Raw genomic sequence first — 57,671 nt, 5'->3', positions numbered from 1 at the left:
AGAAATAATCGATTTTACGCCTGTATTGGAAGAACTCATTTTGCTTGAAATCCCGTTACAAGTATTTTGCAAATCAGCAGAAGATGTGCAGCAGGCAGAAGGCAAAGGATGGTCCTATACAACCGATGAAGAATTGGAAGCGAAACGGCAAGAAGAAGCAGAAGAAAAAGTAGATCCTCGTTTAGCGGGATTGGCTAATTTTTTTGAAACCGATAAAGAGTAAACCCTTATAAGGAGGTGCCCCCCAATGGCAGTACCAAAAAGAAGAACTTCTAAAACGAAGAAAAATATGCGTCGAACTCATTTCAAAATTGAAGCGCCAGGTATGACTACTTGCGAAAACTGTGGCGAAATGAAATTGGCACACCACGTTTGCAAATCATGCGGACACTACAAAGGAAAAGACGTTGTAGGCGAATAATTTAGATTCTACACAGCGAATAGAAGACTGCCCTGAGACCATGGCTCAGAGCAGTCTTTTTTGTTTTTCTTAAAAATGGTATGCTAAGTGGAAAAGGGGGAATTGTTTTGTCTTTTTCATTTGAAATCGAACCAACCATAAATGGGGAGTCCATTGCGTATTTTCGTATCATGAGACCTGAAATGAGAAATGCGGTTAACTATGACGTTATGTCAGGTTTGGAAGAATTCTTGGATCGGATTGAGGACGACCCGGAAATTTCATTTGCAGTCATTTCTGGTGAAGGCAATTTGGCGTTTTGTTCGGGGGGCGACCTAAGTGATTTTCACGGCTTCCAAACAGCGGAGGATGCTTGGCCGATGTTAAGCAGAGGAGCTAAAATTCTCTATCGTATTGCGACATTGCCGATGCCGACGATTGCCTTAATAAATGGAGCAGCAGTTGGCGGTGGCTGTGAGCTTGCCACGGCTTGCGATTATCGTCTGGTTGCCTCCCATGCGAAGGCAGGTTTCATTCAAGGTACTTTGGCAATTACTTCGGGCTGGGGCGGAGCTACATTATTGTTCGAGAAGAATAGCCCTCATGATCAACTTCTTCAGTTGACAAGCAGAGCGAGTGTTCATTCGGCAGATAAGTTGAAAGAACTCGGATGGGCTACGGAGGTCTATAATGGAGATGCTGATGCGGCTTTGGATCAATTTTTAGCACCTATGCTAAAAGTGCATCGCAATGTACATCGTGCATATAAATCTATCGCGACAAGAAAATGGCAGGCGAATAATTTGAGAGAAGCGATGCAAGAAGAAGCGCGTGTCTGTTCTGTGCTTTGGGAAAGTGACGCGCATCATGAGGCAGTTCAAAGGTTCTTGACTAAAAATAAGTAAAGTTTGACAACCGAAAAACATACACTGTTGGGGCACTATCTATTTACTTGTAAACGATTTCATAAATAAGTTACACTAAATGGAATAAGCCTTATGCAACAACCATCTCGACAAATAGAATACGAGGAGTGATTGTATGCAAGAAGTGAAAGCTGCTATGGCAGGCACGATTTTTTCGATTGAGATAAAAGTGGGAGATGTTGTAACGAGAGGACAAGTCGTTTTGATCATGGAATCTATGAAAATGGAAATCCCTTTGGAAGCGGAAGTTGACGGCACCGTTACCGCAATTAACGGGAATGAAGGCGATTTTGTAAACGAAGATGATGTGTTGGTGACAATCCAATCTTGACGGAAGGTGGGGAGTTTATTGACAAACAATTCGACAGAGACAGCTTATAATGCAAAATTGAAGGAAAAGGCCAACCGAGTCTTTACTGGCGGAGCCGAAAAATATCACAATAAACTTGAATCGCAAGGAAAATTATTTGTCAGAGACCGCCTTCGCTTGCTGTTTGATGAGGGGGAATATGCGGAAGATGGCAAGTTTGCCAATTGTGAAGCAGTCGACCTTCCAGCAGACGGAGTCGTGACAGCGACAGGTAAGATAAATGGGCAGACAGTCTGTGTCATGGCCAATGACTCCACTGTAAAAGCAGGTTCGTGGGGAGCACGGACGGTTGAAAAAATCATACGCATTCAGGAAACTGCTGAGAAACTACGGGTTCCGCTGCTGTATTTAGTGGATTCTGCCGGCGCCAGGATTACAGACCAGTTGGATATGTTTCCGAACCGCCGAGGGGCAGGACGGATCTTTCACAATCAAGTTCGCCTATCGGGTATGATTCCGCAAGTGTGTATTTTATTTGGACCATCGGCTGCTGGCGGTGCGTATATTCCCGCATTCTGTGATATTGTCATCATGGTTGAGGGAAATGCGTCGATGTATTTAGGGTCGCCTCGGATGGCAGAAAAGGTCATCGGAGAAAAAGTGTCGCTTGAAGAGATGGGCGGCGCGCACATGCACTGTTCAGTCAGTGGATGCGGGGATGTCTTGGTTGAAAGTGAAGAACAAGCGATCGTTGAAGCCCGGAGATATCTATCCTACTTCCCGGCACATTACGAAGCCCCTGCCAGGGCAGCGAAGCCTGGAGAAATAAAGGAAGGACGTTCACTGGAAGAAATTATCCCTGAAAATCAAAACGCACCATTCGATATGTATGAAGCGATCGATCGATTGGTTGATGAAAATAGCTTGTTTGAAATTAAAGAGCTGTTTGCCGCGGAAGTGATTACGACACTCGGCCGGCTTGACGGTCGTCCGGTCGGAATTATCGCGAATCAGCCAAAAGTAAAAGGCGGCGTATTGTTTGTTGATTCGGCAGATAAAGTGACCAAGTTCATCACGCTTTGCGATGCATTCTCCATTCCGCTGCTTTTCTTAGCGGATGTCCCTGGCTTTATGATCGGAACGAAAGTCGAGCGGCAAGGAATTATTCGCCACGGTGCCAAGCTCATCATGGCGATGAGCTCCGCAACCGTTCCCAAAATTTCTGTGATAGTACGTAAAGCGTACGGAGCAGGCTTATACGCAATGGCAGGTCCTGCCTTTGAGCCGGATGTCTGTATCGCGCTGCCGACTGCCCAAATAGCTGTCATGGGCCCTGAGGCGGCTGTCAACGCGGTGTATTCCAATAAAATCGAAGCGATCACCGACCCGAAAGAAAAAATTGTATTCATTAAAGAAAAACAGCAGGAATATAAACAGGAAATCAATATTTATAAAATGGCTTCTGAAATGATCATCGATGAAATCGTTGCGCCGCATAAACTTCGAGAAGTACTAGCGGATAGGTTTGCATATTATGAAACGAAAGAAATCGCTCGTCCCCCGAGAAAACATCCCGTTTATCCTGTATAATAGAGTCAATCGAGAGAGGCGCCTTTGATGGGTCTCTCTTTTCAAGGAGGAAAAATATGCGGTTTGTAGTAGTAGGTGCAGGCTCCATAGGGTTATTGATCGGCTCTTATTTGGCGCAAAATAAAGCAGACGTGACATTTTGGGTGCGGCGGGAAACGCAGGCAACCCAGCTGAAGCAAGGCTTGATTCGATTGGATGGTTCTAAAGCGCGCACCCGTTTTGAAGTGGCTGCCGTGACCAATATGGAAGATCTTCCGCTAGACGCCTTATGGATTATTGCAGTGAAATATGATGCATTGCAAGAGGTATTGCCGGCTATCAGCAGCCTGCCGCGACAGCCGGATTTGCTATTTATCCAAAATGGTATTGGTCATTTGTCGCTCGTCGATCAATTTGAACTTGGCCATGTTTCCTTCGCCACAGTAGAACACGGGGCAGGAAGAGTGGACGATCGAACGGTTCTTCATAATGGGATCGGTCCGATCACGATCGCCGTGGATGAAAAAAATGAACAGACAATCAAGTGGCTGGAAAAAATTGATCCACAGTGTTTTCCTATACAAATACAAGAAAATGCCGAGAAATTGCTGCTCAGAAAAGTGTTGATCAACTGTGCGATTAATCCGCTGACTGCGATCTTGCAAGTGAGGAATGGACAGTTGACGGAAAACTTTCATTTCTATCAGCTTTTTCGTCAGCTGTGCGAGGAATTACTCACCAATTTTCCGGAGATGGAAGATATGTTGACATTTGAGGACATCGCATTGGTCTGTCAAAGGACAGCCAATAATCAATCCTCTATGCTAGTGGATCGAATAAAAGGAAATGCGATGGAGATTGAAACGATTGTTACAGCAGTTTTACATAAAATTGAACAAAGGAAAGGGCACGCCCCAATCTTGAAAAATCTTGAAATGATGCTGCTCGGTATTAATGGGAGTGAAGAAAGCTAATGCTGCAAAACATACTTGGCGGACTTTTGTTATTTCCGTTTCTCATATTAATCGTCTGTTTGATACTTTCAAAAAAAATAGGCGTATCGCCGTCGAGACGATTCGGTTTTGCTGTTGATTGGACTACACCATTTTTAGGCGTTTCAGTGACAGTGCTCATACATACGATTTGGGACCAGTGGCTTGGGTTCTATGTAGCAGGAACCGTCTGTATTTTGGCTATTTTATTTTCTATTGTTGAGCGTTTACAGATGAAAGAATTTCGGACGTTTCTTGTACTCCGCAAGACATGGCGAGTCTACTTTCTGCTTTTGACATGTGCATATATTCTCTTGCTCGGGATAGGGATTGCATTGCAAATCATACAATATGCCAATTGATCAACATCTCTTCAGGCGTATCTATTCAACCTGTCTGAGTGAGATGATATACTTGCGTTAGTATTTGACATAAAGGAGTTTATGAGATGGAACTGGACACAATGGAATTGCCAAGAAAAAACAAATTAATGGAAGCTTATCAACATGATCCTCAATTTTCTCATAGATTTTTCGATTATGAACTGTCGGCTGCTGGATATGAAGCCAGAGCACAGGAGCTGATGCAACGTTCTTTCCAAAGGGCCGAGCTTGCAGCTGTGATCGAACAATATATGCAGCCGCACGGAATTTCCCCGCTAGCAGCGCAGTATATTAAAGAGCTTTCTTCAGACGCATTCGTAGTGATCGGCGGTCAGCAGGCAGGGATTTTAACAGGACCTTTATATTCTGTACATAAAGCGGTTTCGGTCATTTTAATGGCTCGTCAGCAAAGAGAACTTCTTCAGAAACCTGTTGTGCCCGTTTTTTGGATTGCAGGAGAAGATCATGATATTAATGAAATCAATCATACATATACCGCGAACCTAGGGAAGGCGGTGAAGCGGCAATTCAAACAGCCGACCGTGCTGAAAACCATGGCTTCAGATACCGTATATGACCAGAAAGAACTGACTGCGTTTATCAAAAAAATCTTCAAAAGCTATGGAGAAACAGCTTACACGCATGATTTATTGGAGAACGTACTGCGAACTGTGGAGGAACAGCAGACGTATACCGGATTCTTTACTTCGCTAATGAACGAGTTGTTCACTCAGCATGGTTTGTTATTTCTTGATGCTGCCTACAAACCGCTTCGTCAGTTGGAGTCAAAGTACTTCTCGCAAATGATTGAGAATGCGGATAAAATGGCTTCAACCATTTATTCGGCAGAGCAGGACCTGCATGCCATGGGTCATAAAAAGCCGATCGAATCCGAAGCGCAGGATGCGAACCTATTTTACGTGCATGAAACAGGCCGTGTGCTGCTGAAAAGAAAAGCGGGGAAATTCGTTAATGAGCAGACGGGTCTGTCTTTTTCAGAGGAAGAGATGCATGAAATCGCAGCCGAGCAACCTTGGTTGTTAAGCAATAATGTGGCAACACGGCCACTCATGCAGGATCTCGTGTTTCCGGTTCTGGCTTTTGTCGGAGGGCCGGGGGAAATTGCGTACTGGTCATTATTGCGTGAGGCTTTCCATACGCTGGGGATCCGTATGCCCGTTATCGTCCCAAGATTATCCATCACATTAATTACGAGAAAAACGCAAGAAGCTTTGAAACAGACAGGTTTAACAATCAATGAAGTACTTGATGGTCAACTTCCTTGGCGCCAAGAACAATGGATGAATGAGCAGCGGGATGAGCAGTTCGACTCACTTCTTGAGGAGTCAAAGAAACTGCTCGAATTGCAGTATGAGAAGATGCAATCCCATTTATTGAAAACGGATCCAGGGCTGCTGCCTGTAGTGAAGAAAAATCTCCAGTTCCATCAGAGTCAATTTGATTACCTTCAAAAGACTAAAGAGCAGTCCATCTTACGGAAACATCATGTGCAATATGAGCGCTACCAGACGCTTAGTGAACAGCTCTTCCCGGAAGGTTCTTTGCAGGAACGCTTGTATTCACCTTACTTTTTCATCAATCAATATGGGGAAGGATTCATCGATCAATTACTGAAACAGCCTTATCAATTCGATGGTTCTCACCAATTGGTTTATCTCTGATCTACTAATAGCGTGCCTATATATTTAAATGCCCAGCTAACTCTCCAAGGATTAGCTGGGCTTCTTAATCATGCCTGTTTGTTAGTGAATTCATAAAACATCCTTTGAAGTTATTATTAGCAACTCTAATCGACTGATTTTTCACTCGAAATTTGTTAGAATATAAATAATAACTAGAAAGGAAGGGATTAGAGATGACACATCAAGACAGAACTAAGATCAAAATAGACAAGGATAAAGAGATGCGGACAAAGGAAATAGCAAAAATGATCAGCGAAGGTGGTTTAGGAGCTGAAAAATATTATGATATTAAGATAAAATCTTCAGCAACAGAGAAAGAAAGAGAGGCGAGTGAAAAACCGGAAAAAAGTAAAGAAGACCACTAGAAGTTTGCTCATTTTTAGGTTTTTTTAAAAAAACATGCATCATTATCACCTTAAAAGCAAAGTGATTATTTCGACAAACAGAGGTTGGGACAAAAGGGTTCCAAACGATTAAAAAACCGAACGATTACAAAACATTCGATCATAGTTTTGTAATCGTTCGGTTTTTTCTAATGCAAAAGTATTGCAGACTTGGAGCCGCCTATGGAATTTCCGCTGCGGGAAAATCCTAACCGCACGCTAAGTAACCCGAACTTTATTGTGTTTTTTGCGATCGTTCGTCTTTCATTATGAACAAATTAGTTTTATCTTAGCCCTGTTTGTTTATCTAAATGCTACATAATACGGATATAAAACTACAACCCGCACAAACTGTAGTGCACGGCATAAACCTGTCTATCCAATTGAATGGTTGGCTGATTGCAAGATATCTGCACATCCATCCATCTACCTTCCTCAAAGTTACACTTCATCCTTTCCCATAGCACATTTCATGACCCTATCTGTAAGTTAATTCAGCACATATCATATACCTCAATAAGAAAATATGGTCTTCCAAAATTCGTTAAGGTTCCCCCTTCGACGGAGAGATCGACAGTGACTGACAAGTTATAGGTCAAAGGTCACTTTAGGAGCTTCAGACTTTTAGGAGAGCTTTTTACCGGAGCTTGAAAAATTTTGAATGGATGTACGCTGAACTGAAATTGATTAATAAACTCGCAGAACATGCGGAAAAACATGAATACATAGCGAGAAAACGCGCAAACCAATAACTAAAGAAGTACTATTGACACATTTTATTAATTATGCAAAGAAAAATAGCCAAGTGGGTGGAGGAAAGTGGGGGGATGTGGTACATTATTTCATATAGTGGGGTGAAGGGTATGTTCATGGGGGAATATCAACATACGATTGATATGAAAGGCCGTTTAATCGTTCCTTCCAAATTTCGGGAACAGTTAGCAGAAGGCTTTATTTTGACCCGCGGACTAGACAATTGTCTATTCGGATACCCACTGGATGAATGGCAACGACTCGAAGAGAAGTTGAAAGCGTTGCCGGTTACGAAAAAAGATGCCCGAGCATTCACTCGTTTTTTCTTCTCAGGGGCCGCTGAAGTAGGGCTTGATAAGCAAGGCAGAGTAAATATTCCTGCCAACTTGCTGGAGTTTGCTAAGATTGAAAAGGATTGTATGGTCATCGGCGTATCAAGCCGAATCGAGATTTGGTCTACAGAACTTTGGGAAGCGTACTACGAGGAATCAGAGGAATCATTTAACGACATTGCAGAAAACCTTATTGATTTTGATTTTTGAAAGCAGGCGTTGTAATTATGTTTAACCATACAACAGTTTTATTGCATGAAGCCGTCGAAGGCTTAAATGTAAAAGAAGACGGTATCTATGTGGATTGTACCCTTGGCGGTGCAGGACATAGTGAAGAAATTGTTAAGCTTCTTTCTCCGAAAGGTCAGCTTATCTGTTTTGACCAAGATATGACAGCTATTGAAGCAGCAAAGAAAAAATTAGAAAAATATGCAGCGCAAGTGCAATTTGTTCATGCAAACTTTAAAGAACTTAAAAAAGAACTAGAAAATCTAGGTATTACTGAAGTGGACGGCATTTTGTATGATCTCGGCGTTTCATCACCACAGCTGGACACGCCCGAAAGAGGTTTTAGTTATCATCATGATGCACCTCTCGATATGAGAATGGACACCTCAGCCCCCTTAACGGCATATGAAGTGGTGAATGAATGGCCGTATGAAGATTTGGTGAGAATCTTTTTCCGCTATGGCGAAGAGAAGTTTTCGAAGCAAATTGCCCGAAAAATTGAGGAAGCACGAAAAAATGAACCAATCCGCACAACAGGGGAATTGGCGGAGCTTATCAAAACAGGTATTCCAGCCGCAGCCAGAAGGACAGGCGGACATCCGGCTAAACGAGTCTTCCAAGCGATACGTATTGCAGTGAATGATGAGTTGGGAGCGGCAGAACAGTCGCTGACAGACGCATTAACCGTACTGAGAGAAAAGGGCCGGATAAGTGTCATTACATTTCATTCGTTAGAAGACCGTTTATGTAAAAATATCTTTAAGGAAGCAACGTCTATGCCAGACCTGCCGCCTAATTTACCTGTAATACCAGAGGGAATGGACCCGGATTTTAAGCTGATTACTAGAAAACCCATCGTTCCTACAGATGAAGAAATCGAACGTAATAAAAGGGCTAGATCAGCAAAATTACGGATTGCAGAGAAAAAGTAGAAAAGGGGAAATCGAGAAATGGGACTAGAACAACGGAAACTATACACTCCACATACGCCGGAAGTCGAACAGCATACACCGAAAGAACAACAGCATGTTGTCCGCCGTGTCAAAAGACGTTTTTCTAAAGGCGAAAATATATTGTTCGCTTTATCTGCAGCATTTACGATCTTTCTTTCTTCGATGCTCCTACAAACGCATTCCGATTTAAATGCTGTGAATAAAGAAGTACAATTGCTGAATTCAGAAATTGATGAAACTACAAAACAGAATACCGAATTGTCCATCCAAGTGAGCGATAAGTCTACGTATGAGCGCATTTGGAAAAAAGCACAAGAAAATGGCTTGAACCTCAACAAGAACAATGTAAAGGTCGTGCCGGGACGATGAAGAAGTTTCGTTTTCAATGGGGAGCCTTTCTAATGTTTGTAGTATTCGGAGGGCTCTTTTTCATATTATTCGGCAGAATTCTTTTTATTCAGCTGACTGGCCAAGTAGACGGCAAAGAACTAGCCAAAATCGCGGCGAACCAATATGAAAAGCATAGTGTTTTGCAGGCGAATAGGGGGTCTATCGTAGACCGAAATGATGACCCGATTGCATCCGATACACTCAGCTACCATGTAGTGGCAGTATTAAGTGAAGCTGCGAGTAAAAATAGTAAAAGAAATTATCATGTGGTTGATTATGAAGAAACCGCAAAAGTGTTAGCGAAGTATATACCCCTTGAAGAGCAGGAAATCTTGGCGAAAATGAAAAATGCTAAAGAGGGTACTTGGCAAATTGAATTTGGTCGAGCCGGTAGGGATTTAAAACGTGAAACAGTTCTCAAGATGGATGAGGAGCTTGAACGCAAAGGCTTGACGGGAATTTTGTTTGTGGAAGGCAAGAAACGATTTTATCCGAATGGCCGTTTTGCTTCTTATCTAGTAGGCTTTGCTCAAAAAGAAGAAACCGAAGATAAGAAAGCTATAACCGTCGGCAAGATGGGGTTGGAAAAGACGTATGATAAGCAATTGGCCGGAAAAGATGGAAAGGTAAATTACCAGTCTGATAGCTGGGGATATATCTTGCCATCGACCGATAAAAAAGTGGTGCCACCTAAAGACGGCCATACAATCAAGCTAACAATCGATAAAACGATTGAAAACTTTGTAGAAGAAGCGATGGACCAAGTTGAAAAAGAATATGCACCCCAGAAAATGTTGGTGGTCGTATCCGATCCGAAAACAGGTGAAATTCTAGCGATGAGCCAACGACCGACATTTAACCCGATGACGAGGGAAGGATTGACGGAAAACTGGCTGAACGATGCAGTAGAACAGACAATCGAACCTGGTTCTCCGATGAAGATGTTCACACTGGCTGCTGCGGTCGAAGAGAATAAATGGGATCCAAATGCATACTTCAAATCGGGATCCTACAAAATTTATGACCGAATCATTCGTGACGTCAACGGCACAGGTTGGGGGACGATCACTTTCCTCGAAGGACTTCAGCGATCTTCCAACGTAGGAATGGCCTATTTGCTTGAGAGAATAGGCGATCGAAAATTCATTGAATACATTCATGACTTCGGCTTTGGAAAACGTGTCGGAATTGATTTGCCGAACGAAGCAAAAGGTGTTGTGCTCGATAATTATCCGGCAGAACGCTTAACCACATCATACGGTCAAGGTTCTACTGTTACGCCGTTGCAAATGATTCAGGCAGCTTCTGCTATTGCTAATAACGGCGTCATGATGAAACCATATGTCATTGATAAAATTATCGACCCGAATACGAACAAAGTTTTAGAGGATCATAAACCGGAACAAAGCGGCTCTCCAATATCTGCTGAAACAGCGAAAAAAGTGCGGGAAATATTGGCTACTACAGTAACTTCAGATAAAGGGACCGCACAAAAATACAATCTGCCCAATTATGCAGTAGGCGGGAAAACAGGGACAGCTGAAATTCCTAGAAAGAAAGGTCCGGGATATATGTCCGGCTTTGGCAACTATCTGTATTCATTCCTTGGAATGGCACCAATAGATGATCCGCAACTATTGATTTATGTGACAGTACAACAGCCAAAATTAAAGGCTGGAGAATTTGGTTCCGATCCTGTATCGAAAGTGTTCAACCCGATTATGGAAAATAGTTTAAAGTATTTAAACATTGCTCCGGAAAATGAAGCGGAAATACCAGTCAAGAAAGTCGGTAATTATGTGGGGAAAGATGCCAAGACAGTTGCAGGACTTGCGCAGCAGGAGGGCTTTAAGCCGATCACTATAGGTGAAGGCGGAAAAGTGACAGAACAAATCCCAGCGGCGGGAACGAAATTGACGGAGAACTCAGTTGTTCTCTTGAAAACATCTGGAAAAACAACTCTCCCAGATTTCCAAGGCTGGTCTAAAAAAACAGTGCTGTCGTTCAAACATCTTTCCAATCTGGATATACGGATAAACGGTGAAGGGTATGTAGTTGGTCAAAGTGTAACCAAGGGGACGAAAGTAAGCGCCGATGACCCAATTGTCATTGAGTTGCGTACACCTGAAGAACAATATAACGATAAGAAGTCTAAAGAGCAAGAAGAAGAGGAAGTAATCATGGGCGGCTAATGAATAGGGCGCATTCCAGTGACATACCTTAGTAGAAAAACAAAAGGTAGTGAGTCATTGCGGTCTTTCATTGATATGCAGTCGAAGAAACGTTTACGAGCAGCCTTTATCATTTTCTTTATCAGTATGCTGCTAGTTGTGGGCAAATTATTTCACGTGCAAATCATTAAGCACGAATGGTTAAAAGAACGAGCAAAAGAAAACTGGGATCGGGAAATTCCTTTTGGCGCCATGCGAGGTGACATTATGGATCGCAATGGCGACCTGTTGGTGGGTAATAAATTAGCGCCTACTCTATATTTTATGCCCTCTCAAAATCCAGATATCTCCAGTTCGATACCTGATATCGCCAAAATTCTTGATTTACCTCCAGAAGTATTGGAAGAGAAAATGAAGAAAAAGGAATACATGGTAAAACTGGCACCAGAGGCAAAGAACATAGCGAAACAACAAGCAGATGAAATAACGAAACTTCAAGTACAAGGCTTGTATGTAGGTGTGGATTTTGTTCGTCATTACCCATATGACGACTTGCTGGCTAGGTTAATTGGATTTACTGGGTATGACAGTAAAGGATTGGCAGGAATTGAGTATGCGTATGATGAGATTCTGAGCGGTGTTGGTGATAAAATTAGACTGTTTACAGATGCGAAAGGAATTCCGTTGCCACATGTCGAAGATGGTTTTGAACATGGGAAAGAAGGATCATCTCTAGAACTGACCATTGATTTGAAAATGCAACAAATCGTGGAGCGTGAACTGATCCAAGCGATGGAGAAGTATGAAGCTACGCAAGCGTTGGCGATTATCATGAATCCTAAGACAGGGGAATTGCTATCTCTCGCATCCGTCCCTGGCTACGACCCCAAAAATTATCAATCGACGGATTCGACTATCTATAATCGCAATTTACCGGTTTGGATGACATATGAACCTGGCTCTACCTTTAAAATCGTCACTTTAGCCGCCAGTCTTGAAGAAAAAGTCATTGATTTGGAAAATGAAAGTTTTTATGATCCAGGCTACACGATGGTCGCGAATGCTCGCTTACGTTGCTGGAAGCGAGAAGGACATAAAGACCAAACGTTTCTTGAAGTCGTGGAAAACTCGTGTAACCCAGGTTTCATCACGATGGGGCAGCGCTTAGGAAGTGAAAAGCTGGATCGATATATCCGGTCATTCGGATTTGGTGAAACGACGGATTCTGGAATCGCAGGTGAGGCGAAAGGGATATTGTTCTCCAAAGAAAAATTTGGTCCTGTTGAACAAGCAACGACATCTTTCGGACAAGGAATTTCCGTTACACCGATACAGCAGGTTCAAGCAGTAGCCGCTGCTATTAACGGAGGAAATCTTTTCAAACCATATATCGTGAAAGAAATAAAAGATTCCGAAGGGAAGACATTGAAAAAGTTCGAACCAGAACTGAAAAGAAAAGTAATCAGTGAAGAGACTTCTGCGCAGGTCCGACATGCACTCGAATCTGTCGTTGCTAATGGTTCCGGACGCAATGCATTTGCGGATGGTTTACGAATTGGCGGCAAAACCGGAACGGCTCAAAAAGTAGTTGATGGTCGATATAAAGATGGTGATTATATTGTTTCATTCATTGGTTTCGCACCGGCGGATGACCCTGAACTACTCGTATACGTAGCAGTGGATAGCCCGAAAAACTCGGTTCAATTCGGTGGTGTTATTGCCGCACCTATTGTCGGGCGGATCATAGAAGAAGTGGCACCGATTGCGAAGATCGAAAGAAGGAAAGACCAGCTCGAAAAAGAGTACAGATGGGGGGATGCTGTTACGTTTCGCGCGCCTGATCTACTGGGCATGAGTGAAAAAGAATTGCTTGCCCAACAGTACACGTTCAAAATGGAGTGGCACGGCAAAGGCAAAAAAGTCATTCGTCAATTGCCGGCTCCGAATACATTAATGACCGTGGAGGATACGATTCATCTGTACACAGAATAACAAAAACAGCAGAACCAATATGTATCTGCTGTAAATTAGAAGGAGAACCTATCATGACACTCGGTACGACAGTCACGACAATTGCTGTAGCATTCTTTGTTTCAGCAATTGTCGGGGTGATCATCATCCCATTACTCAGAAGGCTGAAATTTGGCCAAAGCATTAGGGAGGAAGGTCCACAGGCGCATATGAAAAAAGCCGGTACCCCTACAATGGGGGGACTTATCTTCCTAATTTCCATTACAATTTCAACACTTGCTCTATCTTACATAAATGATTCGCTGACAACTCATACAATTGTATTGCTAATTGTGCTGCTCGGTTTTGGGTTCATTGGCTTTTTGGATGACTTCATTATCATCATAGCGAAAAGAAACTTAGGATTGACATCGCTGCAGAAGTTAATAGGACAGATCGTAATTGCGATCGTCGCTTTTTTCTTGTTGAAGTTAGGGCCATTCGAAACAACAGTCACCATACCGTTCACTACGATCGGGTTGGATCTAGGCGTATTTTATGTGGCGTTTCTTATTTTTTGGCTAGTCGGCTTTTCCAATGCCGTCAATTTGACAGATGGACTGGATGGTCTCGTTGGCGGAACATCGACGATTGCATTTGCAACGTTTGGTGTGTTTGCTTTAGTTTACGAGCAAAATGACATTGCATTGTTTGCGTTTGTTGTGGCGGGTGCGATGCTAGGATTTTTATTGTTTAATATTAAGCCGGCTAAAGTGTTCATGGGAGACACAGGTTCATTGGCGCTTGGCGGGGTACTTGCCATGATGTCCGTGCTGATCAAACAAGAATTACTATTGCTCGTGATCGGTATAGTTTTCGTTGTTGAAACCTTGTCAGTCATCATTCAAGTTATCAGTTTTAAGTTGACAGGAAAGCGTGTTTTCAAAATGAGTCCGATTCATCACCATTTTGAATTATCAGGATGGTCTGAATGGAAAGTCGTCGTTGTATTTTGGGGAGTGGCATTATTGGCTGCTCTCGTACCGGTCTTTTTGGAGGTCATGTAGATGAAAAATATAGAGCAATTCATAGGGAAAAGAGTGTTGGTTGTTGGTTTGGCTAAAAGCGGTCTTGCAACTGCAGGTTTACTGCGGCGTCTTGGAGCGGAGGTAGTGGTCAATGACGCCAAGCCGCTTGAGGGGAATGAGGAAGCCGCTGAACTTCAAGCGCAAGGTGTTGAAGTAATTGGCGGCGGTCATCCAAGTGATTTATTGAAACGGGATTTTGACTTTATCGTGAAAAGTCCGGGGATTCCGTATAGTAATCCATTGATTGCGAAAGCAGTTGCTGCAAATAGTACGATTTGGACCGAAATCGAATTGGCTGGAATAATTAGTGAGGCACCAATCATTGCGATTACCGGTTCAAACGGTAAAACGACAACGACGACTCTGCTTTACCACATGCTGAATATCGGGAAGAAAAAACCGCTTATCGCCGGTAACATTGGAACGGTTGCTTGTACGGTAGCGGAAGAAGCAAAGTCGGATGAAGTTATGGTATTAGAAGCATCTTCATTTCAATTAGCAGGCACTGAAAATTTCAAGCCTAAAATCGCCATTTTTACTAATTTGTACGAAGCTCATTTAGATTATCACGGTTCGATCGACGAATATTTGGAAGCCAAGTTACAGGTTGCTCGAAATCAAACAATGGATGATTTCCTGATTTACAATGATGATCAAGAGGTTGTGAGCCGATCCGTTGAATCTTTGTCTTCTCAAAAAGTTCCATTTTCTGTGGAAGGGAAAAAAACTACCGGTATTTCAGCCGATGAAGAATGGATTTATTGGTTGGGAGAGCCATTTATTGAAACAAGAATTATCAAATTGCCAGGACGTCATAACCTGGAAAATATCTTGGCGGCAACTGCGGCTGCAATTCTCTCAGGATGTGAAAAGTCGGCTATTGAAAATGTCTTGAGTTCGTTTACGGGTGTCCGTCACAGGATGCAATATGTCAGGGAGCTGAAAGGCCGCACCATTTATAATGATTCAAAAGCAACGAACACTTTGGCCACGAAAAGCGCTTTATCCTCATTCCGCACACCGATTGTCTTAATAGCGGGGGGCTTGGAGCGAGGACATTCCTTTGAGGAATTGCGTCCCTATATGGCCAATGTGCGTGTTGTAGTTGCGATAGGGGAGACTGCTCAGCGTTTTACCGAATTCGCAACGTCGTGCGGTGTCCCACAAACGTTCATCGCTTCTACTATGCCAGATGCTGTGCAAATTGCTTATGAATCAAGTGCAGAAGATGATGTCATTTTATTATCGCCAAGTTGTGCCAGTTGGGATCAATATCCAAACTTTGAAATCCGAGGAGATCAATTTATTCAAGCGGTAATGAAATTGTAAATGAGTTGTAATAGTAGGAGCGTATAATTGAAAAGCGACTGATTAATTTGCGGAAGGATGCGAACGCTGGAAAGAACATATCGTGCAGTCTTTTTGACATCTGCTTTGTTGCTGTCGGTGATTGGGCTCGTGTTTGTCCAATCGGCGGGTTCTTATTGGGGAGAAGTGCATTATCAGGATTCCTCTCCATTCATCGTCAAGCAAGCGATTTATATGGCTGTTTCTTTAAGTATCGCCTATGCATTATATAGAAGCCCATTGACTTCACATCCAAAATTTTGGACATATTTTTATGTGGGTTCGATCTTGATGTTAGTAGCAGTTTTAATTCCTGGCATTGGAGTTGTGCGAAACGGCTCTCAAAGTTGGATAGCACTCGGACCGATCAGTTTGCAGCCCGCCGAGTTTGTGAAGGTTGCCTTGCTTGGAAAATTGGCCAGCAGTATGAAGCGGAATAAGAAGAAATCTTGGCAATGGCAAGATTTCGCACTCATTTTATTGCCGGCTACTTTAATTATGATGCAACCTGATTTAGGTTCTGCCGTCATAATGATCGTTTCTGCTTTTGTGATTCTTTTCTTAGCGGGCTACCCACTCTCTTTCTTTATTTTTCTTTTTGTTTCGGGAGTGACTGCATTTATCGGGCTGATTTTAGCGGCACCTTACCGATTAGATCGAATAAAATCGTATATCGATCCATGGAATGACCCGTTAGGAACAGGTTTTCAAGGAATTCAATCCTTGTTTGCCATAGCACCAGGCGGATTGTTCGGACATGGACTTGGAAATAGTCGTCAGAAGTTCTTATACTTACCAGAACCTCAAAATGACTTCATCTTTTCGATTATTGCGGAAGAAATCGGTTTTATCGGCGCAGCATCTATCATTTTGCTTTTCATATTATTGTTGGCATCGACATTTGGTATCGCCATTCGGCTGCGTGATTGGAATTCGTTTTTGGTCGTATCCGGTATGGTGTCCATGATTATCTTCCAAACATTTTTAAATATGGGTGTCGTTTCGGGGTTACTGCCCGTTACAGGGGTTACATTACCTTTCATTAGTTATGGCGGTTCATCGCTATTGACAACCTGGCTAGCGGTTGGAACGATCTTACACTTTTCAAAAGGCAAAAGGATGGGCTGAAAGGAGAACAGCGTATGGATAAAGTAATCGATATTGAAGAACGAATCCCATCAATGCGTAAGAAGCGCAGGAGGAAGACGAATAAAAAATTTATTCTACTCGTTTCTTTATTCTTAATTGTTCTCCTTTCATTGCTGTATTTTCAATCTCCATTGAGTGATGTTAAAGATATAACCATCAATGATACGAAGTTATCTGATGGGGCTTTCTACAAAAATCAGAGCGGGTTGTTTACCGGTCAATCATTGTGGGGGTTCCATACAGAGGACATCGAAAAGAGATTATTGAAAATCACAGGTGTAAAAGAAGTCACGGTGTCCAGAAAGTTCCTCAACAACGTCAAGATTACGATTACTGAATGGGAACCGATAGCGTATATAGAAGATAAAGCACGGTATGATTTATTGCTGGTGAATGGGGATCGCATTGAAGCGAATGAGGCAGATTCGCTCTTGCATGCACCTATTCTTTCGGGGTTCACTGAGCCGGATGTGATTGAACAGACGATTCAGCAGCTTCAGAAGATGGACAACTCTGTCTTTGAGTTGATTTCAGAACTTCAATATATTGAGGAAGATAAAATCCGGGTATTCATGAACGATGGATATGAGGTGCACGCGGCGATCATGAGCTTTGCTGAAAAAATGTCCTATTATCCTGAAATTATTGCACAGTTGCCTAAAGAAGAAAAAGGTGTACTGGACATAGAAATCGGTGTGTTCTTTAAAACGTTTACTGACTATTATGCCGAACTGGGACAGGGGGAGGAAGATGGAGAAGAAACCGAAACAATCGAGTAAAAAAAGAGGAAAGCAGTTGCTATACTCTGTCGTCTTCCTTGTGCTCGGCTTCATTCTTGCTTTCTCCTATCGAACGATCGGCAGCAATCATAAAGAGTTGGATGAAGTACAATCCGAACTTTTTTTGCAGGAAGAGCAATATAGAGAAGAGTTAATTGGGCAGCAAGAACGAAATAAAGAATTAACCGACGAATTATTAAGTAAGCAAAAAAAAGTGCATGAATTCGAACAAGATTTTTCCAGCAAGCAGAAAGATCATGCAGTGCTGGTGGATAAAGCGCAAGATTTACGTTTACTATTAGGTGTGATTCCTGCCAAAGGTACAGGCATCAAGGTAACAATGGAAGATTCGGATTATGATCCATCTATACAAAATCCGAACGACTATATTGTCCATGAAAGCCACGTATTACGTGTGGTCAACGAGCTGAAGATAGCGGGTGCTCAAGGCGTGGCAATTAACGGGCAGCGAGTCAATTCCAATTCGTACATAAAATGTACAGGCCCTGTTATTATGATTGATGGCCGGACATTTCCAGCCCCCTTTACAATCGAAGCAATTGGCGACCCGAAAGTGCTGTCTCCTGCTTTGCATTTGAAAGGAGGGGTAATAGACGGACTGCTGAGAGATAATATCGTTGTCACAACAGAGGAAATAAAAGAAATTCAACTACCAGCAATCCGTGATAAAGCCTAATCTTTATGCAGTAGAAGACTCTCACTTCTCTTAGGTTGTGGAATGAATGCGGTTTTATTTCCTGTTCAGAGAGTGTTCAAACGCCAGCTGAACAAAGATCAAGAGGTAGAGGGGGGTTAGAGTGAGTGGGAAAGTAAACTGGAAGTTCACATTAATTTTATGCATTGTCGGCTTCATGCTAGCTTTGCAATACAATTCCATGAACACACCATCTACCCGAGATACAAGAGATATGTGGGCCATCCGTAATGAATTGGCCAAAGAAAAGAAAATTCATTCCGAGTTATTAGGTGAGATACGGGAAGTGGATCAAACGCTTGCTTCCTATACAGAATTAACGAATGAAAAAACAGCTGAAGCTTTGCAGAATACATTGGATAAATTGTACAAACAAGCGGGTTTTATGCCGACCACGGGTCCAGGCTTTGTAATAGAAGTAGCACCATCTCCTGAAAGTATCGCGTTCGGTTATGAAGTGGAGCCTTTATCATCTGAGCTTCTAACCCGGTTTATCAATGTGGTGAATCAATATAAAGGTAATGAATTGGAAATTGATGAGAAACGTTTCACAACACTTAGTTGGATCCGAGATATTAATGGAAAGTTAACCGTTAATGGGGAAAATGTTTCTACACCGCCATTCAAAATCAAAGTCGTATCGCCGACAATTGAGGATAGTAAGAAACTCTACAATCATTTGCTTTCTTCTGCGATACAAGACGAATTTTATTTGGATAACCTTATCCTCACCATCAGTAAGCCGGTAGATCATATAACGTTACAAAGCTGGACGGGTGGTTTCGAAAATCAATTTTTAAAAGAACAAACGAAGGAGGAATGACAATATGTGGCTACCACTGCTTGGGCTGCTCCTTGGCGTTTCACTTGGTTTGCTCTCGGATATTCAAATCCCGCAAGTCTATAATAATTATTTATCCATCGCGATTTTGGCCGCATTTGATACACTGTTTGGCGGAATTCGCGCTCATCTTCAGCAAGTATATGACGACAGAGTATTCGTTTCGGGGTTCTTCTTTAATATTCTCCTTGCAGCAGCTTTGGCATTTATTGGCGTGCATTTAGGCTTAGACCTTTATCTTGCAGCAGTCTTTGCCTTTGGTGTTAGGTTGTTCCAAAACATAGCTGTAATCCGTAGAATTTTGCTGGCAAAGTGGACATCGAGGAAACAAAATTCCAGTACGAATGTCTGACGTAAAACATTTACAGAAGAGGGTGCTGAAAATATTTAGACAAAGTAGTCAAAATACAATAGAATGTAAGTTAATAGTTGCCTTTAGGAGGTGTCAATAATTGAGTCAATCATATAATTATGTATCACTTGATATAGGATCATCCACTATTAAAGTGTTGATCGGAGAAATGGATCATAACTCCCTGCATGTAATCGGTGTGGGAAATGTTCAATCAGCAGGCATTCGAAAAGGTACAATTATTGATATCGATGCAACGGTTCAATCAATTCGAAAAGCAATTGAACAGGCGGAGCGCATGACGGGCTTGAAAATAGAAGACGTTGTTCTCGGAATCCCGGCAAATGGCGTGCAACTTCAAGATGTCAAGGGAGTAGTGGCAGTCAATTCAGAGAACCGTGAAATCACTGATGATGATTTAGAACGCGTCATGAAATCTTCTCAAGTGATGAATGTGCCGCCTGAAAGAGAGATCGTCAATCTTGTCCCTAAACAATTTATTGTAGACGATTATGATGAAATTACTGATCCTCGTGGTATGATGGGGGTTAGATTGGAAATGGACGCAACGTTAATTACGACGTCCAAAACTCTAGTACATAACATTTTACGATGTGTGGAACGGGCGGGATTGCAAATACGTGAGATTTATTTGCAACCTTTAGCAGCAGGTACCTTCGCATTGTCGGAAGACGAAATGAATCATGGAACAGCCTTTATCGATATTGGCGGCGGTTCCACTACGATATCCGTATTTGCAGAAAATCGTTTGGTCAAAACGTCTGTGTTGCCGATCGGCGGAGATCATATTACGAAAGATTTGTCGATTGTTTTAAAGACACCGACTGAACAAGCCAGAATGATTAAGCATCAACACGGACATGCCTTTTATGATGATGCTTCAGATGATGAATTATTTGAAGTGCCGGTAATTGGGGCAGACTCCAAGGATCAGTACAGCCAGCGTTATATTTCTGAAATCATCGGTTCACGTTTAGAAGAATTATTTGATTTGATATTAGAAGATTTATATGAAGCTGGAATACATGACTTGCCTGGCGGAATCGTCATTACCGGCGGCACGGCTAAATTGGATGGTGTTTTACAATTAGCGCGTGAAATTTTCAAGACAAGAGTTCGTCTGTATACGCCAGAATATATAGGTGTAAGAGAACCGATGTATTCCACTGCAGTTGGCTTAATCCGCTATGCATACATGGAAGATGTTTTCTTTGGTCATGAAGAAGGACAGGCTAGTCTGTCTCAAGCGGATGAAGCGGTTTATGAGCCAGCTGAACAAAACACCAAATTGGTCAGACCGAAAAAAGAAAAAGGCGAAGGCTTCATGAAAAAAGCCAAGAAGATGTTTGATAATTTCTTTGAATAAGAAATAGTGTAGACGGGAATTGCAGATAAAGAAGAGGAGGAGTACCAATGCTTGAATTTGAGACGAATGTAGATGCATTAGCAGTAATAAAAGTTATTGGAGTAGGTGGCGGCGGGAACAACGCAGTGAATCGAATGATTGAACACGGGGTGCAAGGCGTTGAATTTATTGCAGTTAACACAGACGCCCAAGCATTGAAACTTTCTTCGGCTGAAGTGAAGTTGCAAATTGGGGAGAAATTGACTAGGGGTCTAGGTGCTGGTGCGAATCCTGAAGTAGGGAAAAAGGCAGCAGAAGAAAGCAAAGAACAAATTGAAGAAGCATTACGCGGAGCAGATATGGTATTTGTTACAGCGGGAATGGGTGGAGGTACGGGTACGGGTGCAGCACCTGTCATCGCTCAAATTGCTAAAGATCTAGGTGCATTGACGGTCGGTGTCGTGACACGTCCATTCACGTTTGAAGGAAGAAAGAGATCGACACAAGCCATCGGTGGAATTACCGGCATGAAGGAAGCTGTCGATACATTAATCGTTATTCCAAATGATAAATTGCTTGAAATCGTCGATAAAAATACACCAATGCTTGAAGCGTTCAGAGAAGCCGACAATGTATTGCGTCAAGGGGTTCAAGGTATTTCCGATCTTATCGCGGTTCCTGGACTTATTAACTTGGACTTTGCAGATGTCAAAACGATCATGTCAAATAAAGGTTCTGCCTTGATGGGGATCGGCATGTCCACTGGAGAAAACAGAGCAGCGGAAGCAGCCAAAAAAGCGATTTCCAGTCCATTGCTTGAAACGTCCATCGATGGTGCAAAAGGCGTCCTGATGAATATTACAGGCGGCTCTAACCTAAGTTTATTTGAAGTACAAGAAGCGGCAGACATCGTAGCGACAGCATCCGATGAAGATGTTAACATGATCTTCGGTTCCGTCATCAACGATAACCTAAAGGACGAAATCATCGTCACAGTCATCGCAACCGGTTTTAACGAAGAACACCTGACAGCACCACGTCCAGGCAGAGGCCCAGGAGTTGGCAGCGGCATTCGTCAACGCGAAAGCAAGCCGGTTCAACAACAGGCACCTACACCAACTAGACGTGAAGAGCCTCGTTACGAGCAACCTGAGCCAAGACAGCCACAAACGAACCAACACGAAGAACAACTGGACATCCCAACGTTCTTACGCAACCGTCAACGACGTAAATAATTTATAAACCAAAGCTTTCCACATGAGACTAAGCTCTCTAGTGGGAAGCTTTTTTATTTTGCATGCTCCTGTATCCGATGTATTCAATTTTAGAAGCTTGTTTTGTCCCGTGGCTCGACTGATAGTGGGTTCTGGCAAGAGGTGGGGGTGTACATTGACACCGCTTCGCCGCTGGGGGATTGCCTCCCGCCAAGAGCCAACTAGCAAAGGGCGCTAGTTGGCTCTTGGCAACGGCCGACCCCGCAGTTGCGGCTACGCTAGTGTGGTTAAAATAATGTGTGTGGTGTTTAATCTAATATCCTCTTTGTTGTTAGTGCTAGCTTGTGCAGAGAATGAACTTCTTTTTTTCTACATGCTAAACGCGGGAGCCATCCGCAAGCGCCGAAGTGGGTTCAGTGAAGTTACTCTTTTTGTTGTTACGTTGCTCGATTTTTTAGAATATCCGAAATAAATACAGGTTTGTACATTATCACCGCTTCGCCGCTGGGGGATTGCCTTCTGCCATGAGCCAACTAGCAAAGAGCGCTAGTTGTCTCACGGCAACGGCCTACCCCGCAGTTGCGGCTACGCTAGAGTGCGTAAAGTGCTTGAGTATAGTATTTAAAAAAGTACTATTACGTTGTCTCGTAGCTCGACTTACAGTGGATTCAGGCAAGGATATAGGGTTGTACATTGTCATCGCTTCGCCGCTGGGGGATTGCCTTCTGCCATGAGCCAATTAGCAAAGAGCGCTAGTCGTCTCACGGCAACGGCCGACCCCGCAGTTGCTGCTTCGCTAGTGTGGTTAAAATAATGTGTGGTGTTTAATCTAATAACCACTTTGTTGTTAGTGCTAGCTTGTGCAGAAAATGAGCTTCCTTTTCTTCCATTTGCTAAACGAAGGCGCCTTACAAGCGGTAGGCGTAGCGACGAGACAGACAGGCGGTCTTCCTGACTGGCTCATCGCGGGAGCCATCTGCCAGCGCCGAAGTGTGTTCGATGAAATTACTCTGTTCCTGGTCCTGTCTTGCATTTAACTCCACAAGCAAACTACTCAAACTTTGTCGAAGGCTTTGCCGGAAAGCGTCCGCGTCCTGACATTTTTTTTAGGAGGTCCATGATAATCTATTCCTAAGGAGGCCGGCATATGTATGGGGAACTAATGATAGGAATCAACATGCTCTTTAACTACGCCATCCTGTCATTCACGAATAAAGTAGGAAACCATCAGACGAGCAGAAGGAGGCTATGGAGTGCCTCGTTTATCGGAGCCTTCTTTATTACGTTGTTTCCATACTCCATGCTAGCGATCATTGTAACTTTTTTGGGCATGACATATATCGCCTTTGGACAAACGCTCAGCAGTTGGAAAAGCTCCGTCCTTGCGGTCCTAATCGCTGCATTTTTTGCAGGTGGACTTCTGACACTCGTCTATGCAAATGTCCCAACCATGCAGAACAACAACTTATTGTTAATTGCTATCGGACTAACTTATCTCTCACTTTATATTGTGAAAATCAAATGGCTAGATACACGCAAGAACACAAGCTTAATTCGTTATACACTGGATTCCGTCGTGCAACTATGGGGACAATCTATTCCGTTAAAAGTGTTTATTGACACCGGCAATCATTGTATTGAGCCGATTTCAGGAGCTCCTGTACATTTTATTGGATATCAGGCAGTAAAAGAACAGTTACCTGCCGATTTTGCAGATGCTTTGGAAAAATGGAAACCAGACAATTCGCCTGATCTATCTGGATTTCCTTCTGTGTATCAAAAAGATCTACGACTTATCCGCCTACAAACTGTACAGGGTGCATCTTGGACTGTTGGTATCAAATTCAAAAGCTGGTTGGTGGATGAACAGCCATTGCCTTCAGGATATATTGTCCTAACGAAAGAGCAACGTCAATATCCACAAGGCGCATCAGCAATTTTGCAAGTCAGCGCAATGGAAGTGATGAAAGAAGAAAGGAGAACGGATACATGTTAATTGAAGTGAAAAAATGGGTTTCCTTTATCGCAGGTTTTTTTAGAAAAAAGAATGGAACATTTTATATCGGAGGACATGAATCCCTCCCTAAGCCACTGGACAAAGAACAGGAAGCCAAAACAATTCAAGCATTAATGAATGGCGATCCAGCCGCACGTGATACTTTAATTGAGAAAAATTTAAGGTTAGTTGTGTATATTGCAAGACGTTTTGATAATACCAATACGAATATTGAAGATTTGATCAGCATCGGAACAATTGGCCTTATAAAAGCAATCGAAACTTTTAAAGCTGATAAAAATATTAAGCTCGCTACGTACGCATCGCGCTGTATTGAAAATGAAATTTTGATGCATTTACGCAAGACAAGCCGAATGCGTTCAGAGATATCATTCGATGAACCGTTGAATTCAGACGCGGATGGGAATGAATTGCTGCTATCAGATATTCTGGGTACAGATGAAGATATTATTACAGATGATGTTGAAAAAAAGTTGGAACGTCAATATATGATAGATGCGATTCAATGCCTTGATGAGAGAGAGCGATATATTATGGAACAGCGCTTTGGACTGATGGGCACAATGGAAATGACACAGAAGGAAGTTGCGGATTTATTAGGAATCTCACAGTCCTATATTTCAAGATTGGAGAAAAAAATCATTTCCGAGCTTCGTGATCGGCTCAACCAGCCCATTTCTTAATTGGACGTATCGGTAGAAATTGGCGATTCTCTAAACCGCATATTCTAAAGCGTTGAGGACAAACTACTTTGTACACTCACCTATAGAATGCGGAGGAAAAGCCAATGGTACGTACAAGAGTAGAAATTTGTGGAATCAATACGTCCGAGCTGCCATTATTAACAAGCGATGTGATGAAAGAAACATTCATTCGTTTGCAAAGCGGCGACGAATTTGCCAGAGATGAATTGGTGTTTGCGAATTTGCGGCTCGTACTTAGTCTTGTTCAGCGTTTTAACTATCGTGGTGAACAGGCTGACGATTTATTCCAAGTAGGATGTATTGGTTTGTTGAAAGCCATCGACAATTTTGATTTAAAGCACAATGTTCGATTTTCCACTTATGCCGTGCCGATGATCATCGGAGAAATCAAGCGGCACCTAAGGGATCATCATGCTGTTCGTGTATCCAGGTCCTTGCGTGACATCGCTTATAAAGCCATAAAAGCAAAAGAAGAGTATATTAATGAACACCAACATGAACCACGTATTTCAGATTTAGAAAAAATAACGGGCATCCCGGAAGAAGATATTCTTTTCGCACTTGATGCTATTCAAGACCCGATGTCTTTACACGAACCGATGAACAGCGATGGCGGAGATCCAATCTACATGATGGACCAACTGCAAGATCAACGTGTCTCAGAAGAACGCTGGATGACCTATGTCTCCATAAAAGAAAGTGTAGAAGAGCTAAATGAACGCCAACAACTTATTGTTTCAAAAAGATTCTATTTAGGCCAAACGCAAACCGAAATAGCCAAAGAACTTGGAATATCACAGGCGCAAATCTCGCGTATTGAAAAACATGCAATGGATAAAATCCGTCTGGGGATTGAACAAAAGAACAGCTAAAAGGTTGATTGAACATTTTAAAAGCATTTTATGAAGATGGGAATACAACGAAGCATAAGAAGTATATCAGCTGTCACAATGCCAAAGGGTATTGTGACAGCTTTTTACGTTCTCGATAAAACACACTAAGCATAGTATGAAATAAGGAGGCGGAGTTATGCGTTTTTCTAGTTTACAAAAGAAAGAAGTCATCGAACTAAAAAAAGGATCCTTTCTTGGATTCGTACAAGACGCCACCATCGACATTGAAAGTGGAAAAATCGCCAAACTGCACATCGGCGAAATACAGCGTTCATTTTTCTCAGACGCCAAATCAAAAGGCGTACAGAAGGTTGGCTATGAAGACGTCATGACGATCGGCAAAGATATTATCCTTGTCCAGAAGAAACACCCAAATTGATGACTAATCGTTGATATCCAACGCCTCGCTTGATACAATGAAGCAAAGAAGAAGAAAAGTAGTGATATTGTGAAACTAGTAGAACAAAGGTTAGCAACTATACAGCAGCAAATTAACGAAGCATGTGAGAAAGCAAAGCGAAATCCAGAAGATATCACCTTAATCGCGGTTACCAAATCGGTATCGTCCAAAAGAGCGCAGGCCTTAGTGGATATCGGAGTGGAGGATTTAGGTGAAAACCGATTGGAAGGGCTGCTGGAAAAGCAAAAGAATATTCAAAACCCAGTGAACTGGCATTTTATTGGGAACTTACAAACTCGCAAAGTTAAAGAGCTGATTCATACTATTCACTGTCTGCATTCTGTAGATCGTATGAGCCTTGCGAAAGAAGTGAATAAACGGGCTGAACAGCCCATGGACTGTTTTGTACAAGTCAATGTGTCTGGCGAAGAGTCTAAATCAGGTATTGAACCAGAGGAAGTTGAAGCATTTATTGAACAATTGGCAGCCTTTGAAAACATACATGTGATCGGCTTGATGACAATGGCTCCGAATACTGATGACGAATGCGCCATACGCAATGTGTTTAGCTCTTTACGTGAATTGCGTGATAAAATTGCCGCGAAACAATTATCTTATGCTCCGTGTACAAAGTTATCGATAGGAATGTCAAATGACTTCACAATCGCGATTGAAGAAGGTGCAACACACATACGCATCGGCACAGCATTAGTCGGATCAGAAAGCGAGGAAGATGAATGAGCCTCAAGAAACGATTTGAAAAATTGTTTTGGTTGGAAGAAGAGGAAACTGTTAATGAACCTCAAAGTAAACAGCCAATGGTCAATCAACCGCCTGCCCGTAAAGAAATGAAAAAAACCAATGTGAAAAAACAAGCAATAGAACCAACTCCAACTACACCGGTTATCAGTTTGCAAAGTGTCCAAAAGTCTTCAAAAGTGATTTTAGTGGAGCCGCGTGCTTATGCGGAAGCACAGGATATCGCAGAGCATCTGAAAAACAAGCGTTCGGTAGTAGTGAATTTGCAACGAATTGAGCGAGATCAGGGTTTCCGCATTATTGATTTTCTGAGCGGTACCGTATATGCGCTTGGGGGAGATATTCAACGGGTAGGGACGGATATATTTCTCTGTGCACCTGAGAACGTGGAAGTAGCTGGCTCAATTACAGAATTTATATCAGAGTAACTGTGATTCTGCTATCTGCCAGGACTACAACTTCTGTGGAAATTAAGCTTGAACAATTTTGAATGAGGTGTACATGTCATTATGATCGTATTATTGAACAATGCGTATTTACTAATCTCAGGAGCACTCCAAGTATATTCCATCCTATTGGTGATTTATATTTTGATGTCTTGGGTACCATCGACGCGAGAAACCAAATTTGGTCAAATTTTAGGTAAGCTCACAGAACCTTATCTAGGATTTTTCCGAAAGTTCATTCCGCCACTTGGAATGATTGATATTTCTCCAATCGCAGCAATTTTTGCATTACAGTTAATCGGCCGGGGTATCGGGCAGATTTATTTAATACTTTTCAGAGCACTCGTCTGAACTAAGAGTTTTAATTTCACAACGGAAATCCTCACAGGGGTGAGGATTTTTTTGCATAAGGAGAATGTTTGCTATGGAATCGATTTTCCAGCATTTTCGAAAAGAAGAACAACCGTTTATTGAAAAAGTAAATAGTTGGGTGAAAGAAGTAGAGGATACGTATGCGCCTAAATTGACGGAGTTCTTGGATCCCCGGCAACGATTTATTACGGAATCCATTGTCCGAAATTCAGATCTTGTAATCGCTTCAGAAGGAGGTTTTCCTGATGCCGAGCGCAAACGTGTCTTGATTTATCCTGATTACTACACGCCATCAGGGGATGACTTTCAAATTAGTTTGTATCAAGTTCAATATCCACAGAAATTTGTCAGCATGAAGCATTCACAACTTCTCGGTTCATTATTATCTCTCGGTATTGATCGTTCCAGATTTGGCGATATACGGATTACGGAAGAAGCCGTACAATTTGCGGTAACAGCAGAGGTTTCCGAATACATCCACGTCAATTTCACGCAAGTCGGCAAGGTGAAGGTTTCCGTACAGCCTGTTTTGAATGCAGACGATGTGATAGATGTTCAGGAAGAGTGGACAGAAGAGATGCACATTATCAGTTCTCTCCGTTTAGATACAGTGGTTGCTTCATTGGCGAAATGTTCAAGAGCCAAAGCCTCTTCTCTCATCAAAGGAGAGAAAGTCAAAGTGAACTGGGCGATAATCGATCAGCAAGCTTTTGAAGTAGAGGAACAGGATATCCTGTCTGTCAGGGGCTTCGGACGCTATAAAATAATCGGTATAGAAGGAAGAACGAGGAAAGACAAGATCCGCGTTGTGATTGGTGCATTAGTCTGATAGAGAAAACCTTGATAAAATCAGAAATATAGTGTTTAATCAAGTAGTACAGAATTATAAGAATCAAAGCGAGATGGATCAGACGGAAAGGAGAAAGCATTTCATGGCTTTAACCCCTACGGATATACATAACAAAGCATTCAGTACGAAATTTCGTGGCTTTGATGAAGATGAGGTCAACGAGTTTTTAGAGCAAATTATGAAAGACTATGAGAACGTTTTGAAGAAAAATGAAGAGCTGCAACAAGTTATCATAAATAATGAAGCAAAAATTGCCCATTTCAATACAATTGAAGAAACTTTGCAAAAGTCCATATTAACAGCTCAAGAAGCAGCTGAGGACGTGCGTAGAAATGCGATACAGGAATCAAAATTAATTATTAAAGAATCAGAAAGAAATGCAGATCGCATTGTTAATGACGCATTGGCGCGAGCAAGAAAGATTGCAATGGAAGTGGAAGACTTGAAAAAACAGTCGAAAGTCTTCAGAAGCCGTTTTAAAATGATGGTGGAAGCGCAGCTTGATTTGATTCAGATGGATGATTGGGATCAATTGCTTAAGTATGAACTAGATACATCGAGCCTGGAAAGTGCTTCTGACGAGGAATAATAAGAAGCTTGACAATTCAAATCGACATTCCTATACTTACACTAATTAGTTAAAGAAGAAGCGATGAAAGAGAGAGTACTTTCAGACTTTGCCGATAGCGAGCCGGGGGTGGTGGAAGCCTGGTGGAGAAGCTGAGAAGAAAATCACTCTTGAGCTGGATTATGGATATGTACATGATCCCGGTCACACTGCCGTTACTAAGTGTCTAAGCGGCAATTGTATTGTACGATTGCAAGTAGGGTGGTACCGCGAGAATATCCTCGTCCCTTTTTGGGATGGGGATTTTTTTAATTTCCGAAAGCAATTAATGATACTTTGGACGTAATTTTATGGAGGAGGAATCGGAATGGAATACAAAGATACATTGCTTATGCCGAAAACGGAGTTTCCGATGCGTGGAAATTTACCGAATAACGAACCGAAAATGCAAGAGAAGTGGGATGAAGAGAATATTTATCAAAAAGTCCAGGAACGTACAGCGGGCAGACCGTTTTTTGTTCTGCATGACGGACCGCCGTATGCGAATGGAGATCTACACATGGGGCATGCCCTCAATAAAGTTTTAAAAGATATTATCGTTCGATATAAGTCGATGTCAGGATTCCATGCTCCATATGTACCAGGCTGGGATACACATGGCTTGCCGATTGAGCAGGCCCTTGTCAACAAAGGCGTGGACCGTAAAAAAATGAGCGTTGCGGAATTCCGTAAAATGTGTGAAGACTATGCGTATGAGCAAATCAATAATCAACGCACACAATTTAAGCGTTTAGGTGTACGTGGTGATTGGGAAAATCCATATATTACGTTAAAACCTGAATTTGAATCTCGTCAAATTCAAGTATTCGGTGAAATGGCGAAAAAAGGGTATATCTATAAAGGGTTAAAACCTGTTTATTGGTCCCCTTCAAGTGAATCTGCTCTAGCGGAAGCCGAAATCGAATATAAGGATAAGAAATCACCATCTATTTACGTCAGCTTCCCAGTCCGTGACGGCAAAGGTGTACTTGCAGAAGATGTAAAATTCCTAATCTGGACGACAACGCCTTGGACGATTCCAGCAAACCTTGGTATTTCGGTTCATCCAGCATTCACTTATGCAGTAGTGAATGTTAATGGTGAAAAACTCGTTGTGGCGAAAGAGCTAGTGGAGTTTTTGGCGAAAGAGTTAGAGTGGGAAAACTACTCAATAGAGCAAGAATTGCCAGGTGCGGATCTGGATCGTATCGTTGCGAAGCATCCATTCTATGATCGCGACTCACTTATCATGCTTGGGGAGCACGTAACAGCAGATGCAGGAACAGGCTGTGTCCACACAGCGCCTGGTCACGGGGAAGACGACTTCTATGTGTCCAAATCTTATGGCATCGACGCGTTATCTCCAATTAATGACCGCGGTGTGATGACAGAAGAAGCACCTTATTTTGCAGGTATGTTCTATGAGGATGCGAATAAAGCTGTAACAGAGAAGTTGGAAGAAGTAGGCGCGCTTAAAAAGCTTTCCTTTATCACACACTCGTATCCGCATGACTGGCGGACGAAAAAGCCGGTTATTTTCCGTGCAACAGCTCAATGGTTTGCTTCGATCGAATTGTTTAGAAGTGACTTGCTGGAAGCGATCCGAAATACGAAGTTTACTCCATCTTGGGGTGAAACGCGTCTATTTAACATGGTTCGTGACCGTGGAGATTGGTGTATTTCTCGTCAACGTGTGTGGGGGGTTCCGATTCCTGTGTTTTATGCGGAAAATGGAGATGCCATTTTAACGGACGAAACGATCAGCCATGTGGCTAAATTATTCCGGGAGCACGGTTCCAATGTTTGGTTTGAACGTACAGCAAAAGAATTATTGCCTGAAGGCTTCACTCATGAAGGAAGTCCAAACGGTGAGTTTACAAAAGAAACGGATATCATGGACGTTTGGTTTGATTCTGGGACGACGCATCAAGGCGTGCTAGAAGAGCGTGACGACCTTGTCTATCCAGCTGATCTGTATCTGGAAGGTTCTGACCAGTATCGCGGATGGTTCAACTCGTCATTGACAACAAGCGTTGCGATTAATGGTATCGCACCATATAAAGGCCTTTTAAGCCACGGTTTCACGCTGGATAAAGATGGCCGTAAAATGAGTAAGTCTCTTGGCAATGTCATTGTGCCGGCGAAAGTCATCAACCAATTGGGCGCTGACATTGTGCGTCTATGGGTTTCATCTGTTGACTATACGGCGGACGTTCGAGTATCTGATTCCAACTTTAAGCAAGTTTCGGAAGTATACCGTAAGATTCGTAATACAATTCGTTTCTTGCATGGTAACGTAGCCGATTTTGATCCGTCAGCAGACCGTGTATCATTTGAAGAAATGCGCCCAGTTGATCAGTATGTCTATGTGAAGCTTCAAGACTTGATCAAAGAGGTACGTACTGCATATGATCACTATGAATTTGCAGGTGTTTATCATGCGGTTAATAATTTCTGCACAGGCGTCTTAAGTTCTTTCTACTTGGATATCGCAAAAGATGTCGTGTATATCGAAGGAGTCAACCACCCGCATCGCCGCGCTATGCAAACGGTTATGTATGATACGTTGATCACATTAGTCAAACTAATCACGCCGATCTTACCGCATACAGCAGATGAAATGTGGAACTACTTGAATGTGAAGGAAGCGGACAGTGTACAATTGACAGATATGCCAGAAGCAGATGAAAAAGGCGAGGTAGCAGATAAACTGCGCGAGCGCTTTGATCATTTGATGGCTATCCGTGATGATGTATTGAAAGCGTTGGAAGAAGCGCGAAATGCAAAAGTCATCGGTAAATCACTCGAAGCAAAAGTCACCGTCGTACTTCCAGAAGATCAACAAGGTCTTCTTCAAGCAAGCGATATTGACTTCGCTCAGTTCTTTATTGTCTCCACTTTTGAAGAAAGCAAAAATACTGAGCTTCCGAATGCCCTGAAACTAGACCGTGCAACTGTACTAGTCGAACCGGCGGAAGGCGAGAAATGTGAACGTTGCTGGACCATCTCTACAACTGTAGGAGAAGATACAACTCACCCGGCATTATGTGCACGATGCGCATCCGTTGTGAAAGAGAACTATGCGTAAGCAATCTTGATGCAAAAGCCATCATCATCTACTCAAGGATGACGATGGCTTTTGCTTTTGATCAATGAAAATTGATAAGAGTAAATTAAGCAGGTTTTGTGGTAAAATGAATAAGACATTTGCTGGACGGAGGTAGACGAAGTGATCGTTTATTATGCAATCGCTGCCCTGGTCATAGGATTGGACCAATTGACGAAGTGGCTAGTAGTGAAGAATATGGAGCTCGGCGAACAAATATCTATATGGGATCCTTATTTTGGCTTCCTTTCGCACCGTAACCGAGGTGCAGCGTGGGGGATGCTGGAAGGGAAAATGTGGCTATTTTATATCGTAACCATTGTCGTTGTCGTAGCTATTATTTATTTTTTTCATACAGAAGGGAAAAAAGATCGGCTTCTTGGTGTCAGCTTGATGTTATTGCTTGGCGGAGCGATCGGAAATTTCATCGACCGATTACGGAGAGGTGAAGTCGTTGATTTCGTAGATGTACTGATTCCTGTCATCCGCTACGACTTTCCGATTTTCAATGTGGCAGACGCTGCCCTGACAATTGCCGTCGTATTAATCTTATTACACGTAATACTCGATGAGAAAAAGAAAAAGAAAAAAGGTGTCTCTTAATGGAAAGATTTGAATATGAAATTACAGAAGAAACAGCTGGCAATCGAATTGACAAAGCACTCGCTTTACTACAGCCTGATTGGTCTCGGACACAGATCCAGCAATGGGTGAAAGATGAACGCATCCAAGTGAATGGCAGCTTCATAAAATCGAATTATAAAGTGAAAACTGGAGATGTTGTCTCTGTAGAACAGCCAGAACCTGAGGCATATGATATTGAAGCAGAAGACTTAAATCTCGAAATCGTTTATGAGGATCAAGACGTCCTTGTGGTCAATAAGCCAGTCGGAATGGTCGTACATCCTTCCCCTGGACATCTATCGGGAACGCTGGTCAATGGATTGATGCATCAGTGTACGGATCTGTCGGGGATCAACGGTGTGATGAGACCGGGTATTGTACACCGGATCGATAAAGACACATCTGGATTGTTGATGGTCGCAAAAAATGATAAAGCACATGTATCGTTAGTTGATCAACTCGTGGAAAAATCCGTCAACCGTGTCTATACGGCTCTTGTTCACGGCCATATTCCTCACGATAATGGAACGATCGACGCTCCGATCGGAAGAGATCCGCGAGATCGTCAAAAAATGGCGGTAGTGGATAACGGAAAAAACGCAGTGACCCATTTTAAAGTATTAGAGCGTTTTGGCGATTATACATTGGTTGAATGCAGATTAGAAACAGGGAGAACGCATCAAATTCGTGTCCATATGAAATACATCGGTTATCCGTTAGTTGGCGATCCCAAATACGGTCCGAGGAAAACAATTGATTATGGCGGACAAGTCTTACATGCTGGAACGGTTGGTTTCCAACATCCTTCTACAGGTGAGTACATGGAGTTTACGGCTCCGTTGCCTGAAAATTATCAACAGTTGCTAAATGAATTACGTGCACATTAAGCGTTGACAAATACAAACGGCTAGCTGTATACTCGATAAAGCAATTGAATAGCGATACCTTTAAAGTCAGTCCTGTGAGGCTGGGAAGGTTGCACGGAAATACATGAGACTTACTGCGGTAAGAATCACTGTATGCTTTTTTCTGCACGTCTGCCCTCCTGTCTACTCTGACTGGAGGGTTTTTCTTATGGATAAATACACATAACGGAAAGGGGAACTAAAAAATGGCAGAGAAAGCAACGATACTAGATGATCAAGCGATCACACGAGCGGTAACAAGGATTGCACATGAGGTCATTGAGAAAAATAGAGGGATTGATGATTGTATAGTGGTCGGCATCAAAACGAGAGGTGCAATTTTAGCTAAACGTTTAGCCGAAAAGATTGAGCAAATCGAAGGCAAGCCGATCAAGACGGGAGAACTCGATATCACCCTATATCGTGATGATCTTCAGTTGAAACATGAACAGGCGGAAGCATTAGTGCAGCAAGTAAATATAGCGCACGATGTTTCAGATCAAAAAGTAATTTTAGTTGATGATGTGCTGTATACAGGACGGACGGTTCGAGCAGCACTCGATGCAATTATGGATCTTGGAAGACCTTCATCAATCCAATTGGCTGTACTCGTGGATAGAGGACACAGGGAATTGCCGATTCGGCCGGATTTTGTAGGGAAGAACATTCCGACATCGAGTGAAGAACGAGTGGTCGTAAGTATGACCGAAACGGACGGAACAGACGGAGTAACGATTCATACACGCACATTATAAGCGGCTGGAGGACAGGATAAATGAGTGAAAAAGTATTAGATGTAAATGAAAAACCGCAACCGGTGAGATGGCTGGCATTGAGTTTGCAGCACATGTTTGCGATGTTCGGCGCAACAATTTTAGTGCCTCAGCTTGTGGGATTAAGCCCGGCAATTGCTTTACTGACAAGCGGTATAGCCACACTCGTATTTATCGCAGTGACGAAGTTTCAAGTGCCGGCATACTTAGGTTCTTCCTTCGCCTTTATCATCCCAATTCAGATTGCTACCACAACTGGCGGAATCGGCAGTGCGATGATCGGGAGTATGTTCGTCGCATTGGTCTACGCGATTGTCTCTCTTGTGATATGGAAGACGGGCTATCGCTGGATCATGAAAATTTTACCGCCGATTGTTGTCGGACCTGTCATCATGGTCATCGGATTGGCAATTGCACCAACGGCAATCAACATGGCCAGTATGATTCAAGTGGATGGTCAGGATGTATACAGCGGCTTGCATTTTTCAGCAGCCTTGGTAACACTTGCTTCAGCGGTTTTCTGCTTAATGTTCTTTAAAGGTATTATCAGTTTAATGCCCGTGTTGATCGGAATTGTAGTCGGGTATATTTATTCAGCAGCGATTGGGATCTTGGACTTCAGCCAAGTTGTCGAGGCGAAGTGGTTTGCAGTGCCGGACATGCTGATTCCCGGTGTGGATTATTCGTTTGTAGTGACGCCGACCTTACTGATTATTATGGTACCGATTGCGATCGTGACGATTGCAGAACATATCGGACACCAGCTTGTACTAGGTAAAGTGGTGGAAAGAAATTACATCGATAATCCAGGTTTGCATAGATCATTGCTCGGCGATGGGATTGGCACATTGATCAGTGGAATGGTCGGAGGTCCGCCAAAAACTACTTATGGAGAAAATATTGGTGTGCTGGCGATCACTCGTGTATATAGTGTTTACGTAATTGTCGGAGCTGCAGTATTTGCGATTTTCTTCTCTTTCTTAGGAAAAGTAATGGCCTTGATCGCCACGATACCTCAAGCAGTGTTAGGCGGAATTTCCATTCTGCTGTTTGGTATCATCGCTTCTTCTGGAATGCGTATGCTGATTGATCACAAAATCGATTTTGACAATCAACGGAATTTGGTCATCGCATCGATTATTCTAGTAATTGGAATCGGCGGAGCTACAATCAAATTCAGCCCGACTTTTGAAGTAGGCGGGATGGCGTTAGCGGCGATTGTTGGGGTAGTACTCAACTTGGTGTTGCCAGGTAGAAAAGACGATACGTTAATGGATGAATAAAAGAAATTAGATAGAATGAATTGCAATAAATGCCTGCACTTCATGAGGGAGGAACATCCGATGGAACATTTAGTTTCAATGAAAGACCTGACAGTGGAAGAAATCATGTTGATACTTGATCGAGCGGCGATTTTTAAACGCCTGGGCTTCCGTGAACTGCCAGGAACCTACACTGTGTGCAATCTGTTTTTCGAGCCGAGCACAAGAACAAAAACGAGCTTTGAAATGGCGGAACGAAAAATTGGAGCGCAAATCATCCCATTTGAGACTAGTTTCTCCAGTACATTAAAGGGAGAAACGTTATATGACACGATCCGAACGTTGGAGGCAATCGGCTTGGACGCACTTGTTATCCGGCATCCGTCCGATGGCTTTTATGAAGAATTGATTGATCGAACGAATGTAGCGATCATCAATGCGGGTGACGGTTCAGGTCAACATCCGACACAATCTTTATTGGACCTTTTCACAATCCAGGAGGAGTTCGGAAGTTTCGAGGGTCTGAAGGTGCTGATTGCAGGAGATATCTCACATAGCCGTGTGGCGCGGTCCAACGCAGAAGCTCTGCAGAAACTAGGTGCCGAGGTCACATTCCTCTGTCCGCCAGAATGGGCAGGAGAATTTGAAAGTGTGGATAACTGGGATGAAGTAATTGAAACGAGCGATGTTGTCATGCTTCTCCGTGTACAGCATGAACGCCATAATACAGAAATGGCCTATACGAAAGCGGCTTATCATGAACAGTACGGTTTGACAGTAGAACGCGCAGGCAGAATGAAAAGCGAAGCAATCATCATGCATCCGGCACCTGTCAATCGAGATGTGGAGATCGCGGATTGCTTAATTGAAAGTCCTCAATCACGTATTTTTAAACAAGTCGAAAACGGCGTCTATATTCGAGCAGCTGTTCTAGAATTAATTTTGAAGGGGCGGAAATAACATGAACACTTTAATTCAAAATGTCCAAATGGTAAGCGAAGAAGGCCAGATCGTAGTAACAGATGTGAAAATCTCAGAAGGAAAGATTACAGAAATCGGCAGCCAGTTACCGACAGCTGATTGTGAAATCATTGAAGGACAAGGGTTGTTGCTATCTCCAGGTCTGATTGACGTACATGTCCACTTGAGAGAGCCGGGTGGGGAGCATAAGGAAACGATCGCAACTGGAACGGCAGCTGCAGCAAAAGGCGGGTATACAACGATTTGTTCGATGCCTAATACACGGCCAGTGCCGGACACGATTGAAAATATCGAAAAAATTAATAAATTGATTGAAGATAATGCGAAAATTCGCGTGTTGCCATACGCATCTATCACCATTCGAGAAGCTGGAAAAGAGCGGACCAATCTTGCGGAATTAAAAGAACATGGCGCATTTGCTTTCACAGATGACGGAGTGGGCGTTCAAGAAGCAGGAATGATGTACGAAGCAATGCAAGATGCTGCGGCTATCAATATGCCGATTGTAGCGCACTGTGAAGACAATACATTGATCTATGGCGGCGCGATGCACGAAGGGATGCGCAATAAAGAGCTTGGGTTGCCGGGTATCCCATCCATCGCAGAGTCAGTACATATTGCGAGAGATATTTTATTAGCAGAAGCAGCAGGCGCGCACTACCATGTTTGCCACGTCAGCACGAAAGAATCCGTACGGACGATTCGTGATGCGAAAAAAGCTGGAATTCATGTGACAGGGGAAGTAAGTCCACACCACTTGTTGCTAACGGAAAACGATGTGCCGGGGGATGATGCTGACTGGAAGATGAATCCTCCACTGCGCTCTGAAGAGGACCGCGAAGCATTGCGTCAAGGGTTGCTAGACGGTACATTGGATTGCATCGCTACGGACCATGCACCACATACGGCAGAGGAAAAATCTGTCGGATTCGCGAAAGCACCATTTGGCATCACTGGATTCGAAACAGCATTTCCTTTATTGTACACACATTTCGTAAAACCGGGTCACTGGACTCTGAAGCAATTGCTTGACTGGATGACGATTAAACCGGCAGAAGTATTCGGTTTGCCTTATGGAAAAATTGAAGTAGGAGCAACAGCTGATTTAGTTTTAATTGATTTGGAGAAAGAGCAAAAAATCGATCGTACAACGTTTGTGTCAAAAGGGAAAAACACGCCATTTGACGGCTGGGATTGCACTGGATGGCCTGTAATGACAATTTTCGGTGGAAACATCGTTTGGAAGGATGGTCAATGATGAAAAAAAGATATTTAGTTTTAGAAGATGGCTCTATTTTTGAAGGGAAAGCATTTGGAGCGGATAGTGCTTCATTAGGAGAAGCTGTATTTGCAACAGGAATGACCGGTTATCAGGAAACGATCTCTAACCCTTCAGGCTGTGGACAAATCGTCGTCATGACGTATCCCTTAATCGGAAACTATGGCATCAACCGGGATGATTACGAATCCATTGATCTGGCGATTAATGGTTTAGTCGTCAGAGAATTAACGGAAGAGCCGTCCAACTTCCGCAGTGGAATGACGTTAGGTGATTTGCTTTCATTAAAAGGTATCCCGGGAATCCAAGAAATCGATACAAGAAAACTGACCCGTCTACTGCGCGATAAAGGTGCATTAAAAGGAAAACTAACTGCTGCTGGCGAAGACATCAATTTGGATGAGGTCCTGGCAGAAGTTCAAGGCTATGAAGTGCCGACGAACCTTGTGGCAAAAGTTTCAACTAAACGTCCATATCCAAGCCCGGGCTTAGGGAAACGTGTAGTCGTCATCGATTACGGAATCAAGCACGGCATTTTACGTGAACTGAATAAGAAGGATTGCGATGTCATTGTCGTGCCTTACGATACATCCGCTAAAGAAATCCTAGCGCTGTTCCCAGACGGCATTTTATTATCAAACGGTCCTGGGAATCCGCAAGATGTCGAAGGTGCTGTTGAGACAATCAAAGAATTGCTTGGCAAGAAACCAATCTTCGGTATCGGGCTGGGCCATCAATTATTTGCACTCGCGTGCGGAGCAAAAACAGCTAAAATGAAAAACAGCCATATTGGCGGCAACTATCCGGTAAAAGATTTGGAGACAAACCGTACCGATCTGACATCACAAAGTCATGGCTATGAAGTGCTGGAAGATTCTTTAGCAGGAACTGGCCTAATAGTTACACATAAAGCGTTGAATGATGGCTGTGTTGAAGGTGTAAGCAGTGAGCAATATGAAGCTTTTTCTGTACAGTTCCATCCTGAAGCTTCACCCGGACCACAAGATGCAAGTTATTTATTCGATCGTTTCATTCAGCAAATGACTGCAAGCAACCGAAAGGAGAATACCAATGCCTAAACGTCAAGATATAAAATCCATCCTCGTCATCGGCTCAGGTCCGATTGTCATCGGCCAAGCCGCAGAATTCGACTATGCAGGTACACAAGCATGTCTTTCCTTAAAGGAAGAGGGCTACCGCGTCATTTTAATCAACTCGAATCCAGCTACAATCATGACGGATACAGAAGTTGCAGATAAAGTATACATTGAACCGATTACTCTAGATTTCGTCAGCCGAATCATCCGCAAGGAGCGTCCTGATGCACTGCTGCCTACATTAGGCGGACAGACAGGCTTGAACATGGCGATCGAACTTCAAGAATCAGGAATTTTGGATGAACTTGAAATTGAGATTCTTGGTACAAAACTGGATGCGATCCATAAAGCAGAAGATCGCGACTTATTCCGTAATTTAATGAATGAAATGGGCGAACCTGTTCCGGAAAGTGACATTATTCATAACCTTGAGGAAGCTTATGCATTCGTCGGAAAAATAGGCTATCCTGTGATCGTTCGCCCAGCATTTACGCTTGGCGGAACAGGTGGAGGTATTTGTCACAACGATGAGGACTTAGAAGAAATTGTGGCGAGCGGCCTGAAATATAGTCCAGTGACTCAATGTCTACTTGAAAAATCCATTGCAGGCTTTAAAGAGATCGAATATGAAGTAATGCGCGACTCGGCGGATAATGCCATCGTCGTATGTAATATGGAGAACGTCGATGCTGTAGGGATCCATACAGGCGATTCCATCGTTGCTGCTCCATGCCAGACTTTGACGGATCGTGAAAATCAAATGCTGCGTAACGTGTCATTACGGATTATCCGTGCCTTGAAAATTGAAGGCGGCTGTAACGTTCAGCTGGCACTTGATCCACATAGCTTTGATTATTACATCATTGAAGTGAATCCACGAGTGAGCCGTTCATCTGCACTGGCTTCTAAAGCAACGGGTTATCCAATTGCGAAACTGGCTGCGAAAATTGCTGTCGGACTGACGCTAGATGAAATGATGAACCCGGTTACCGGTAACACATATGCTTGCTTTGAGCCAACGCTTGATTATGTTGTAACGAAAATTCCGCGCTGGCCTTTCGATAAGTTCGAATCTGCTAAACGGAATCTTGGCACTCAGATGAAAGCAACAGGAGAAGTTATGGCGATGGGCCGTACTTTTGAAGAGTCCATCTTAAAAGCAGTTCGTTCACTTGAAATTGGTCAATTTGATCTTTCATTGCCAGGCGGCAGCGAGATGTCGGATGAATGGATCGAAAAACGAATCCGTAAAGCTGGAGATGAGCGCCTATTCTTCATCGGTGAAGCATTGCGCCGCGGTGTGACGATTGAAACGCTGCACGAATGGAGTGCAATCGACTTATTCTTCTTACGAAAATTTGAAAATATTGTGCGCTACGAACAGACATTGAAAGATCATCCATTTGACCAAGAAGTTGCTCACAAAGCAAAGCGTCTAGGATTTGCAGATGCGATTGTGGCGCAACTTTGGAATACGACAGAACGTGAAGTCTATAACTGGAGAAAAGAGCAAGAATTGATCCCTGTCTATAAAAAAGTAGATACATGTGCGGGTGAGTACGAATCCGACACTCCATACTTCTATGGTACGTATGAAGATGAAAATGAATCTGTAAAATCTGATAAGAAAAGTGTTGTCGTTCTTGGTTCCGGCCCAATCCGTATCGGTCAAGGCGTGGAGTTTGACTATGCAACGGTGCACTGTGTCTGGGCGATCCAAGAAGCAGGCTACGAAGCGATCATCGTCAATAACAACCCAGAGACTGTTTCAACTGACTTCTCCATCTCTGACAAGCTATATTTTGAGCCGCTGACAATTGAAGATGTCATGCACATTATCGATTTAGAGCAGCCGGAAGGAGTCATTGTACAGTTTGGAGGACAAACGGCGATTAACTTGGCGGCTGAACTGGAAGCACGTGGTGTGAAGATTCTCGGGACGTCCCTTGAAGATATCGACCGTGCGGAAAACCGTGACAAGTTCGAACGTGCGCTTCACGAAATCGGCGTTCCCCAGCCACTTGGAAAAACGGCGTTATCTGTTCCGGAAGCAGTTGTGATCGCCAATGAAATCGGCTATCCAGTACTCGTTCGTCCTTCTTACGTATTAGGTGGTCGTGCGATGGAAATCGTCTATCATGAACAAGAATTGCTGCAATACATGGAAAATGCAGTGAAAGCAAGTCCTGAGCACCCAGTATTAATCGACCGTTATTTAACAGGTACAGAGATTGAAGTAGATGCGATCTGTGACGGCGAGACGGTATTGATTCCAGGAATTATGGAACATATCGAACGCGCAGGCGTACACTCAGGTGACTCGATCGCTGTCTATCCGCCGCAAAATCTTTCCCAATCAATGATCGAAACGATTGCGGATTACACGAAGCGTTTGGCTCTAGGGTTGAATATCCGAGGGTTGCTCAATATCCAGTTCGTCATTTCGGAAGGTCAGGTATATGTCATTGAAGTGAACCCGCGTTCCAGCCGGACAGTACCATTCTTAAGTAAAATCACGAATATTCCAATGGCCAATGTCGCTACCCAGTCAATTTTAGGTAAATCAATTGCACAACAAGGCTTTACAGACGGACTTGCAGACGCTCCAGAGGGTGTCTATGTAAAAGTACCAGTCTTCTCCTTTGCGAAACTGCGTCGTGTAGATATCACGCTCGGACCTGAGATGAAATCGACAGGTGAAGTAATGGGGAAAGACAGCACTCTCGAAAAAGCACTTTATAAAGGCTTAGTCGCTGCAGGCATGGAAGTGAAGGAATACGGTTCGGTCTTGATGACGGTTTCCGATAAAGATAAAGAAGAAATTATTGAAATCGCAGAACGCTTTGTTCAAATCGGCTACCGCATCTTAGCTACAGAAGGAACAGCTAAAGCACTTGAACAAGCAAACATTGAAGTGAAAACTGTCGGCAAAATCGGAACGGAAGGCCCGACATTGATTGATGTCATCCAAAAAGGACAGGCACAGTTAGTGATCAATACACTGACAAAAGGTAAACAACCTGCTCGTGACGGCTTTAGAATTCGCCGTGAATCAGTAGAGAATGGAGTTCCTTGCTTCACTTCCATCGATACAGCAGCTGCAATGCTTTCTGTCATCGAATCGATGACGTTTCAAACAGCCGCGATGCCCAAGCAGGTGATTCAATGATCATTCAAGATTTGATGACAGTTGGATCGCAACAGCAAATCGCGAAAAATATCTTTGAAATGAAACTCACTGGAAAGCTGGTCGGAGAAATTACTTCTCCGGGCCAGTTTGTCCATATCCGCGTATCCGATTCATTTGAACCATTGTTGCGACGTCCCATTTCGATAGCGGAAGTCAATGTGGAAAAAAATGAAATGACGATTATCTATCGTGCAGAAGGACATGGCACTGGATTGCTTTCACAAAAGCGAGCAGGGGATATCGTCAATGTGTTGGGTCCGCTTGGAAATGGCTTTCCTGTCAATGAGACGGCTTCAGGTCAAACGGCTGTGCTGATCGGTGGTGGCATCGGGGTACCGCCATTGTACGAACTGTCTAAGCAGCTGACGGCAAAAGGTGTCAAATGCATTCATATCCTAGGCTTCCAATCAGATGACGTCGTGTTTTATGAAGAGCAGTTTGCTACACTAGGCGAAACGTATATTGCGACGGTCGATGGAAGTAACGGCACAAAAGGATTTGTTACGAATATTATGGGCGAGCTAACTGACGAATTTGAAACATTCTATAGCTGCGGACCAATGCCGATGCTCGATGCAGTCCAAAAAGCATATGTGCATAAAAAAGGATTCTTATCATTTGAACAGCGCATGGGCTGCGGTATCGGCGCTTGTTTCGCTTGTGTGTGCCATACAAATGAAAACGCGACAGACAAAGCCTATGTCAAAGTATGCTCCGACGGTCCAGTATTTCCAGCAGGGGTGGTGCAAATATGAGTAGATTAGCAATTACATTACCAGGACTCGAATTAAAAAACCCGATCATGCCGGCTTCCGGATGTTTCGGTTTTGGGAAAGAGTACGGCAATCTCTATGATCTTTCTCAACTTGGTGCGATCATGATTAAGGCAACAACACTTGAAACGCGTTACGGAAATGCGACACCTCGAGTAGCGGAAACAGCTTCTGGTATGTTGAATGCAATCGGTTTGCAAAATCCAGGCTTGCATGGTGTTCTTGAAAATGAATTGCCATGGCTTGAACAGTTCGATGTTCCGATCATTGCCAATGTCGCGGGTTCCGAAACAGCGGACTACGTGGAAGTGGCAAAAGAAATTTCCAAAGCGCCGAATGTTCACGCGTTGGAACTGAATATATCGTGTCCGAATGTCAAATGTGGCGGCATCACGTTCGGTACGGATCCTGAAATTGCGAAAGAGCTGACTGCAGCCGTGAAAGCTGTGTCTTCCGTGCCTGTCTATGTGAAATTGTCACCAAACGTAGCGGATATTAAGTCTATGGCAATCGCAGTGGAAGCAGGCGGAGCAGACGGCATCACGATGATCAATACATTGGTCGGCATGCGTCTGGATGAAAAAACAGGTAAGCCGGTTATTGCCAATAAAACAGGTGGTTTATCAGGTCCTGCCGTGAAGCCTGTAGCGATTCGTATGGTTTATGAAGTAAGCCAAGTCGTCAATATTCCGATCATCGGAATGGGGGGGATTACTTGTGTGCAAGACGTTGTCGACTTTTTATCTGCAGGAGCGAGTGCAGTGGCGGTCGGCACAGCGAATTTCGTAGATCCATTTATTTGTCCAACTCTTATTGAACAGCTTCCAGGGAAATTGGATGAATTGCAAATAGATCATATTTCAGAATTGATCGGAAGGAGCCATCGTCTATGAATAGATCTCCCATCATCGCGCTAGATTTTAATTCAGCAGAAAAAACATTTGATTTCCTTAAAGCATTCGATCATTCGGTCAATGTCAAAGTTGGAATGGAATTGTATTATAAAGAAGGTCCTGCGATGATCGCCCGCTTGAAAGAAGAAGGCTATTCCATCTTCTTGGACTTGAAACTGCACGATATCCCGAATACCGTCAAATCCGCGATGAACGTCTTGGCTTCGCTTGAAGTCGATATGGTCAATGTTCACGCGGCTGGCGGGAAAGCTATGATGGAAGCGGCACTGGAAGGTTTGGATATCGGTACGCCAGCAGGCAAACAGCGTCCCGCATTAATTGCCGTGACGCAGCTCACTTCAACAGATGACCGCCAAGTACGAGAAGAGCAATTGATCGGCGTCCCGCTTCAGCAATCCGTAGAACATTATGCGAAGCTTGCTTCATCAGCTCATTTGGACGGCGTCGTTTGTTCGGTACAAGAAGCGAAGATAATTGAAGAAGTTTGTGGTAAGGAATTTTTCAAAGTGACACCAGGGATTCGATTAGCACAAGGTGATGTCCACGATCAGAAACGTGTCGCGACCCCTGCTAAAGCGAGACAGGAAGGCTCTACACATATCGTCGTTGGACGTGCTATCACAGGGGCAAAAAATCCAAGTGAAGCGTATGAGTTAGTAAATACTTTATGGGAGGGAACCCCTCAATGACTAGAGAAAAAGAAGTAGCTCAAATTTTATTGAATGTCGGGGCTGTTGCCTTGAATCCGAAAGAACCATTTACGTGGGCATCAGGTATCAAATCGCCAATCTATTGTGATAACCGCTTAACAATGGCGGATCCAGTTGGACGAAAAGAAATCGCTGAAGGTCTTGCTGCTTTGATCCGAGTTCACTATCCGGAAACAACGGTGATCGCAGGGACAGCGACAGCAGGGATTCCGCATGCGGCATGGGTGGCAGATATTCTAAAGTTGCCAATGGTCTATATCCGTTCTTCCGCCAAAGCGCATGGCAAGAGCCGTCAAATCGAAGGCAAGATCGAGCCGAACGCAAAGGCAGTCATCATCGAAGATCTGATCTCAACAGGCGGAAGCAGCTTGAATGCAGCGAACGCTTTGCTGGCTGAAGGCGTAGAAGTATGCGGCATCGTCTCTATTTTTACATACGAACTTCAAAAAGCGGATGAAAAGTTTGCAGAAGCTAAACTTTCATACCACAGCCTGACGAACTTCGCGGCTTTGGCGGAAGTGGCAAAAGAAGAAGGCGCAATCGAAGAGGAATCCATGAATGAATTAACGGAATGGCATACGAAATTGAAGCAGGGTACATTGTAATAAATAAAGGACTGTCAGGGAAATCGTGGATTGATTCGCGGTTTCTCGTGGCGGTCCTTTTGTTATATGATTACTTTACGGCGAAAGCAAATTAATGAAAAGTTAGAGATTATTTTAGTTGAAGTCCGATGAATTTAAAGAAATTTGGTAGAATGGTATTAGATTGGTAAAAAAATTTGATGTTTAGTAAAATGACTAATTTTTGCGTGTGAAATTCCACTTAAAGGGACGTGCTTGAGTGAGAATAAGATCCTTTAATATTCGATTAACGGAACGTATCCTTGATAAGGAGGAATCACTTGTATGAATAAGTGGGGAGGTTTTTCTTTTCTGCCGGTTGTTGCAAGCATTATATCGTTTTTTATTCTAAGAGGCCCGAATACGGACTTGCCGTTAGTAATTATAATTTTAGGTTCACTTTCTCTTTTTGCAATAATTTTTGATAATGGTGTAATGTTAATTTTAGTAAATTTTTTAGTGTTGACAGACGGAATATCTGTTTAGTTTTTCCTTTTTCATTAAAGAGTACATTTATGAAAAGATCTCTACTAATTTAGTAACAGACTATTTAAAAGGATGAATTAGATTGCAAAATAAATTTAGGAAAGCTCAAGAGATAAACTTATATTTGGAGTTTGTGGAGGCATCGCAGAATACTTTGGGATGTCTTCTCTCAGCATGAGGATTCTCTTTTTGGTTTAACCGGCAAAGTAGCGTGACCAGACGAGATAATGGAGTAGCATGAAGGAGGAGAAATTCCTATGAACACTGAAAAGCGTTGTCCAAGTTGCAATGGGAACGAATTTAGAGAAGGAACAGATTTTATGCCAATTAAATCGAAAAAATCTTCATTCAGTGGATCAAATAAAATCTATACTTTCTGCTTGAATTGCGGAGAAGTTGTCTCTATCAGAATAGAAGATCCGAAAAGGTTCGTCTAACAAGTGTGAATAGCTCAATTAACGTAGGCTTTTAAAGCGTCAGTATTGCAGTAATCGAAGCCATGTTGTTTGATATTTAGGAGTGAAGAAATGAATGATTTTTTTACATCATTAACTCATGTAAATAAAATGATTTATGAGTCGAATCTCTTAACTGTAAAGTCAGTTCAAGAAGAGAAGCAAAATTCGAAGTATGGTGCTGGTACATTTCAATTATCTTCTAAAACAATTCGATTCAGAGTTGCGAATATTACACCTGCCAAAGCAGGGCAGTTTGTTGCATTTTGGGAAAAAGACGAAAATAATAAAAATCAACCCTACTCATATGAGGAAGCCCCTGATTTATTAGTTATAACTACCTTTAAAAATGAAAATGAGTTTGGACAATTTATCTTTCCGAAAGAAATTCTTTTAAAACAAAACATTCTTAGGTCTACTTCAACAAAGGGCAAAATGGCAATAAGAGTTTATCCTAGCTGGGATAGTCCAAGTAGTAAACAAGCGATGAAAACTCAAAAATGGCAGTTACCTTATTTTGTTGATATGTGTAATCCAAATAAATTATCCTTAGAAAAAATAATAGAACTGTATTCCCTTTAATCCTCTGTAAACGAGCGCGATTGTTTAACAAAACTTCTAAGCAGAGTCTGACTTGATTGGAAAGGGAGGCGGTGAAAAGCAAAAATATGCTCTTAGCGCTATGCTTTTGTTTGCAAAAGCCGTTCTTCGTTACGGCTTTTCTTGCAGGATCAACAGAAATCAAAGATTCTCAGGCTGTATATTGGTTGTAAGATTAAAATCATGGTTCTGTTAAAGGAGTTCACTGTATTAAAAGTTGGTTTGGTATTTTCCTTAATCTGTTCCATGATCTCTAGTGAACTAGTAACGAAACGTGGATTGCTTACAGGCAGTCTTCGTTTTCTATGTAAAGCCTTGAATGGAGACAGGAGATGAAATAAGTGTGCACACTGTATATTCGTACACAAGATGAATCAGTTCGGTTCATCACCAACAGCGATCCATTGATGAAAAGGATGATTACATTTATTGATGATATTGAAATCCCTTTACGGACCGACTACCTTTCCTCCATTGTCCGTTCCATCATTGGCCAGCAAATCTCCGTCAGTGCAGCCAGTGCAATTTATGAGCGTCTTCTGAAATTGCTTGGCGGAAGTGTCACAGTGGAGGGGTTGCTTGCGAAGTCAGAAGAGGAGTTGAAGCAGGTTGGTTTAACAACGAGAAAAGCAGAGTATGTAAACGACTTGGCAGAGAAAATAGCAGCAAATGAGCTGGATCTTAACCATATAGCGGAATATAGCGATGAATCCATTATGGAGCAGCTAATTAATGTCAAGGGGATAGGAAAGTGGACAGCAGAGATGTTTCTGCTTCTGTCTCTTGGCCGTGGTGATGTGCTTGCCGTAGACGATGTGGGAATTCAGCGTGCTGCCGAATGGTTGTACGGGGTGGATAAATCGGAACGGCGGAGCATTCTGGTCGAAAAATCCCCGCTTTGGAAACCGTATCGTTCTGTAGTGTCGTTTTATCTATGGGAAGCAATTCATCTGGGGCTTATTAAAGAGTATAAATCAGTCGATGAGCTAGAGGTGCAATGAATATGGTGTGAAAATGTAAAAGGGTCTGTCCCGAAAGTCCAAAACTGCTTTTGGTGAAATTCCAATTTTGCGCGGCCAGTAAATAAAATATTACAACGCGCCAAAGTATGCGGCAACCGCACCAATATAGCATTGAACAGAACCAAACTCCTTTCGAACCGCTCCAATCTGTAACTTAACCGAACCAATCCACGATCCAACCGAACCAATATAGCCAAGCACCGCACCTTTTTCCTGTTCATCATCCGACCGAATTAATTAAATCCTCCCCCTCATACAAAAAGCCCGAAAAGTCAGGTGGCAATGACTTTTCGGGCAGCCTTTTTATATAATATTACTCACTTCCGCAGTTTACGGACTAAATCTTCATCAGGCGTAACAAACACGGTTTTCTGTTCAAAGTAAATAACAAATCCAGGTTTTGCACCGGAAGGTTTCTTCACATGCTTAATCTCGGTATAATCGACCGGTACAGAAGACGACTCACGAGCCTTACTGAAATAAGCGGACAGCCCAGCTGCTTCTTCAATCGTTTGTGCGTCTGGCTCTGCATCATGGATGACGACGTGCGAGCCAGGTATGTCTTTTGTATGCAGCCATACATGATCCCGCGCAGCCATTTTGAACGTCAAATAATCATTTTGCTTATTATTCTTCCCGACGGAAATTGGAACTCCAGTCGAGGAAACAAATGCTTCCGGTGCCGGTTTCTTTGGCTTTACCTTCTTTTTGCTTCTTCTAGCACGCATAAATCCAAGTTCGACCAATTCTTCACGTATTTCTTCTATATCAATTGGGGAAGCTTGATATACTTGCTGCCGTACCATCTCAAAGTATTCGATATCTTCTTTCGTCTTTTCTAGCTGCTCCGCAATTCGGACGAGTGCGGTTTTGGCTTTCGAATAACGGGAGAAATAATTCTGGGCATTATCAATAGGTGATTTCCGCGGATCAAGCGGAATCGTGACGATAGTGCCTTGCTCATAATAATTTTCTACCGTCACTTCCTTATCGCCTTTTTGCATTAAGTAATTATTCGCTGTCAATAACTCACCGTACAGTTTTAAGGTATCCAAGTTTTGAGCCGTCTGCTGTTCTTTTTGCAGTTTTTTTGTCTTATTTTCAAGCTTCGTAATTTCATTGGACAACCAGCGTTCCAAATCAATCGCTTGGGACTTGACCCTCTCTCGCTCTGCTCTGGCAAAATAGACTTTGTCGAGTAAATCACTCAATGTAGAAAACGTTTGAGTTGTGCCGGGCGCGTGTGTCAATTCCACCGCGGAGAATAATGTCTTTCGATCATTCTCCACTACAGTAGGCTTCATTGAATCTGCGTTGAAACTGTCTAAAAAAGATCTCCAAACTCTAAATGGCTGCTCCTGATTTTGTTGGAGCCGATACAGTAGTTCGGCAGCAGTCAGGGGAGAAAAGCCAGCGAATTGCTGGACAACATCTCTCGGCTCCTGCAGGTTAGGTAAGACATCCATAAATTCATTTTCTAAGACTTGAAAAGGATCCAGTTTATCTTGTGGAGGTGCCGGGATATACGGCTGTCCAGGCAGAATCGTCCGGTAACTGTTCACGGAAGGCGGCAGATGCTTCATACTGTCGATAATCAAATCGCGCGAAGCATCCAGTAAAATTAAATTACTGTGTCTGCCCATGATCTCAATAACCAGTTTTCGTTCAATCTGATCGCCCAGTTCATTTCGAGCCTGAACTTGGATACTGACAATCCGGTCTGACTCCTGCTGCTCAATGGACGTAATCATCCCACCCTCAAGCTGCTTCCGTAACACCATGCAAAACAACGGAGGCTCGGACGGATTCGTCAACACTTCATTCGTCAATTGCATCCTCGAAAAAGAAGGATGCAGTGAAACTAATAATTTATGATTTTTATTATTTGCTCGGATCTGAAAAATAATTTCCTGCGAATTCGGCTGATGAATCTTCGAAATCCGGCCAGACTTCAACTGCTGCAACTCGCTCACAATCGCTTTCGTAAATAAACCATCAAATGCCATACGGATTCCTCTTTCATTTCGTTTTGTTCCATTTTAGCACTCATCGTATGAATATGGTATAATATGAACAGATTGCACACATGGGCCGGTTTAGTCGAACACTTGCGAAGTGATGAATATTAATCACTTTCTTTTTACTTTTCTTTTGAAGCTCACCATGTTCAGAAGTGTATCTAGTTGATTGGAGCGGAAGGCGGCGACTCCGGGAGGATCAGCGTGAGCCTTGAGACCCTGGACTGAGCGAAGCGAGGGAAGCGGCTCAAGCCACGCCCTCCGGAAAGCGTCCGCCTGCAGCGGAAATTAACGATGCCCTCCCAGATACCAGGTTCAGCACTTTCAAGGAATCGTTCTTGGATTGAAAGCAGGCATGCTGTGTAAATGAATACATAACAAAGAGGGATTATATGTACAAACATCGAGGACTCCTAATCGTCCTTTCAGGTCCATCCGGCGTAGGTAAAGGAACTGTTCGTAAAGAACTCTTCTCAAGCCCGGACACCAACTACGAATACTCCATATCGATGACCACTAGAAACCCGCGCGAAGGCGAAGTGGACGGCGTCGACTACTTCTTCAGATCACGGGAAGTATTTGAACAAATGATCCAAGAAGGGAAACTTCTGGAGTATGCCGAATATGTAGGAAACTACTACGGCACGCCACTCGACTACGTCAACGAAACACTCGACGCAGGCCGCGATGTATTTCTCGAGATAGAAGTCGTCGGTGCTGCACAAGTTCGTGAAAAAGTACCAAATGGTTTATTTATCTTCTTGGCACCTCCAAGCTTGAGTGATCTGGAAACTCGTTTGATCGGAAGAGGTACAGAAGCATCCGATATCATTGCCGATCGAGTATTAAAGGCAAGAGAAGAACTTGAAATGATGCACTTGTACGATTATGTAGTCGAAAACGACGAGGTCTCCAAAGCATGTGATCGGGTCAATGCAATTGTTACAGCAGAGCATTGCCGCAGAGAACGTGTGGAAAAGAGATACTTACAAATGTTGGAGGGAGAATAAACTATGTTATATCCATCAGTTGATTCACTAAAAGGGAAAGTAGATTCTAAATACACATTGGTCACGCTGGCTGCGAAACGTGCGCGTGAACTACAGGAAAAACGGAACGAACTCTTACATAAGTATCGTTCAGAGAAAAGTGTCGGCAGAGCGTTAGAAGAAGTGGCTGCTGGGGTCTTGATCAACCAACAAGCGGATGAATCAATTATTTACGAAGACGAAGTTTGATTTGAAATCAATTACGCTTTGGCGTTATTGCGTCCAGATTTTGAATCGAGCGTGCTCGATTAAATCCTTTCAAAATCTGTGACATCCGCCGGAGGCATAGGCCTACAGGATGTAGGTTATGCAGGCATTGCCACAGGATGTGGCGTTTCTAGCCTGCGTTCTCCTATTGGTCAGCGGGCGTTTGAAATCCCACTGAACAGGATATTTCCACATTCATCTCACCACCTATTGAGGTGAGAGTTTTTGCTGAATAAAGATAAAACTACTCCCTTGGAATTCAACCGTTCTCAGGGAGTTTGTTATTTTTTGAAAGGAACAGGGGGCACCTAATTATGATAAATAATAAAAATGTCTTGCTTTGTGTGACGGGTGGAATTGCAGTCTATAAAGCAGTCGCACTTGTCAGCAAGCTATCTCAGGCAGGCGCAAACGTTAAAGTCGTAATGACGGATTCAGCGAAAGAATTTGTGCAGCCATTATCATTCCAAGTGATGTCAAAAAACGATGTGTATTTCGATACATTTGATGAAAAAGACTCTCGTGTGATTGCACATATAGATCTTGCGGATTGGGCGGATTTGGTATTAGTGGCGCCTGCTACGGCGAATGTCATCGGCAAACTGGCAAACGGGATCGCGGATGATATGGTCACTACAATTTTACTTGCTACTGAAGCGGATGTTTGGATTGCACCCGCAATGAATGTACATATGTACGCCCATCCCGCTGTTGTAAGGAATATTGGGCAACTCCATTCGGACGGCTACCGCTTTATTGAGCCTTCGGAAGGTTTTTTGGCCTGCGGTTATGTGGGGAAGGGGCGTTTGGAAGAACCAGAACGTATTACGGAACTGGTAAGCCAGCATTTTACGCAAGGCCATTATCAACCGCTAAAAGGGAAAAAAGTCGTGATTACTGCGGGGCCGACACGTGAACGAATTGATCCGGTTCGCTATGTTTCGAATTTCTCCAGCGGTAAAATGGGTTATGCGATGGCGGCAGCAGCGCAAAAGCTTGGCGCGGAAACCGTTCTCATTTCAGGTCCAGTTGAATTGACTGTTCCTTCAGGCGTCCAAATAATCCATGTCGAGAGTGCTGCCGATATGTACGATGCAGTGCTCAGTCAATTTGACGATGCTTCTATTGTCGTGAAATCCGCGGCAGTTGCAGATTACCGTCCAAAATCGGTACATACTCAGAAAATGAAGAAAAAAGCAGGCGACGACGTGCTCGAATTGGAGCGTACGACAGATATATTGAAATCGCTCGGAGATCGGAAAGAACATCAGCTATTGATAGGCTTTGCAGCTGAAACGACGGATGTCATCGCATATGGTCAAAAAAAATTGGAGTCTAAAAATCTGGATTATATCATCGTCAATGATGTGACCGATCCGGGTGGCGGCTTTGGCAGTGATACGAATGTTGTCACACTGCTTTCCAGAGAAGGAGAAGCCACTCCGTTTACTGCCATGCCAAAAGATCAATTGGCGGTACGTTTATTTGAAACGATACTTCAGCAAGAAGGCGGCAAGTTAGATGATCGCTGAAGTCATTGTCGATGTAGCGGCTTATCCGATCGATCGTCCGTTTGATTATGCTGTCCCGGCAGAGTGGGAGAGCGTCATGGAGCCGGGCCTGAGAGTGAAAGTGCCATTCGGCCCTCGAAAAGTCGTCGGATATGTCACAGCAATCAAAATGCATAGTGAACTGGATTCTGGCAAGATTAAACCAGTGTTGGAGATAATAGATTTAGAGCCGGTCCTATCCACGGAACTGCTGGCATTGTCAAAATGGATGGCAGCTGAAACGATTGCCTATGAAATCGATGCGCTCCAAGTGATGCTGCCGGCAGCGATGCGTGCGAAATATGAGAAAATCATGCGTGTAGTCAAGCCAGAATTGCTCGACGATTCATTCCGAGAGTTTTTAGGAAATCGAGAGCAAGTATCGTTGAAGGCTTTGCAGGATGCTCATTTATTGAATGAAGTGAAGAAGTATAGTGAACAAGGAATTGTTCAGATCGATACGGCGATCCAGCAGAAAACCAAGATGAAAAAAGTTCGGATGATTCATATTCCGGACACAGCACACTTGGAATCCGCTTTGGAAGAGACACATTCAAACGCTAAAAAACAAGTGGAATTATTGCAGTGGTTGCTTCTACATCCGTCGAAATCGATGGAAGCCAGCGAAATCATGAATAAATCAGGCGTTAAAGCAAACGTCTTGAAAGCACTGCTCGATAAACAAGTCATCGAACAATCCCAAGTGGAAGTTTACCGTGAATTGGATGCACCCAAAATGCGGGACAGCGGGAAGCCTGAGCAGCTGACAGATGAGCAACAGTCCGCATTGTCAGCGATTGAACAAGCTAGTGATAAGAAGAAGCAAGAAACGTTCCTATTGCATGGAATCACAGGCAGCGGGAAAACAGAAGTCTATTTGCAAGCGATCGACCATGTGTTGAAAAAAGGCAAGGAAGCAATTGTGCTAGTTCCTGAGATTTCTCTGACACCACAAATGACCGCTCGATTTAAAGGGCGATTCGGTGAGTTGGTCGCAGTGCTGCATAGTGGATTATCGTCTGGCGAGAAATATGATGAATGGCGCCGGATCCATCGAGGCGAAGTAAAAGTGGCAATCGGAGCCCGTTCAGCTGTTTTTGCACCTTTTACGAATTTAGGTCTGCTCATTTTGGATGAAGAACATGAATCAACCTATAAACAAGAAGAGTCCCCGAGATATCATGCGAGAGATGTAGCGATTTGGCGAGCTGATTATCATCGCTGTCCAGTCATACTCGGAAGCGCTACGCCGTCGTTGGAATCGTATGCACGCGCAACTAAAGATGTTTATACATTATTGACCCTAACAAAACGTGCAAAACAACAGGCATTACCAGAAGTTCAGGTCGTCGATATGAGAGAAGAACTGAAGACAGGAAATCGTTCGATGTTTTCTGTCGCACTGGCGGATGGTATTCGGCAACGGTTGGAACGTAAAGAACAAATCGTGTTGTTGCTGAATAAACGCGGCTTCTCGAGTTTCGTACTATGCCGTGACTGCGGTACGGTAGTGGAATGCCCGAATTGTGATATTTCATTGACCTATCATCGTTCAAGTGAAAGTTTGAAGTGCCACTATTGCGGTCATGAGCAGCCTGTGCCGATCGAATGCCCGGAGTGTGCAAGTGAGCATATCCGGTTTTTCGGCACAGGTACGCAAAAAGCACAGGAAGAGTTGTATAAGCTAGTACCTGAAGCGCGCGTAATTCGAATGGATGTAGACACGACCAGTACGAAAGGCGCCCATGAGAGGTTGTTGCATGATTTCGGTGAAGGAAAAGCAGATATTCTGCTGGGTACACAGATGATTGCCAAGGGACTGGATTTCCCGCGTATTACACTTGTTGGCGTATTGGCTGCCGATACATCACTTCATTTAGCTGATTTTAGGGCTGCGGAAAAGACGTTTCAGTTGCTGACACAAGTGAGCGGCAGGGCCGGACGGGATCAGCTGCCGGGAGAAGTAGTGATTCAGACATACGATCCAGAGCACTATGCGATTGAATTATCGAAAACTCAAGAGTACGTGCCGTTTTATGAATTGGAAATGGATAGAAGAAGACAGCTGGGCTATCCGCCCTATTATTTTGTGACGGTTGTGCAGTTCAGCCATGAGGATGTACTGAAGGCGGCTGATTATGCACATAAAGGCACGAGTTTCCTAATGGAACAGCTGTCTTCCGAGTCCGTGATTATTGGACCGACCGCTGCAGCAATCAGTCGCCTCAACAATAGATATCGTTATCAATGTTTGGTAAAATACAAACAGGAACCTGCGCTCGTACCGGTTTTACAAAAGTTATTAAAACATTACAAAACCAGCTGGGCAAAAGACGGATTGGTTATGTCCATAAACCGTGAGCCGACAGCTATTTTTTAAACAAAAGTTCAAAGCGCCGTTTAGCCTCGACAGGCGTTGGAGGGCTTATCGACAAAGTTGAGTTCTTTGCAACTTTTCGAAAAGACCGAAACGACCCGAGAGGCTGGGGCTTGGAACTAGACGAATCAAAAGTGCAAAGCGCCGTTTAGCTTCGACAGGCACTGAACGTAACTACAGAAATGAGGAATAATTTTGGCTATATTAGAAATCGTAAAACACCCGTCTCCGATTTTGACGGCACCATGTGAGGAAGTCACAGTCTTTGATGAAGAGCTGGGTACGTTACTGGATGATATGCATGAAACGATGATAGAAAATGATGGTGTAGGTTTGGCGGCACCGCAAATCGGAAAATCGATTCGCGTGGCAATTGTGGACTTTGATGAAGAACAAGATATCATCGAAATGATCAATCCAGTAGTGACTGCAACAGGAGGAGCTGAAGTGGATGTGGAAGGCTGCTTAAGTTTTCCTGGATTATTTGGTGAAGTAGAGAGACCTTTCCATGTCCGTATAGAAGCGCAGGAACGCGACGGCAGACTGTATGAACTAGAGGCGGAAGGTTATGAAGCGCGTGCGATTTTGCATGAGATCGATCATTTGAACGGCATTTTATTCGATAAGAAAATACAGCGGATTGTAGACCCTTCCGAGTTTGAAGAGGATGAGGAGGGCGACGAATGACGAAAATTATTTTCATGGGAACACCTCAATTTTCTGTGCCCGTCCTGACGATGCTTCACGATGAAGGCTACGATATATTAGCAGTAGTAACCCAACCCGATCGCCCGGTTGGCCGGAAGAGAGTATTGACTCCGCCGCCTGTAAAAGAAGAAGCGTTACGCCTTGGGTTACCTGTCATTCAGCCGGAAAAGCTAAAAGGATCCGCTGAGCTTCAGGAAATCATCAGTTTGCAGCCGGAGTTAATTATTACGGCAGCATTTGGTCAATTGCTTCCTAAAGAGTTATTGGACGCACCAAAGCTTGGCTGTATCAATGTCCATGCGTCATTATTGCCGAAATACCGCGGGGGTGCACCGATTCATCAAGCGGTGCTGGACGGTGAAACTGAAACAGGCGTAACGATCATGTATATGGCGGAAAAATTGGATGCAGGAGATATCATTTCACAGACTGCTCTGCCGATCAAAGAAGATGACGATACAGGCAGTCTATTCACGAAGCTTTCTGCTGTGGGAACAACTTTATTGAAGAACACTTTGCCTTCGATCGTAAATGGTACGAATGAACGTACAGTTCAAGATGAAACGCAGGTGACGTTTGCGAAAAATATTTCGAGGGAACAGGAACGAATTGACTGGAAACGTTCTGCTCGTTCCGTTTTTAACCAAGTGAGAGGTTTACATCCATGGCCTGTAGCTTATTCGAAATTTGCGGATGACCAAGTGAAGATTTGGTGGGGGCGTGTTGAAGAACGGACGTCTGATGCGGTGCCGGGTGAAATTATAGCGTTGGAAAAAGACCGGATTATCGTCCAGACAGGTGATGGTGCGTTTGCCATTACCGACTTGCAGCCTGCGGGGAAAAAACGAATGACTGCCGCCGTTTTCTTAAATGGAATCGGATCCAAGTGGCAAGTGGGAGACCAGTTTGAATGACAAATTATAAGAAGAAAATTTGGCGTGGCAATGTACGTGATGCCGCCCTGTCGATCTTGATGGATATCGAAAACGAGCAAGCTTTCAGTAACTTATTGCTTCACAAGACAATTGAGTTATACGATCTTCCCCAAAAGGATCGGGCTTTGTTGACGGAATTGACATATGGGACATTGCAACAGCAAATGACATTGGATTATTATTTGGCACCTTATATTCGCGGGAAATTGCAACCGTGGGTTCGCCAATTATTGCGGATGTCCGTTTATCAAATTATCTATTTATCCAAAATCCCTCCGCACGCCGTTGTCAATGAAGCAGTGAAAATTGCAAACAAGCGAGGGCATAAGGGCGTCTCCTCTATGGTAAACGGGATTTTACGTTCGATTTTACGAGAAGGTGTTCCTTCTTTGGATGAAATTGAAGATCCGGTAGCCCGGCTGTCGATTGAGACGAGTCACCCAGAATGGTTGATCCGACGTTGGATTGAACAGTACGGCATGGAAGAAGCAACGGCTATTGCAGTTGTCAATAATTTGCCGCCTGTTACGACAGCGCGAATTAATTCAACGAAAACGAACAGAGGAGAAGTCATAGGGTTACTCAAGAAGGAAGGCGTACTTGCATCGCCGGGTAACTTGACTGACAGCAGTATTCAAGTAGAGTCAGGAAATTTAGCCTCTACAGAAGCATTTCAACAAGGACT

The 57,671-nt window shown here is 43.3% G+C and carries 58 protein-coding genes, 1 pseudogene and 1 other annotated feature (2 of these 60 running past the window's edge); of the genes and pseudogenes, 57 read left to right on the top strand and 2 right to left on the bottom strand.

The window, feature by feature from the left end; all coding sequences use genetic code 11:
- From B5D59_RS10075 to B5D59_RS09825, 50 genes and pseudogenes are all read left to right on the top strand, one after another.
- Nucleotides 1-223: the 3' end of a YceD family protein gene (locus B5D59_RS10075; protein WP_078817822.1), read on the top strand. 311 nt of this gene lie to the left of the window's left edge; only the last 223 of its 534 coding nucleotides appear in the window; the start codon falls outside the window, past its left edge; it ends in the stop codon at nt 221-223.
- 24 nt (nt 224-247) lie between these two features.
- Complete coding sequence (gene rpmF, locus B5D59_RS10070; RefSeq protein WP_009765612.1) at nt 248-421, top strand: 50S ribosomal protein L32; 174 nt, start codon at nt 248-250, stop codon at nt 419-421.
- A gap of 80 nt (nt 422-501) precedes the next feature.
- On the top strand, nt 502-1,305 hold the full coding sequence (locus B5D59_RS10065) for an enoyl-CoA hydratase/isomerase family protein (protein WP_078817821.1): 804 nt from the start codon (nt 502-504) through the stop codon (nt 1,303-1,305).
- 136 nt (nt 1,306-1,441) lie between these two features.
- The gene (locus B5D59_RS10060) at nt 1,442-1,657 is read left to right on the top strand and encodes a biotin/lipoyl-containing protein (RefSeq protein ID WP_009765610.1); all 216 of its coding nucleotides are present in this window, start codon (nt 1,442-1,444) and stop codon (nt 1,655-1,657) included.
- Between the two features lie 57 nt (nt 1,658-1,714).
- Nucleotides 1,715-3,226, top strand: coding sequence for an acyl-CoA carboxylase subunit beta (locus B5D59_RS10055; protein ID WP_425441343.1), 1,512 nt, complete (start codon nt 1,715-1,717; stop codon nt 3,224-3,226).
- A gap of 56 nt (nt 3,227-3,282) precedes the next feature.
- Nucleotides 3,283-4,179 carry a ketopantoate reductase family protein gene (locus tag B5D59_RS10050; RefSeq protein WP_009765608.1) on the top strand — a complete coding sequence of 299 codons (897 nt, stop codon included), beginning with the start codon at nt 3,283-3,285 and terminating at the stop codon, nt 4,177-4,179.
- Nucleotides 4,179-4,559, top strand: coding sequence for a DUF3397 family protein (locus B5D59_RS10045; RefSeq protein ID WP_009765607.1), 381 nt, complete (start codon nt 4,179-4,181; stop codon nt 4,557-4,559). The genes B5D59_RS10050 and B5D59_RS10045 overlap by 1 nt, the downstream gene beginning before the upstream one ends.
- Nucleotides 4,560-4,645: 86 nt before the next feature.
- On the top strand, nt 4,646-6,262 hold the full coding sequence (bshC, locus tag B5D59_RS10040; protein ID WP_078817819.1) for a bacillithiol biosynthesis cysteine-adding enzyme BshC: 1,617 nt from the start codon (nt 4,646-4,648) through the stop codon (nt 6,260-6,262).
- A 194-nt stretch (nt 6,263-6,456) separates the two neighbouring features.
- Nucleotides 6,457-6,648: a hypothetical protein gene (locus B5D59_RS10035; protein WP_078817818.1), complete on the top strand. Its 192-nt coding sequence runs from the start codon at nt 6,457-6,459 to the stop codon at nt 6,646-6,648.
- 881 nt (nt 6,649-7,529) lie between these two features.
- Nucleotides 7,530-7,961 (top strand): division/cell wall cluster transcriptional repressor MraZ, encoded by a 432-nt coding sequence (mraZ, locus tag B5D59_RS10030; RefSeq protein ID WP_040758850.1) that lies wholly within the window; start codon nt 7,530-7,532, stop codon nt 7,959-7,961.
- A 17-nt stretch (nt 7,962-7,978) separates the two neighbouring features.
- Nucleotides 7,979-8,911 carry a 16S rRNA (cytosine(1402)-N(4))-methyltransferase RsmH gene (gene rsmH, locus B5D59_RS10025; RefSeq protein ID WP_078817817.1) on the top strand — a complete coding sequence of 311 codons (933 nt, stop codon included), beginning with the start codon at nt 7,979-7,981 and terminating at the stop codon, nt 8,909-8,911.
- Nucleotides 8,912-8,929: 18 nt separating this feature from the next.
- Nucleotides 8,930-9,301, top strand: coding sequence for a cell division protein FtsL (gene ftsL / locus B5D59_RS10020; protein ID WP_078817816.1), 372 nt, complete (start codon nt 8,930-8,932; stop codon nt 9,299-9,301).
- Between the two features lie 32 nt (nt 9,302-9,333).
- Nucleotides 9,334-11,514, top strand: coding sequence for a penicillin-binding protein (locus B5D59_RS10015; protein WP_245799496.1), 2,181 nt, complete (start codon nt 9,334-9,336; stop codon nt 11,512-11,514).
- Nucleotides 11,515-11,589: 75 nt separating this feature from the next.
- A complete protein-coding gene (locus B5D59_RS10010; protein ID WP_078817868.1) occupies nt 11,590-13,485 on the top strand; it encodes a penicillin-binding transpeptidase domain-containing protein in 1,896 nt (631 codons plus the stop codon).
- A gap of 53 nt (nt 13,486-13,538) precedes the next feature.
- Nucleotides 13,539-14,510 carry a phospho-N-acetylmuramoyl-pentapeptide-transferase gene (gene mraY / locus B5D59_RS10005; RefSeq protein ID WP_078817814.1) on the top strand — a complete coding sequence of 324 codons (972 nt, stop codon included), beginning with the start codon at nt 13,539-13,541 and terminating at the stop codon, nt 14,508-14,510.
- Nucleotides 14,511-15,860, top strand: coding sequence for a UDP-N-acetylmuramoyl-L-alanine--D-glutamate ligase (murD, locus tag B5D59_RS10000; RefSeq protein ID WP_078817813.1), 1,350 nt, complete (start codon nt 14,511-14,513; stop codon nt 15,858-15,860). It abuts the gene before it with no gap.
- A gap of 57 nt (nt 15,861-15,917) precedes the next feature.
- A complete protein-coding gene (gene ftsW, locus B5D59_RS09995; protein WP_009765596.1) occupies nt 15,918-17,006 on the top strand; it encodes a putative lipid II flippase FtsW in 1,089 nt (362 codons plus the stop codon).
- A gap of 14 nt (nt 17,007-17,020) precedes the next feature.
- On the top strand, nt 17,021-17,806 hold the full coding sequence (locus B5D59_RS09990) for a cell division protein FtsQ/DivIB (RefSeq protein ID WP_078817812.1): 786 nt from the start codon (nt 17,021-17,023) through the stop codon (nt 17,804-17,806).
- The gene (locus tag B5D59_RS09985; protein WP_009765594.1) at nt 17,778-18,503 is read left to right on the top strand and encodes a DUF881 domain-containing protein; all 726 of its coding nucleotides are present in this window, start codon (nt 17,778-17,780) and stop codon (nt 18,501-18,503) included. Before B5D59_RS09990 ends, B5D59_RS09985 begins: the two co-directional genes overlap by 29 nt.
- A gap of 121 nt (nt 18,504-18,624) precedes the next feature.
- Nucleotides 18,625-19,344, top strand: coding sequence for a DUF881 domain-containing protein (locus B5D59_RS09980; RefSeq protein WP_078817811.1), 720 nt, complete (start codon nt 18,625-18,627; stop codon nt 19,342-19,344).
- Between the two features lie 4 nt (nt 19,345-19,348).
- Nucleotides 19,349-19,714 (top strand): small basic family protein, encoded by a 366-nt coding sequence (locus B5D59_RS09975; protein ID WP_078817810.1) that lies wholly within the window; start codon nt 19,349-19,351, stop codon nt 19,712-19,714.
- 100 nt (nt 19,715-19,814) lie between these two features.
- Nucleotides 19,815-21,101: a cell division protein FtsA gene (gene ftsA, locus B5D59_RS09970; RefSeq protein ID WP_078817809.1), complete on the top strand. Its 1,287-nt coding sequence runs from the start codon at nt 19,815-19,817 to the stop codon at nt 21,099-21,101.
- A gap of 47 nt (nt 21,102-21,148) precedes the next feature.
- A complete protein-coding gene (ftsZ, locus tag B5D59_RS09965) occupies nt 21,149-22,315 on the top strand; it encodes a cell division protein FtsZ (RefSeq protein WP_009765590.1) in 1,167 nt (388 codons plus the stop codon).
- 848 nt (nt 22,316-23,163) lie between these two features.
- Nucleotides 23,164-23,331, top strand: coding sequence for a hypothetical protein (locus tag B5D59_RS18205; protein ID WP_176132548.1), 168 nt, complete (start codon nt 23,164-23,166; stop codon nt 23,329-23,331).
- 110 nt (nt 23,332-23,441) lie between these two features.
- Nucleotides 23,442-24,290: a sigma-E processing peptidase SpoIIGA gene (locus tag B5D59_RS09960; protein ID WP_078817808.1), complete on the top strand. Its 849-nt coding sequence runs from the start codon at nt 23,442-23,444 to the stop codon at nt 24,288-24,290.
- Nucleotides 24,284-24,994 carry an RNA polymerase sporulation sigma factor SigE gene (sigE, locus tag B5D59_RS09955; protein WP_009765586.1) on the top strand — a complete coding sequence of 237 codons (711 nt, stop codon included), beginning with the start codon at nt 24,284-24,286 and terminating at the stop codon, nt 24,992-24,994. The genes B5D59_RS09960 and sigE overlap by 7 nt, the downstream gene beginning before the upstream one ends.
- A gap of 104 nt (nt 24,995-25,098) precedes the next feature.
- Nucleotides 25,099-25,887, top strand: a complete 789-nt coding sequence (gene sigG / locus B5D59_RS09950; protein ID WP_009765585.1) for an RNA polymerase sporulation sigma factor SigG — start codon at nt 25,099-25,101, stop codon at nt 25,885-25,887.
- A 157-nt stretch (nt 25,888-26,044) separates the two neighbouring features.
- Complete coding sequence (locus B5D59_RS09945; protein WP_078817807.1) at nt 26,045-26,287, top strand: PRC-barrel domain-containing protein; 243 nt, start codon at nt 26,045-26,047, stop codon at nt 26,285-26,287.
- Between the two features lie 69 nt (nt 26,288-26,356).
- Entirely contained in the window at nt 26,357-27,049 is a 693-nt protein-coding gene (locus tag B5D59_RS09940; protein WP_078817806.1) for a YggS family pyridoxal phosphate-dependent enzyme, read from the top strand.
- The gene (locus B5D59_RS09935) at nt 27,046-27,495 is read left to right on the top strand and encodes a cell division protein SepF (protein ID WP_078817805.1); all 450 of its coding nucleotides are present in this window, start codon (nt 27,046-27,048) and stop codon (nt 27,493-27,495) included. Before B5D59_RS09940 ends, B5D59_RS09935 begins: the two co-directional genes overlap by 4 nt.
- A gap of 81 nt (nt 27,496-27,576) precedes the next feature.
- Nucleotides 27,577-27,864: a YggT family protein gene (locus tag B5D59_RS09930; protein WP_009765580.1), complete on the top strand. Its 288-nt coding sequence runs from the start codon at nt 27,577-27,579 to the stop codon at nt 27,862-27,864.
- 73 nt (nt 27,865-27,937) lie between these two features.
- The gene (locus B5D59_RS09925; RefSeq protein ID WP_078817804.1) at nt 27,938-28,714 is read left to right on the top strand and encodes a YlmH family RNA-binding protein; all 777 of its coding nucleotides are present in this window, start codon (nt 27,938-27,940) and stop codon (nt 28,712-28,714) included.
- Between the two features lie 103 nt (nt 28,715-28,817).
- The gene (locus B5D59_RS09920; protein WP_040758260.1) at nt 28,818-29,324 is read left to right on the top strand and encodes a DivIVA domain-containing protein; all 507 of its coding nucleotides are present in this window, start codon (nt 28,818-28,820) and stop codon (nt 29,322-29,324) included.
- A gap of 54 nt (nt 29,325-29,378) precedes the next feature.
- Nucleotides 29,379-29,595, top strand: a binding site (T-box leader).
- Between the two features lie 75 nt (nt 29,596-29,670).
- The gene (gene ileS / locus B5D59_RS09910; protein WP_078817802.1) at nt 29,671-32,430 is read left to right on the top strand and encodes an isoleucine--tRNA ligase; all 2,760 of its coding nucleotides are present in this window, start codon (nt 29,671-29,673) and stop codon (nt 32,428-32,430) included.
- 141 nt (nt 32,431-32,571) lie between these two features.
- Nucleotides 32,572-33,051 (top strand): signal peptidase II, encoded by a 480-nt coding sequence (lspA, locus tag B5D59_RS09905; RefSeq protein WP_078817801.1) that lies wholly within the window; start codon nt 32,572-32,574, stop codon nt 33,049-33,051.
- A complete protein-coding gene (locus B5D59_RS09900) occupies nt 33,051-33,959 on the top strand; it encodes an RluA family pseudouridine synthase (RefSeq protein ID WP_078817800.1) in 909 nt (302 codons plus the stop codon). Before lspA ends, B5D59_RS09900 begins: the two co-directional genes overlap by 1 nt.
- 224 nt (nt 33,960-34,183) lie before the next feature.
- Nucleotides 34,184-34,732, top strand: a complete 549-nt coding sequence (gene pyrR, locus B5D59_RS09895) for a bifunctional pyr operon transcriptional regulator/uracil phosphoribosyltransferase PyrR (RefSeq protein ID WP_009765574.1) — start codon at nt 34,184-34,186, stop codon at nt 34,730-34,732.
- Between the two features lie 20 nt (nt 34,733-34,752).
- Nucleotides 34,753-36,033 (top strand): uracil-xanthine permease family protein, encoded by a 1,281-nt coding sequence (locus tag B5D59_RS09890; protein ID WP_078817799.1) that lies wholly within the window; start codon nt 34,753-34,755, stop codon nt 36,031-36,033.
- Nucleotides 36,034-36,093: 60 nt separating this feature from the next.
- Nucleotides 36,094-36,972, top strand: a complete 879-nt coding sequence (locus tag B5D59_RS09885; RefSeq protein WP_078817798.1) for an aspartate carbamoyltransferase catalytic subunit — start codon at nt 36,094-36,096, stop codon at nt 36,970-36,972.
- Nucleotide 36,973: 1 nt separating this feature from the next.
- Entirely contained in the window at nt 36,974-38,251 is a 1,278-nt protein-coding gene (locus B5D59_RS09880; RefSeq protein ID WP_078817797.1) for a dihydroorotase, read from the top strand.
- Entirely contained in the window at nt 38,251-39,351 is a 1,101-nt protein-coding gene (locus B5D59_RS09875; RefSeq protein WP_040758848.1) for a carbamoyl phosphate synthase small subunit, read from the top strand. Before B5D59_RS09880 ends, B5D59_RS09875 begins: the two co-directional genes overlap by 1 nt.
- Nucleotides 39,344-42,538 (top strand): carbamoyl-phosphate synthase large subunit, encoded by a 3,195-nt coding sequence (gene carB, locus B5D59_RS09870; RefSeq protein WP_078817796.1) that lies wholly within the window; start codon nt 39,344-39,346, stop codon nt 42,536-42,538. The genes B5D59_RS09875 and carB overlap by 8 nt, the downstream gene beginning before the upstream one ends.
- Nucleotides 42,535-43,314 (top strand): dihydroorotate dehydrogenase electron transfer subunit, encoded by a 780-nt coding sequence (locus B5D59_RS09865; protein ID WP_009765568.1) that lies wholly within the window; start codon nt 42,535-42,537, stop codon nt 43,312-43,314. Before carB ends, B5D59_RS09865 begins: the two co-directional genes overlap by 4 nt.
- Entirely contained in the window at nt 43,311-44,225 is a 915-nt protein-coding gene (locus tag B5D59_RS09860) for a dihydroorotate dehydrogenase (RefSeq protein ID WP_009765567.1), read from the top strand. Before B5D59_RS09865 ends, B5D59_RS09860 begins: the two co-directional genes overlap by 4 nt.
- Nucleotides 44,222-44,935 (top strand): orotidine-5'-phosphate decarboxylase, encoded by a 714-nt coding sequence (gene pyrF, locus B5D59_RS09855; protein WP_078817795.1) that lies wholly within the window; start codon nt 44,222-44,224, stop codon nt 44,933-44,935. The genes B5D59_RS09860 and pyrF overlap by 4 nt, the downstream gene beginning before the upstream one ends.
- Nucleotides 44,932-45,561: an orotate phosphoribosyltransferase gene (pyrE, locus tag B5D59_RS09850; protein WP_078817794.1), complete on the top strand. Its 630-nt coding sequence runs from the start codon at nt 44,932-44,934 to the stop codon at nt 45,559-45,561. Before pyrF ends, pyrE begins: the two co-directional genes overlap by 4 nt.
- 303 nt (nt 45,562-45,864) lie before the next feature.
- A complete protein-coding gene (locus tag B5D59_RS09845) occupies nt 45,865-46,065 on the top strand; it encodes a hypothetical protein (RefSeq protein WP_078817793.1) in 201 nt (66 codons plus the stop codon).
- Nucleotides 46,066-46,179: 114 nt separating this feature from the next.
- Nucleotides 46,180-46,263: pseudogene (locus B5D59_RS18560) on the top strand (PspC domain-containing protein); the annotation flags it as partial.
- A gap of 329 nt (nt 46,264-46,592) precedes the next feature.
- A complete protein-coding gene (locus B5D59_RS09830) occupies nt 46,593-47,102 on the top strand; it encodes a MepB family protein (protein ID WP_078817791.1) in 510 nt (169 codons plus the stop codon).
- Nucleotides 47,103-47,461: 359 nt separating this feature from the next.
- Complete coding sequence (locus B5D59_RS09825) at nt 47,462-48,121, top strand: DNA-3-methyladenine glycosylase family protein (RefSeq protein ID WP_078817790.1); 660 nt, start codon at nt 47,462-47,464, stop codon at nt 48,119-48,121.
- A 90-nt stretch (nt 48,122-48,211) separates the two neighbouring features.
- On the opposite strand, the gene B5D59_RS18555 is transcribed toward B5D59_RS09825, so the two are convergent.
- Together B5D59_RS18555 and B5D59_RS09820 are read right to left on the bottom strand one after the other, a co-directional pair.
- Nucleotides 48,212-48,343: a hypothetical protein gene (locus tag B5D59_RS18555; protein WP_281250661.1), complete on the bottom strand. Its 132-nt coding sequence runs from the start codon at nt 48,341-48,343 to the stop codon at nt 48,212-48,214.
- 116 nt (nt 48,344-48,459) lie between these two features.
- On the bottom strand, nt 48,460-50,148 hold the full coding sequence (locus B5D59_RS09820; RefSeq protein WP_078817789.1) for an Rqc2 family fibronectin-binding protein: 1,689 nt from the start codon (nt 50,146-50,148) through the stop codon (nt 48,460-48,462).
- A 404-nt stretch (nt 50,149-50,552) separates the two neighbouring features.
- Between B5D59_RS09820 and gmk the strand changes: the two genes are divergently transcribed.
- The 7 genes from gmk to rsmB all read left to right on the top strand — a co-directional run.
- Complete coding sequence (gmk, locus tag B5D59_RS09815; protein ID WP_009765562.1) at nt 50,553-51,170, top strand: guanylate kinase; 618 nt, start codon at nt 50,553-50,555, stop codon at nt 51,168-51,170.
- Between the two features lie 3 nt (nt 51,171-51,173).
- The gene (gene rpoZ, locus B5D59_RS09810; protein ID WP_078817788.1) at nt 51,174-51,398 is read left to right on the top strand and encodes a DNA-directed RNA polymerase subunit omega; all 225 of its coding nucleotides are present in this window, start codon (nt 51,174-51,176) and stop codon (nt 51,396-51,398) included.
- Between the two features lie 332 nt (nt 51,399-51,730).
- The gene (gene coaBC / locus B5D59_RS09805) at nt 51,731-52,948 is read left to right on the top strand and encodes a bifunctional phosphopantothenoylcysteine decarboxylase/phosphopantothenate--cysteine ligase CoaBC (protein WP_078817787.1); all 1,218 of its coding nucleotides are present in this window, start codon (nt 51,731-51,733) and stop codon (nt 52,946-52,948) included.
- Nucleotides 52,938-55,346 carry a primosomal protein N' gene (priA, locus tag B5D59_RS09800; protein WP_078817786.1) on the top strand — a complete coding sequence of 803 codons (2,409 nt, stop codon included), beginning with the start codon at nt 52,938-52,940 and terminating at the stop codon, nt 55,344-55,346. The genes coaBC and priA overlap by 11 nt, the downstream gene beginning before the upstream one ends.
- A gap of 192 nt (nt 55,347-55,538) precedes the next feature.
- The gene (gene def, locus B5D59_RS09795) at nt 55,539-56,030 is read left to right on the top strand and encodes a peptide deformylase (RefSeq protein WP_078817785.1); all 492 of its coding nucleotides are present in this window, start codon (nt 55,539-55,541) and stop codon (nt 56,028-56,030) included.
- Nucleotides 56,027-56,965, top strand: coding sequence for a methionyl-tRNA formyltransferase (gene fmt, locus B5D59_RS09790; RefSeq protein ID WP_078817784.1), 939 nt, complete (start codon nt 56,027-56,029; stop codon nt 56,963-56,965). The genes def and fmt overlap by 4 nt, the downstream gene beginning before the upstream one ends.
- Nucleotides 56,962-57,671, top strand: partial view of a 16S rRNA (cytosine(967)-C(5))-methyltransferase RsmB gene (gene rsmB, locus B5D59_RS09785; RefSeq protein WP_078817783.1) — the 5' portion only. Its footprint extends 631 nt past the window's final position; only the first 710 of its 1,341 coding nucleotides appear in the window; the start codon lies at nt 56,962-56,964; the stop codon falls past the right edge of the window. The genes fmt and rsmB overlap by 4 nt, the downstream gene beginning before the upstream one ends.

The sequence above is a fragment of the Sporosarcina newyorkensis genome (genome assembly GCF_900167515.1).
Lineage (GTDB): Bacteria > Bacillota > Bacilli > Bacillales_A > Planococcaceae > Sporosarcina > Sporosarcina newyorkensis.
This window is presented reverse-complemented; position numbering and strand designations above follow the sequence as displayed.

Coding starts and splice junctions, on each gene's coding strand:
- gmk (WP_009765562.1), top strand. CDS start 50,553: ATGTACAAACATCGAGGACTCCTAATCGTCCTTTCAGGTCCATCCGGC.
- pyrE (WP_078817794.1), top strand. CDS start 44,932: ATGACTAGAGAAAAAGAAGTAGCTCAAATTTTATTGAATGTCGGGGCT.
- B5D59_RS09975 (WP_078817810.1), top strand. CDS start 19,349: ATGTGGCTACCACTGCTTGGGCTGCTCCTTGGCGTTTCACTTGGTTTG.
- rsmH (WP_078817817.1), top strand. CDS start 7,979: ATGTTTAACCATACAACAGTTTTATTGCATGAAGCCGTCGAAGGCTTA.
- B5D59_RS09935 (WP_078817805.1), top strand. CDS start 27,046: ATGAGCCTCAAGAAACGATTTGAAAAATTGTTTTGGTTGGAAGAAGAG.
- murD (WP_078817813.1), top strand. CDS start 14,511: ATGAAAAATATAGAGCAATTCATAGGGAAAAGAGTGTTGGTTGTTGGT.
- B5D59_RS09860 (WP_009765567.1), top strand. CDS start 43,311: ATGAGTAGATTAGCAATTACATTACCAGGACTCGAATTAAAAAACCCG.
- B5D59_RS10060 (WP_009765610.1), top strand. CDS start 1,442: ATGCAAGAAGTGAAAGCTGCTATGGCAGGCACGATTTTTTCGATTGAG.
- B5D59_RS09820 (WP_078817789.1), bottom strand. CDS start 50,148: ATGGCATTTGATGGTTTATTTACGAAAGCGATTGTGAGCGAGTTGCAG.
- mraZ (WP_040758850.1), top strand. CDS start 7,530: ATGTTCATGGGGGAATATCAACATACGATTGATATGAAAGGCCGTTTA.
- ileS (WP_078817802.1), top strand. CDS start 29,671: ATGGAATACAAAGATACATTGCTTATGCCGAAAACGGAGTTTCCGATG.
- B5D59_RS09885 (WP_078817798.1), top strand. CDS start 36,094: ATGGAACATTTAGTTTCAATGAAAGACCTGACAGTGGAAGAAATCATG.
- B5D59_RS10015 (WP_245799496.1), top strand. CDS start 9,334: ATGTTTGTAGTATTCGGAGGGCTCTTTTTCATATTATTCGGCAGAATT.
- B5D59_RS10035 (WP_078817818.1), top strand. CDS start 6,457: ATGACACATCAAGACAGAACTAAGATCAAAATAGACAAGGATAAAGAG.
- carB (WP_078817796.1), top strand. CDS start 39,344: ATGCCTAAACGTCAAGATATAAAATCCATCCTCGTCATCGGCTCAGGT.
- sigE (WP_009765586.1), top strand. CDS start 24,284: ATGTTAATTGAAGTGAAAAAATGGGTTTCCTTTATCGCAGGTTTTTTT.
- fmt (WP_078817784.1), top strand. CDS start 56,027: ATGACGAAAATTATTTTCATGGGAACACCTCAATTTTCTGTGCCCGTC.
- B5D59_RS10050 (WP_009765608.1), top strand. CDS start 3,283: ATGCGGTTTGTAGTAGTAGGTGCAGGCTCCATAGGGTTATTGATCGGC.
- bshC (WP_078817819.1), top strand. CDS start 4,646: ATGGAACTGGACACAATGGAATTGCCAAGAAAAAACAAATTAATGGAA.
- mraY (WP_078817814.1), top strand. CDS start 13,539: ATGACACTCGGTACGACAGTCACGACAATTGCTGTAGCATTCTTTGTT.
- rpmF (WP_009765612.1), top strand. CDS start 248: ATGGCAGTACCAAAAAGAAGAACTTCTAAAACGAAGAAAAATATGCGT.
- B5D59_RS09830 (WP_078817791.1), top strand. CDS start 46,593: ATGAATGATTTTTTTACATCATTAACTCATGTAAATAAAATGATTTAT.
- priA (WP_078817786.1), top strand. CDS start 52,938: ATGATCGCTGAAGTCATTGTCGATGTAGCGGCTTATCCGATCGATCGT.
- ftsL (WP_078817816.1), top strand. CDS start 8,930: ATGGGACTAGAACAACGGAAACTATACACTCCACATACGCCGGAAGTC.
- B5D59_RS09845 (WP_078817793.1), top strand. CDS start 45,865: ATGAATAAGTGGGGAGGTTTTTCTTTTCTGCCGGTTGTTGCAAGCATT.
- pyrF (WP_078817795.1), top strand. CDS start 44,222: ATGAATAGATCTCCCATCATCGCGCTAGATTTTAATTCAGCAGAAAAA.
- B5D59_RS09990 (WP_078817812.1), top strand. CDS start 17,021: ATGGATAAAGTAATCGATATTGAAGAACGAATCCCATCAATGCGTAAG.
- ftsZ (WP_009765590.1), top strand. CDS start 21,149: ATGCTTGAATTTGAGACGAATGTAGATGCATTAGCAGTAATAAAAGTT.
- ftsW (WP_009765596.1), top strand. CDS start 15,918: ATGCGAACGCTGGAAAGAACATATCGTGCAGTCTTTTTGACATCTGCT.
- coaBC (WP_078817787.1), top strand. CDS start 51,731: ATGATAAATAATAAAAATGTCTTGCTTTGTGTGACGGGTGGAATTGCA.
- rpoZ (WP_078817788.1), top strand. CDS start 51,174: ATGTTATATCCATCAGTTGATTCACTAAAAGGGAAAGTAGATTCTAAA.
- B5D59_RS09985 (WP_009765594.1), top strand. CDS start 17,778: ATGGAGAAGAAACCGAAACAATCGAGTAAAAAAAGAGGAAAGCAGTTG.
- pyrR (WP_009765574.1), top strand. CDS start 34,184: ATGGCAGAGAAAGCAACGATACTAGATGATCAAGCGATCACACGAGCG.
- B5D59_RS09900 (WP_078817800.1), top strand. CDS start 33,051: ATGGAAAGATTTGAATATGAAATTACAGAAGAAACAGCTGGCAATCGA.
- B5D59_RS09960 (WP_078817808.1), top strand. CDS start 23,442: ATGTATGGGGAACTAATGATAGGAATCAACATGCTCTTTAACTACGCC.
- B5D59_RS09865 (WP_009765568.1), top strand. CDS start 42,535: ATGATCATTCAAGATTTGATGACAGTTGGATCGCAACAGCAAATCGCG.
- B5D59_RS10045 (WP_009765607.1), top strand. CDS start 4,179: ATGCTGCAAAACATACTTGGCGGACTTTTGTTATTTCCGTTTCTCATA.
- B5D59_RS09890 (WP_078817799.1), top strand. CDS start 34,753: ATGAGTGAAAAAGTATTAGATGTAAATGAAAAACCGCAACCGGTGAGA.
- B5D59_RS09875 (WP_040758848.1), top strand. CDS start 38,251: ATGAAAAAAAGATATTTAGTTTTAGAAGATGGCTCTATTTTTGAAGGG.
- B5D59_RS09880 (WP_078817797.1), top strand. CDS start 36,974: ATGAACACTTTAATTCAAAATGTCCAAATGGTAAGCGAAGAAGGCCAG.
- B5D59_RS09945 (WP_078817807.1), top strand. CDS start 26,045: ATGCGTTTTTCTAGTTTACAAAAGAAAGAAGTCATCGAACTAAAAAAA.
- B5D59_RS09920 (WP_040758260.1), top strand. CDS start 28,818: ATGGCTTTAACCCCTACGGATATACATAACAAAGCATTCAGTACGAAA.
- B5D59_RS09925 (WP_078817804.1), top strand. CDS start 27,938: ATGGAATCGATTTTCCAGCATTTTCGAAAAGAAGAACAACCGTTTATT.
- B5D59_RS09930 (WP_009765580.1), top strand. CDS start 27,577: ATGATCGTATTATTGAACAATGCGTATTTACTAATCTCAGGAGCACTC.
- sigG (WP_009765585.1), top strand. CDS start 25,099: ATGGTACGTACAAGAGTAGAAATTTGTGGAATCAATACGTCCGAGCTG.
- B5D59_RS10010 (WP_078817868.1), top strand. CDS start 11,590: ATGCAGTCGAAGAAACGTTTACGAGCAGCCTTTATCATTTTCTTTATC.
- B5D59_RS18205 (WP_176132548.1), top strand. CDS start 23,164: ATGAGCTTCCTTTTCTTCCATTTGCTAAACGAAGGCGCCTTACAAGCG.
- B5D59_RS10065 (WP_078817821.1), top strand. CDS start 502: ATGCTAAGTGGAAAAGGGGGAATTGTTTTGTCTTTTTCATTTGAAATC.